A 44,077-nucleotide genomic window follows, 5' to 3' on the forward strand; every position below is an offset into this window, starting at 1 on the left:
GGTCCGCGCGATAGTCATCACCGAGTCTCGCGGCCATCCGTGGACGGTCAACGTCAACGGGGAGCCGTTCTTCCTCGCGTCGAAGGCCGACGCGGTCAATCTGATCCGTCGGATTCACTACGAACCGTGGATGGTCCGCGTGGTGGAGCCGGGGAAAAAGCCGGTTCGTTATTTCTTTCGCACCGAGGCCGATGCGACCGAAGCGACTCGCGAGCTCCCGAAGAAGTCCTACTCGATCCGAAAGATCGACGATCGCATGATCGACATCGGTCTTATGCAGATCAATCTGCACTATCACGGCGATCAGATGCGCTCGCTCGATGAGGCCTTCTCTCCAAGCTGGAACCTGAGCTACGGGTCGAAGTTCCTCGCGTCCCTGGTGGCCCGCCACGGCAGTGTCACGACCGCGATCGGCTACTACAACGCAAGCACCGCGGCACGCCGCGCTCAGTACAGCGCCAAGGTGCTCTCAACCTACCGGCGCCTCAAAAACCGCCGTTCCTGATTACCTAGCCGTGACAGCCATGCTCCGTCTGGCGTGGAGCGCCGTCTAAGGCTGCAAAGGAGTCATCTATGCACATTCGTTCCGTCGCGATCGCCTGCCTTCTGGCCAGCCCGGTGCTGTGGGCCGCGGAGCCCCCAGCGCCCGATGCTAAGGCAGCCAAGGAAAAGCCGATTCCATCCTTTCTGGACTGCCACAAGCTGTCGTGGGTCACCAATTGCAAGGAGATCGACAAGATCGCCCGGGAGAATCCGGGCGCGCCGCTCCGCCTGACGAACCCGGATGGACTCGAACTGTACTTCGTGCCTGGCACCCCAACGGCGATGATCTATCACCAGCTCAACCCAACGCCCGAAAGCGCGCGTGCGTTGATCGAATACAACCGCCGCTACATGGCGCAAATGGAAAAAGCGGCCGCGGTCAGTCTGAAGGTGCTGGGTGAAATGGGCGGCACAGACCCGGTGGGCTCCTCCGGCATGAGGACCAGCAGCGTCAAACCCTCGTCCAAGGGTGGGCCGGTCACCATCAACGCGAAGAACATCCGGGTCTGGATGTTCTACGACTCGAAATGCTCGCCCTGCCGACAGACCATCCCCGAGGTGTACCTGTTGGCGAAGCAGAACCCGTCTCTCGACCTGACGCTGCTTCAGATGGATGACGACCTCGACTATGTCGATCAACTCCGGACAGACATGTCGCTGAAGGCGGGGCCCATACCCGCCAAGGATCGCGCGAGCCTGCTGCCAAAGATTCGACAAACACCGACGTTCTGGGTGCAGGACACCCGCAATAAGAAAACCACCGTCATGGAGGGATACATGTCTGTCACTGAACTGTCTGCCCGCCTTGCGGACCTGTCGAAGTGAGGTGCGTCATGAAACGAATCGTTCTTGTGGGGCTGGTTGCTCTGTATTCGAGTAGTGCCGCATTGGCCGCTGAACCTGCCGATCCGAAAAAGGGCGGTACCACCGAGTTATCCCGGTACGTTGACGTCCTGGCGCCAGATCGGCGCGGTCGCGAGTTCGAAGTGCTGAATGGCGAACTGGGTCCGTCGCTGCAGATCGGATGCGACGGCAGCCCGGACTTCAACATCTTCGGGCGCATCTCGAGCGAGCTCGAAATGCTCTTGAAGTCAGTCACCGAGGAAGCGCTGTTCGGGATCCTGATCAACTACATGATCTACTCCAATCCCACGCTCTATCAGATCTACGAGAACATCAATCTCCACCGGGAATTCCTGCGCAAGCTGATGGTTTTCTCGTGTAACTCGGTGCGCGATATGGCCAATGCGTCGCGCACGGACAAGGTCCTTTCGGCGGCGAAGAGCAAGTGCTTGATGGACCCAGATCAACTGCCGGAGCAATGCGACAACGGAGACGTGCTCCAAGAGTACATTCCGGACGCCACCACCGCATTGGACAAGCAGCTTGCGCGCCTTCAGGGCGCAGCGGACGACTTCGATTTCGCAGAGTTTGTGAAGCAGCGCACGGGTATCGCGCTGCCGCCTCCACCGGGCGCGGTAGCGGCTGTGGGCCTCAAGAATGACGCTACTGCAAAGGAGTACAAGGCCCGTCTTGACAACCTTCGCGTGAACGTCGAGGTCAACCGTTCCAATCCGAAGACGGGCGCCATCATTTACACGCCTTCGAAGAAAAGCGTGGCGACCGTCCTCGACGAATCGTCCGACTACTACCGTAAAAAGATTGATGCAGTGACCAGCATTGCCAGCAGCGTTGGGTCGGGCGGCGAGCTCGACATGCGGACTGCGCCTGAGTGGGAGGAACTGCAGACCGACCCGGCATTCGGTGAGATTTCACCCGCCACCTTTTCACAACTCGTTGAGCTGCGACGCAAGAAACCATGGGCGTACGAAGAGGCTGTGAGCGCATTGACTCGCGAGCTGGCGGTTTCTGCGGTTCGCTACACCATTGCCCGGTTCGAGCTTGAAATCCGGCAGGGTTTGAACGCCCAGGCGGGGATTGAGTTGCGCGAAAGCACTCCGGGCGTCATCGACGCCCTCAATGCGGCGGTTGAGAACATGAAGGCCGAGTTGGCGATTGAAGATGTTCGCGCATCCAACACCGGGCGCGTCAACGCAGTCGTGAAGCGCGTCATCGAATTGCAGTAGGAGCTGTCATGTCTGATCCGGCAGTCGACAATCTAGTCCCTACCCTGGAAGCCTGGGCGCCTTTCCTGCAGGACGGGGCGCGGGCGCAGGACATCGCGATGACGTACGCGCTTCCATATCACTCGCTGATGATGGACGCACTGTGGAGTACGTGGGGCCTGTCCGCCTTGGCGATCGGCCTCATTTTCGTGCTGTTCAAGCTGATGATCGCCCCGGGCTGGGAAGCGTGGAAGATTATTTCGGCCGTGGTGGTGGTGTATATCTTTAGCTTCCCGGTACCGATGGATTACGCCGAAAAAGTCGTGTTTCACAGTTCGCGGCTTCCGGTGTCGGAATCGATAGCGCCGCCTTCGGAGTCCGTTCTCCCGCCGTTTGCAGTGAAAAAGGAAAAGGTCGCGTTGGGGGTTGCGGTCTTCCTCTACGCGGTCAACGGCATTGAGGACCTGCTGTATAGCGTTGTGAGCTTTTCCACGGAGGAGGGGGAGCCGTCGCCGATGGCTACTTTCCAGGCAATGTCCATGTCCTACATCGATATGTACGACGAGCCGTCCTTACGCCAGCCTATCGACGACTACTACAAAAATTGCGCCTATCTTCGCAACGAGCCCGCCTACAAATCCATCGATCAAAAAGAGTGGTTGATCTATGGACTCGGCGGCGTGCCCACCTTCGGGTACGACGCGACAATGGCTGAAGCCCAATTGGTTGACTCCACACTGGCTAATTCGATGCTTGGTAAGTGGATTCCGGGCATTGAAGCGATCGTGAATGCCAAAAATTCCGCAGCGGGGTACATGTCGGGGCGCGACGGGAGTCAGGTCAAGGCGATTCTCGCAGCAAGCAACCCGACGCGAATTCCCGATATGCCTCTCAATCAGGAGCCCTATCACATCCTGAGCGCCGACTACTGGCGTGAGCGCGCAAAGACCAACGGCGCCGAATCCGCGAACAAGTTGTATCTCTCCCGCGAAGACGCTGATGCGCTGAGCGAGTTCGATCATCCGAGGGGCGAGACGCCCGATACCGATTTGTATGCAACCAACTGTTTGGAGCTTTTCCAGATCGCAGACACCGCAGTGCGGGAGATGCGCAAAGGGTCGTCGAGCGCATACCTAAAGGACTTGACCGGCGCACTTACCCCTCGGGCTTTGGCAGTTTATGGGGCGTCCACCTTCGGGACCATGAGGGCGGGTGCCGCGTACGCTGCGAACCTGCAGAAGGGCAACAATGTGTATGCGAAAAGCGACCCCAATCGTACGCGCGCAGTGTCGCCCGAAGATACAGACGGCTTCGGCACTCAGTTTAAGAATTGGCTCGGACGGATTGTCGGAGGGGCGTCTGGCGCTGTTAGCGAAACTGGGATTTGGGCGCAATCCGTCATTAAGCTGCCGGACGTGATCATGATGACGGTCGGCGGAACCTCTCTTCTCTCCGCAATTCTGGTCATCTTCACCCCGATCCTGCTACTGGCCGGCTTTGCAACAGGTTCCCTGAGTGTCATTTCGGTTCCGCTGCGGGCCATCCTCATGCTGAAGCTGGCACTGGTCCTCATGTTTCTGATTCTCAAAATGGGGACTGGGCTACTGGAAACATTGTCCATCTACTGGACCTATTCCCAGATCGTCGACCAGGTGAACACCTATCCGATGCTCCCACTGATGCACGCTGCACACACGGGAACCCTCATCCTCGTGATGGCCGCCCCCCCTGTGCTCGGCTACATGCTGGCCTTCGGGTCAACAACAGGGTTTTCCCGGTTCAGTGGTGGGCGGGCGGGGGCGGCCAATCTCGCCGCTGGCGCTGGGGCTCTCTACACCGGAGCGAAGATTGCTGGAGCGGTTGTGCCGGGGCCCGGCCAAGTCGGAGCTATGTCCTCCGCTCTCTCTGGGGGCGTAAAAACCGCAGCTGTTACTTCTAAGCTTGGATTTACCCCCATGACCTCGGGAGGTCCGTCTGGCTCTTTGTCGGGATTCGCCGAGAGGAGCTTGCGCCCAGGAGGCGGCGATGGAGGCGGCAGGCCAGTGCTTGGAATGCAAAGCGCGCGTCAAGGGCAGGGCTCAAATTCGGTGCATCAGGGTTCCGTAGTTGGAACGCTGGCCGACGCAGGCGACCGGGTGACATCTAAGGGGGCTCCGAAAGCAAGCGCCCCCGGAGGCGGCCCTTCCGCGGGGGCAAGCGCCTCCCCCGCGACCGCGCGGAGTGGTGCGCCCAGAGATAGTTCGAGCCGCGTCTCGTCTCCTGTTTCGGGGGCGCAGTCTGCCCCCGCGTCAAGCGCGAGCGTATCGGTTCCATCCTCGCCCGGCACCGCGCCTGTCGGCACCGCGCCAACCTACACGCCAGCACAGGGCCCGAGCATTCCCCCTGGATCTGGCGTCTTGGCACCAGTGAGCCAGCGCCCGGCTTCCGCTCCACATCGGCAGTCCTCTAGCCCTGGAACTCGGTCGTCCACCAACCGCCGCCCGTCGCCCAATCCCTCGTCCGCGCGCCCTTCCCAGTCCACTCGGCCGTCGTCACCGCAAGCCTCTCAGAGCCCTTCTCGCCCCGTTGATCCTCCGCGGCAGAGCGCGCCCGCGCCGGCGGCTCCACCACGCGGGCTGGATCGACCGCCGGCCCCTGAAAGGCCAGCTCCGAAACCCGTTGGAGCGAGGGCGATTCCCGATGGTCCGGTCAAGAAGGACCCCAAGGGCCTCGATAAGCCTTGAACGCTAAGTGACTAACTTCAGGCGCGCGGCGTCGTATTCTTGGGCATGGATACGAAACCACTTGGTTGGAGGCTGACGGATCGCGGGGCGATCGCTGCCGCGCTATTGCTCGGTGCAGCGTCGGTTCTGGTTTGCGCGATAACCTTCTTTTCGGCCGCACGAATTGATCGATTCGCGTTTGTCGCTTCGGAGTTGGGCGTCATGGGCAATGTCGCGGAGAACCCTCCGCCGATTCATCTTGTCCGCATGACCGTGGATCAGCTGCTCCGTCAGCCCGGGGAGATGAACCTTAACTTCCCGATTTCCAAGATCGACTGGTCTCTCCAGCGCGGCAAATGGATCGTCCTGGTCTTCGTGGATCTCCCCGACGGCGGGCAGGTCCATCGCCTCAGCACCAATGATGCTTGGGCGATCGGTAATTGGTTGGCGGCCATTCGTCACGGAATGAATGAGCAGGTGCCAGGTGCCGAGCTTTGGGTGACCCGTATGGATTTGCCCAGTGGCTTCAATGGCCGCGTTATGGGGGTCTTGGAGTTCACCCAAGGGTGCTTCATGTACACCGCTGGCTGCTTTGATCGGTTCCTGGTCGGGTTTGCCGATCCTGGCGAGGATGGCTCGCACTTCCTGCCTCAGGTGGACTGGCTCCTTAAAGTTCACGGCAGCCCAATCAACGACGCTCAGCGCGGCGCACTGGGGTACCCGCTGATGATGCTCGTACGGCCTGATGGTGAGATGGTCGCGGTAACGCGGGATTCGCTGACTTCGCTGCATGTGCCCGGTTCGGAGGAGTTCTTGGAATTCCTGAACGGCACGATCGCAGCCTATGACAAGGAGCACACCCATGACTGAGTACACGCCGGGATGGTTCTTCCAGGTCTGTGCGGGGAGTGTGCTGCTGTTCTTGGCGTATCTCGCACGGCTCTACTCCGTCGACATGGACACGGAGCAGGTGGCGGTATCGACGGGGTTTGCGCTGCGCGGTGTGGCCAACTTGGTCCCGGTGCTCGCACTCTGGCAGATTGGACTGGCCGGGGCAGGGCTCGCACTGCTGGCGTTCCCACTCAAGCAATATCGCATCGTCTTGGTTGTTCTCGCGGCCTTCGTAGCAATCTCGGGCGATCTGTATAGGATCCGGCCGACGTACGGCACCGATTCGCGAGTGCTGCACTCGACAACCGATGTGCCGGGAGTGCCCATATCGGCGGCCCGCCCTAACTACATGCTGAAGAGCTCAGAGGATTTTGAACGGGGCCGCGCGGAGATTCTTGGGCATGTCATTGGGGCCGTCACCGAAACCTTCGGCAAGAAGGCAGGGGACACCGTGGCGGCCGTCCCCGATCTGGCCCGCAAGACTCCGATGTCGACGACGTTCTCAAAGAAGATTACGAAGTCTTTCGATCTCCAGCCGATCACGGCGGAAGAGCTGGAACTTACGCGCCAGTCTCGGACGAGTGGGACTCTGCGTGAGTCGCGGGCAATCGTTCGGTCGGCTGGCATTCTGGACCCACGGTGACACCCCCCAAACAATGGCTAAGTGACTAACTTCCGCTGGGGGTCGTCGTATCCTTGGGCATGGACACGAACACACCTCGTTGGAAGCTGACTGATCGCGGAGCAATGATTGCCGCGCTATTGCTCGGGGCGCTCGGCGTTTTCGTTTGCGGCGGGGCCTACCTTTCGGCAGCCACTGCGGATCGGTACACATTTACCGCATCGAAGCTGGGCGCCCTCGGACCGATCGCCGAGAATCCTCCGCCGATCCATCTTGTCCGCATGACGGTGGATCAGCTGCTCCAGCAGCATGGAAAAATGCTTTTTCACCTTCCGATCGCGGAAGTCGACTGGTCACAACAGCTCGGCAAGTGGACCGTGCTGGTCTTTGTTGATCTTCCGGACAGCGGTTCATCTCATCGCCTTTCTGGGCATGACGCCTGGGCTATCGGGAACTGGTTGGCGGCCATCCGCCACGCCATGAATGAGCAGACCCCAGGTGCTGAGCTTTGGCTGACCCGAATGGACTTGCCCGGCGGGTTCAATGGTCGCGTTATGGGGCTCGCGCAGTTCACCAAAGGGTGCTTCATGTACAGCGCCGGGTGCTTTGATCGGTTCCTGGTCGGGTTTACCGATCCTGGTGCGGACGGCACGTACTTCCTTCCTCAGGTGGACTGGCTCCTTGAAGTTCATGGCAGTCGGATCGACGAAGCTCATCGCAACTCGCTGGGATATCCGCTGATGATGCTCGTGCGCCCCGATGGTGAGATGGTCGCGGTGACGCGGGATTCGATGACGTCGCTGCAAGTGCCGGGTTCGGAGGAGTTCATCACGTTTTTGAAATCGACGATCGCTGGCTATGACAAGGAGCACGCCAATGACTGACCGCGCGCCAAGCCGCATCTTTCAGGTATGCGCCGGCGGCGCGCTGATCATCTGCGCCGCCGCCGCACGCCAGCACTCGGTGGGGTATGAGGAAGTCGCCGCCGCAACCGGATTTCCGTTGGCAGCGGTCGCCACAATGATCCCGACGCTGGAAGTCTGGTGGCCCGCACTGGCTGGCGCAGGGCTTGCGTTGCTGCTGTTCCCGCTGAAACGGTACCGGATCGCTTTCGTGGTGCTCTCGGTTCTCTACCTCTTCGCGGCGAGTCCGCATGTACTGCGACCGACCTACGGAACGGACCAGCGCGTGCTGTTGTCGACGAGTGACGTTCCGGGGGTGCCGATAACGTATGCGCGGCCAAATGAAGTGCTGCAGCTTGGCGTTGAGCTCGAACGTGGGCGGATGTTTATCCTCTCGGAGATCATCTCCAACCTGACAGCCGCTATCCGGAAGGTGGGAGGGTATGGGGACGCGCCGGTGCAGGCGGCCGCTGCCGCAGCTGCGGACGCAGCAGCTGATCTGCCGCGCAAGGCGCAACGGTTTAATCCCCACTCAAAGATTCGTTCCAAGTCTTTCGATCTCCAGCCCATGACCGCTGAGGAGTTCGAAGCCACTCGGCAGCATCAGACCAGCGGAACGCTGCGACCGTCGCCCGCATTTGGAAATCGCATTTCTCTATTGGACCCACGATGAACACGCACAGTCAGCATGCCGGACGGCCCGGCTCTCGCAGTTCGGCCGAACCAACGGATCAGGGCCATCCCGCGTTGCGTATACGCAATTCGGGAGCGACCGTTCGTGATCGCCAGGCTGCGCCGGAGACACAGTGCGACCATCCGGTGCTGCGCTCCTACGAGTCGATTACGCCTCAAACATTGCTTGCTGAACGTAAGCAGTTCATCGGCCGAGTCATCAATGGGCGGCGCAAGCATGTCGACTGCGCGATCGACTTTTCCGTGATCGCTGGCGATCGCCCCTGGAACTTGCTGCGCGTTCGATACATCGTCTCGGAGCTGGCGATTCCGTTGTTCGGCGCCGGCGACGAGGCGGAACTGCTGATGGGCCTCCAAGCCTGGGCTATCGCCTATCGCATGGGCTGGGTGCCGTCGACGTGCTATCTGCGCCTGTTCGCTGATGGCACGGCGACGATGCTTGCCCAGAGTGCGAACCTCCGCACCTTCAACCCGTGGAAGATCATGGATTGGGCAGAGGGAGTTTTGGACGATCCGGCGAACACCGCACTCGACTGGCTATCGCGTGCGGCCTAGCCCGCTACGGCAGCGACCTCAGGAGCTTCTGTCCTTGACCCATCGTGCGCTCCTGATACCGGTGCGCGTCGAGCTCGTCATCCATTGACGGTTCTGTCCCTTCGGCCCGAGGCGGGGAGGGCTGTGGTGGGGGCGAGGGTGGCTGCGCCGACACCGGGGGCTGCACTACCGGCCCGCGAGTGGCTTCTTTCGCGGGCGCGGCGGGTGACCGCGGCGGGACAGTGTCTCGAACCGGCGGTGAAACCGCGGCGGATACCGGCGCGGCCAGGCCCCCTCTCTGTAGCGCATACCCCGCAACGATGAACTGGCCAAGGCGCAGGCTCCGGAACCCCGGCGGCGCTGCTTTGTAGGCGTTGAGCAGGTCCGAATCGTCCAGGTGGATGGTGGTGCGCATCTCGACTGCTTGCGCAGGGGCGATGGCCGGGGGGATTCCTACCGACGTGCCCAGCTGCTGCATCCCCTGGCGGGCGAGTTCTGCAACCGCCTGGCTCTGATAAAGCGTGCTCGGGGCGTCGCTCAGGAATCGGATCAGCTCGGCATCCCGTTCCTTGTCGAGAATGAACGTCGGTCGTGTCACCGCAGCGCGCTTCTTCTCAGCCATTGAGCACCCCGATCTTCAGGTAGCCACGCACATTGGAAAGGTGAGGGGTCTTTGGGATCTTCACGTTCGCTTTTTTGAACGTCTCCATAAGCTCCGCCTGGAGAAACGCTGCGCCGCCACCGGAGAGAATGAGGCATTCGAGCGAATTGGGATTGGTCCACAGATCCGCGACGATGTCCGAGACTGCCTGGACGACCATGCGTTTGGCCTCCGCGATCGGTTTTTCCAAGCTGATTGTTGTCGTGCCGGACCGGATGCTCCCCTGCGCAAAGACCCGCGGCATGTCCGTGATCCGCGCCGGGAGATCCCTGTTTCGGATATGCGAGAGCAGATACTCGTAGGCACGGCTCACGCCACGCGGCTCGCTGGTATTGGTGGTCCAGCTCACCTCGCCATCGGTAACCTCAACCGCGTCGATGGTGCCGTTGCCAATGTCCACGATACCAATGCGCCCATCCATGCTGTCGACCGGCTCGCCGTGGGCATCAAAGCAGATATCGAAGAGTGAACCGACCGGTTGGGGCACGATGCGCGCCACTTCAATGTCTAATCCGTCCGACTTCCACGACTTGAGGGTACGCATCAATCGTTCGCGGTGGTCGCTACGGATGTTCTTCACCGGAAGGCCGGTTACGATCCGGGCGGCTCGCACACCAAAATGCTCCAGTGCGTAACGGAAGAGCACACGGTACTCGTCCGTTTCATACCATAGCGAGTCCACTGTCGGAACCGACGCCTTGGCCAGTCGATGTGCGTCTTCCCCCACAAGCCACATAGCGCCCCGATCATTGACTACCTTGGTCTCTTTCAAAGACATGGAGCGGTCGTGCACTTGGGCCGTCCATGACGGCATGCAGATCTCGCGACCGTCGACCGACGCGGCCTTGAGCTGGCCGAAGCCGACGTCGATGCCGAGGAGTAGGGGGTTCTTCATGTTTCCGGTTCCATTTTGATTCGATGTAGTGCAGCCACCGCGCGTGCAGTGGCCTTGAGCGTGCTCGTGTAACTGCGACGGCGGACGCGAAGCATCGTGATTTCGGCCGCCAGCCTTCCGATTTCGTCTGGGTTCTTGTTGTACTTGGCGCGCTCCAGCTCGCGACTTGAGATGGGGTTTTCGTCTGGGCCCTTGGGCGAAGTCATTCGCGCCATGCGGCGTCCCCCCAGTCCTGCAGTGGCCATAAAGAAGGTCGGTCCCGCCGGGCCGCTGAACGGCCCAACTGCTTTCTCAGAAACTTCCCACCGGCACACAATCGAAACCCTGGGACGTTTGGTGAGCTGATTGAACCGCTGCATCATTTCGTCGAGTTCGCGATCGATCAGCTCCAGGGCTTCACCCGCTTCGCGGACCATCGTGGCAACGTCAGAGATCAGCGCGGCGCGGTAACGGGCCGTGACTGCGGGGCTCGGTTGGGGGCCCGGAATCGAAGCCACCTCCGCGCGACGCACCAGGGGGACGAGGTTACGCATTGCTTCGCGCGCAGCGCTCCGAATCGCCAGGTAGTCCGTCAGGCGTTCGAGGGCGGCCGACTGGAAGGGGAGGAACGCCGGGGTGGTGTACCTCGGCAGATACCGGACCTGGGGCCGCCGCATCCGTTCACGTCTCCCGTCTGCGTGCACGACATACCAGTCAACACCAGCCGGTCCCAAGGCGCGGTCGGCCGGCATCTCCCCCCAATACACACGCAGGCTCCTGCCAAGGACGTGCCTTGCTGGGTGATTGAACTGGCGCATCAGCTCATCAATCTCCCAGTCCACCGCATCGAGGTGGCGGCCGACGTACCGGATCACGTCCTCCAGATTGGTGATCGTATCGGCACGCCGGCGCCGCAACTCCTCGCGGAGTTCAAGGTAGGCGTTGAGTTTGGGATTCTCCATGCTCGATAGACGCACGGATTGCCCACGGCTGAGCGTTCTGGGGCTTCACGGGGCGGGACGTAGTGCGGCCGTCCCGTGTCCCGCCCCGGGCCTGCGTGTACCACCGCTCGCCGCCACTACGCCTTCAGGTCGCCCGCGGCCCGCCTAGGCCCAGACGCCCTCCGCCGCACCCATCCAGACGCGCGCCGCTACACGGTCGCCGCACGCCGGTGGAGGGCTCCGCGCGCGCCGGTCAACGTGGCCTGCGGGCGGTTAGGAGTGGCGCATGGCGGCGCGTTCGCGGCCGATGCCGGCGTACGCCGGGCGCTTTCTGAGAGGGGCCTGGCGTTAGGGCGGCGTGCGGGGGGCGCGCGTGCAGGAATCCTGGGCGTGACAGAGCGCGCGGGGGGCTTGGCCGCTCTAAGTTGTTGTTTTTTGGTGGTATCGGAGAGCCGCGTGCGTACGGGTGTAAAGCCCCCAACGCGGCACCAATCTAATACTTCGGGTAACTCTGCCCAATAGGGCGTTACAGGTCCTGGTGAACTACCCGGGTCGCGCGGCCTACCAGAAAGAGATCTCGCCCCCCTGCCTCGATCGGGGTGGCCGTAGTCGCCACCACCCGGATGGTCTGCCTGGGGTCTGTCGTGGTGGCAAAGGCGAGCTGATGCGTACCGGGAATCTGGGCTAGAAAGGTCATCAGCGTGAGGTGCCCTACTTCTGTAGCGACAACATAGCGCTCCCCGACGCCGAACACGCCTCCGGAGGCCTGGGTCTCAACGATCGTGTCGCCATCGTTCGCACCGCCCTCGATCGCGACGTACAAACAATCCGGCCTCTTCACCCATACGCCGCGCGGGTGAATCTTCATCGCCCCACGGCTCTCGACGGCCGCGAGCAGGCGCGCGACCACTTCCGCCTGTGGACACGCGGCTACCTCGTCCAGCACAACACGATCGCAATAGGCGCTGCTCTGCTGGGTGCCGCTGCGGGCGCGTTCCAGAAACGCGGTCTTCGCCTCCGCGCCGATCCGCTCGAGTGCATTTTCCAAAACCAACTCGGCCGTGTTCTCCGGAGTACATCCCGCTAACCCCGCCAGGACAAGCACCGCATCCTCCGACGCCGCCGGCTGCGAGCCCGTTCGCAGCCGCCGCAGCTGGGCCACCGTGAGGCGACACTCCGCCGCAACCTCCTTCACCTCCCGTCCCTGCGCCACGAGCCGTTCTATTAGCCGCGCCGCTGTTGTTGGCGACGTCATCTGTATCCCTCCACCTGGTCCACTCACCCGCTCCATAACGCTACAGCACCCCCCACTGACCCCCGGCATTGTAGGCAAGGCTGTAACAAAGCGAACCTGGCGAACATTGTTTGCTTGCGGACGTGCAAGTTTTGTTCTACGCTCGCCCCCTAAATTCTTCGGGGGAAGAACATGGGGCACGCAGCGATTTCGCGCGCGCAACTACTCCAACAGTTGCAGATGGAGCGGTATATCAACGCATTGGCGCGGGAGGCCGAGTGCTCCCCCGAGTTGATGCCGAGAGTCGTCCGGGTCCTGGACGAGCACCTTGATGGATGGGTCGCTTACTGCCTCCGCAGGTATTGGCGCCCCCAGGGGATTTCCTGGACTGACCATGTCGCGGAAAGTCGCCAAAGCCTGCACGACCTGATCACGACCACCATGCTTCGATGGCTGAGTCGCGCGGTCAGCGAGGCCCCCACAATTGAACACGACATCCTTTGCATCCGCGCCTGCAGCGTCTTCAGGACCGCCGCGCGCTGCAACATCGCCCAGCAGTATTACGGTCGCATAAGCAGCTGCGGCCACTGGGCCCTGACCCTGAACCCGAGCGGCGAGGTGCGTTTCCGCGACTCCGATCTCCGGGTCAAAGTCGACGAGAGCGCCTCGACCTGGTGCACCGTCGAGAGCCTTGAGTCCATCTCCGATCCCGCTGAGCTGCTGGTTGCTGAGGAGGATCTCTCCCAGCAGAACGAGACACTGCGCATCGTGCTCGAGCGCCTTCGCGCTGAATATAGCCGGCGCCAGGTGTCCATCCTGATGATGTGTCTACGCGACCGAATGACGACCGACGAGATCGCCGCGGCCCTCAACGAGGACCGCCGCAACGTCGTCCGCTGCCTCGACCGGATGCGCCCTCGCGCTGCCGAGATCGCTGCAGAGCTGCACAGCCACCCCGAATAACGGCGGGCATGCACGACGTCTAAAGCTCGTCTACACAGAACGAGCCCCGATGTCTTTCCTGAACGATCAAGTCTTGCCGGCTCTCGACGCCGCTGACGCCGGATTGCTTTCGGCACTCAACCCGAAGAAACGCACGCGCTACTGGGTCCTCGACTGCCCCTCGTGCCAAACGGCCGGGGCCGCCTACTACTACCCCGGGCACAGCCGCTTCCAGTGCTCTCGCAAGAACAACTGCGGCCATTCCACCTCCCTGTGGGAATACGTCTTGGCGGGCCATGGCGGGAACAAGCAAGAGACCTTCAATACTTTGTGCGCCGCTGCCGGGGTTGTGCCTCCCGCCCGGGACGGTGAAGTCAGCGAGAGCCAGCGGCTATCGGCGGTTGTTCGCTCCGTCCTGAAGTCGGCGCTGATCAACAACACTTCCGCAGGCGACTATCTCGCCACCACGCGCAAGCATCCGCGCGACACCTGGGACCGCCTCGATATCGGCTATTACCCCGGCGCGAAATGGCTCGAGGCCACCCTCAAGCAGCGCGGCGTGGATCTCGCACTCGCGCGGGAGTGGGACATCCTCCCGGACCCGAAGTACAGGGAGAGCCTGCACGCCAACCGGCTCGTTGGCTGGTGGAAACAACCCAACGGCACCCTCCGGCTCTGGAGTCGCCTGATTGGCGACCCACCGGATGGCCCTGATGCGCCCCCCAAGTACCGGTATGGCGAGGGGATGGTTCGGACCATTCCGTACGGCTTCCGGCGCCCCGGACACAACACCCTCATCTGCGTCGAGGGCCCCCTCGACCGCCACGCTCTGGAAGCCCTCGGCATTCCCGCCAACGCGACGGGCGGCAACGCGGTCATTGACGCCCAGGCCGCGTACATGGCCGCAAACGGGGTGGAGGCCTTGGTCTACTTCATTGACGCCGACAAGGCTGGAACGGACGGGGCCCTAGCTACAATCCGCAACTGCGAGCCACGCGGCATCACCTGCTTCTTCGCAACGCCGCCCGCGGGCCTCGACGTCGACGACCTCTACCAGGCCGGGGAGGGCGCCACAATCGTGTCCCTGCTCGAAACCGCGGTCAGCTCTGGCGCTCTTCTGGCCCGAGAGATCCTTGCTGCCGGCGACGACCGAAAGTCCTTCGAGTCCGCCCGCACCTACTGGAAACTGCGCGGGACTCTGACGCCGTACAGCTGGGATGTGTTCACTCGGGTGATGCAGGCGGCCGGGCGCCCGGTCATGCCGCTGCCCTCCGAGGCGCTGCAAATGATGGCCCGCCTCCTCGAAGATGGGGTGCGCGTCGACGACGCCCAAACATTGATCCAGCGCCGCTACGGCCTTCAGATCGCAATCACAGAGGCTCGATAATGCCAGCCCCCACACAGTCGCCCATCAGCCCGGCGCTCCGCCTCGCGAAGTTCACCCTGATTGTCCTTGTGGTCGTGGTCGTGCTTCAGCTGGTGCTGAACCCCGCTCACCGCCGTCCCTACGTCGCGTGCTGGCCCGTGTACATGGGGTGCAAGTTCTTCTCGGTGACCGTTGTCCGCCAACTATTCCCGGGCGAACACGCCTTTGCGCTCGAAAACTTACGGCGCTGCGAACGCGCTCACGCCAGCTGTGTGTCCGTGACATCAAAGATCCCTGGCTTCCACTCAGGGGACAACGGGCTTCTGGAGCGTCTAAAGGAACAGGGAGCCGCCCTGAAGGGGCGCGCGGCCCCCACCACCGATAACAGCGGAGATGAAGATGAGTGAGTTTCAACAGAACCGGACCACCCCCGCCGCTACGGCTGCGATCTCGAGCAAGGATGAGACAACAATCATTATCGGGAGCCCAATTACCGGCGTTCTGGCCCACAAACTGAAAGCCCTGGATCGTTGGATGGTGGCACAGGACCGCGCGTTCCAGCGGGGCGAGCTTGGGCTTGAGGAGCATCAGCAGCTGCAGCGCTCCGCCATGGGGGTCTCGACCTCGATTGACGACATGATCCGGACCTTGAAGAAGGTCCCGTCCATCGCCAAGGTCGCCCACGCCAGCTTCCGGCCTCGCACGCGCCCCGCCCATGCGGGACAACGCCCGAAGGGTCCGGGCGCTCCTCCTCGTGGCGCATCCTCGCAATCTGCGCACCGGACCCCTCCCGAACGGCCCAATGGCGGAACCGCCCCGACGGTAGCGACCCCGACCGCCGCTCCGGAGGCGCCCTCGCCCGCGGTCGCAGTGGCTGCTCCTCGAAAGGCATCACCCAAGCCACGCCCTGCCGCTACTCCTGGTGATGCTGCACCGGAGACCATCGCGGTGGCGGAGAACCTGAAGCCCGACACAACGGCCTTGTGATCTCGCGTGGGGGATCTGACCCCCATCCCTCCCGTACGCTCTCGCTTCGCTCGCCCCATGTAATGGGGACGCTTCCGTACGGGATGGGGGTCAGATCCTGACAATGCTTCACTTGCGCGTGCCGATCCGACCGGTGACTTCACATCTGGCCCCACACGTCTTTCCTCACATTTCTCACTGTTCCCGGTTGCGTTCCTACAGCGGTTTTCCGAGGAGACAGGTCACGGTCGGCCGGGCGCCGCTGGACCGGCCAACATCCGGCGCCTTGCTCGGGCGGTGCCGGGTTTCCGCCCCCTGCGGGGGCTTCCGCGCCTTCGGCGCATGCAGTGCATATCGCGACGTCGCGGTGTGACTTTGATCGCCATCGCGCGTCACGCTCCGACTGGCGACGGTCCGGCGCGTCTCGCGTGGCATTGCGGGGGACGCTGCCGTCGGTAGGGTGGGCCTGTACCTCGCACCGAGCCTCAAATGTCCCGGAAATCCGTCCAGCCGCTTCGCCTCGTGATCGCACTGTCGGGCGGTGTCGTCCATGCGGTTGGTTATGACCAAGCCGGCGCCCCGGTGGCGCTTGAAGTCCAGGTGATCGACTACGACGCGCCCGCGGGTGGAGTCCCGATCGCGATCCCCCAGACCGATGGCGAGGACATTCCCGCGATTACCTACGCGGTGCAGGCGCAGTGGCTACCGGAGCAGGTCCCCGAGACGATGCGGCGCGCTCAGGAGGCTACCGCCGCTCAGCAAGCCGCAGATGACGCGGCGCGCGCGCAGTACGTCGCGACCCTCGCAGCACCCGTCGCACACATTGCTGCGGCGGCCGATGCGCTCCCGCCGGAGTGGATGGACTGGAGCGGCCCGCTGGAGTCGGACTTCGACGACGCATGGATTCGCGAGGCGGCGTAGCACCCCAAGTCGTGGGGCGCATATCCGCTGCATAGGGTGGTTACAGGCCCACCCAATCGGATGTTTGACACCCCATGGAATACGCGATGACGAAGGCGGAAGCGGCAGCCCGCACAGCGTTTGACCCTGCCTCCGAGCAAGTAGCACGCTGCATGGTTGAGGTTGATCTGGCACTCGACCGCACCCGGCGCAGTGTTCGGCGCGCGTTGGGCGCGCTGCTTTGGTCCCCGGTGGAGATTGAATTGTTCCGTCGCCTGTCGGCCCCCAATGGGCGGCTGGTGGTGTACGTCAACGGGCGCCCCGAATCGAGCTTTGAGCCGGAGTTTGTCCTTGATCCGCAGGGACGCTCGCGCGGCGAGACGGCGCCCATCATCGCCGCGTTTGGCGGTGGGGTAGGCGGCGAGTCCCGCCTGCGCGAGTTCTATCGCCTTGCGCGCACCTATGAGGCGATCGGTGGATTGGTCGTCGGCGGTAGTCCGTGCCGTCTATTCCCACAGGTCTTTGTCACTCGTGAGTGCGGGGCTCTCGAAGCGGCATAGGGTAGTCACATACCACGCAATTCCACGGAGCAGAACGATGAAGCAGCGCCCTTCGACCCGCCTGGCTGATCTGATCCCGATGCAGGAGGCATCGGACCTGATCGCCAAAACGAAGTATTACGTTGGCAAAGAGTCCAGCGTCGCTGACCTGCGCAAGCGCGTCGCCGCCGCGCTGGCCGCACCGGAGTCTGATCCTGACGCCCATTTAGCCTCCTTCGAGTGGGCGCTCCAGTACGCTTTCCCCGGTGGGCGTGTGATGGCCAACGCAGGTGCCGGGGCGTTTCGCCCTGCGACCTCTACGATCAACTGCACGGTGTCGCAAACCATCCGCGATTCGATGGGCGGCATCATGGAGGCACTGTCGCACGCCGCTATTACCCTCAAAGGGGGCTCGGGTATCGGGTATGACTTTACGACGATCCGACCGCGTGGCGCTCGTGTAGCCGGTGCCGGTGCGAGCACGAGCGGCATCCTGCCGTTCATGGACATGTTCGATGCCATGTGCAAAACGGTGTCGAGTGCCGGTGGCCGCCGTGGCGCTCAGATGGGCGTGCTGGAAGTGTCACATCCCGACATTGAGGACTTCATCAAGGCCAAGCGCGAGAATGGCCGGCTACGGGCGTTCAATCTCTCGGTCAATGTCACCCGCGCATTCATCGACGCTGCCAACGCGGGCGACGACTGGCCGCTGGTGTTCCCGTTGCTTCCGGGCGAGTCGGAATCCGACATCGTGTGGCGCGACTGGCCGGTCATTGAGCCTGAGTATCGTGTAAACGCGCTGGGCGAGGTGGCGTGCCGGGTTTACCGTCGCGTGTCGGCTCGTGATCTGCGCAACCTGATTGAAGGCTCGACCTACGAGTTCAGCGACCCCGGCTATCTGCTGTTGGACGAAGCGAACCGCATGAACCCGCTGTGGTTCGCGGAAAACCTTCGCGCGACCAATCCCTGCGCCGAACAGTTTCTCCCCCCTGAGGGCAGCTGCTTGCTGGGGTCCGTTAACCTTGCGGCTCTGGTCCAGAACCCGTTCACCCCCGAAGCGCGCTTCGATTACGAAACGTTCGCGAAAGTCGTTTTCATTTTCGCCCGCATGCTGGACAACGTCGTCGAAATCAACGGGCTGCCGCTTGAAGGCCAGCGCCGTGAGATTCAGAGCAAGCGTCGGCATGGCATGGGGTATCTGGGCTTGGGGTCGGCGCTGACGATGATGGGCATCCGCTACGGCTCCCCCGAGTCTGTGGCGTTCACGAATGACGTCACCCGCGAGCTGGCACTCAACAACTGGCGCGCTGGGCTGGCGCTGGCCAAGGAAAAGGGTGCGGCTCCGATCCTGACGGAGAACTTCGTCATTACCCCGAAGATGCTGCGCCAACGTCCCGAGCTGGCTGCGGACGGCTACAAGGCCGGCGACACCTTGCCGGGCCGCGTGTTGCATGCGAAGTATTCCGTATACATGCAGCAGATCGCGCAGGCTGACCCTGAGCTGGTCGCAGAGCTTGCAGAGCACGGCTCTCGCTTCACCCATGCGACGTCGATCGCTCCGACCGGCACCATGGCCGCATCGGTGGGCAACAACGCGAGCAACGGCATCGAGCCGAGCTTCGCGCACTCCTACATCCGCAACATGATCGTCGAGGGCGAAAAGACCAAGCGGGCGATTCGCATGGAGTCTTACGAGCTGTTGGCCTATCGCAAGCTGGTCGACGCAAACGTCGACCCCGACAACCTGCCGGAGCTGTTCGAAGCGTCTGCGAAGAACGTTACGCCGGCAGAGCACATCGCGGTGCAGGCGGCAGCGCAGCGGTGGATTGATAGCGCGATCAGCAAGACCACCAACTGCGACACCGACATGCCGTTCGCGGAGTTCCAGGGTCTCTATCAGCTGGCGATTGACAGCGGCCTCAAAGGTTGCACCACGTTCCGCTTCAATCCCGAGGTCCACATGGGCGTGCTGGTGGAAAAGAAAGATCTGGACGCGACGGTGATCGAATTCAAGCTGGATGACGGCAGCACCATTCGTGGGGCGGCCTCGCAGAAAGTACGGTACGACAACGCCGAAACAACCATCGGCAATCTGTATGAAGCCCTCAAGGAAGGGCAGTACGGCAAGCACTAAGGCACGTAAGCGAGGCTGACCATGGGCACTCAAGACATTATTTCCATTGACCGCAAGATCGTCGGCTTCGCAGTCGTTAAAGAAGAGCCGGCGGCCCCGACGCTGCCGGATGTCGATCCGCGTTCCCTGCGCATCGACAAGCGCGAGGGCGGTAGTTGGGAATCGACCACGCTCAAGCTGGAGCTGACGACGAGCGCCGGTCCGCGAGCGATCTACGTCGTGATCGGATACGGGCGCGTCTGTGGTCGCAGCAACGGCCGCGAGGTGTGCATCGAACGTCCGCTGGAGTTCTTTGTCCCTGCGAACCAGTCGTCAACCGAACACCAGTGGGTGTCGGCAACCATGCGCACGCTGTCGCTGGCCGCGCGTGGCGGGTTTGCAGCCAAGGCGCTGGCTGACCTGCGCAAGGTGACGTGGGATCGTGGGCCGATCTGGTACGGCAAGAACGCAGCCGGCAAGACGCTGACGCACGAGTCGGAGGTCGCGGCGATCGCGTGGGCGATCCAGAACGAACTGCGCAAGCGGCGCTATCTGGACGAGAACTTCGAAGAGCGCCCGCTGGATGAAATGGTGGCGCACTTTGAGCGGGTCCGCGCCTACCGCGACGCACTGGCGTATGACTCACCGTCGCCGCTGGTGATTGCGGCCCCCTCAGTGTCGCGTCTGGATGCCGCACCCGCAGCTGCGCACCAGATGGCCCAAGGGCGCCCCGTCGTCGGCACCTGCCCGGACCCGAATTGTCAGGGTGACATGATTTTGCTGGACGGTTGTCCCACGTGCACATCCTGCAGTTACTCGAAATGCACATGACGGTCCCCGCCCGATTCCCACTGTCCCGAACCCCCGGACGCGTCGCACCTGGCGTCGCGTTCTGACTCTCAAACTCAAGGTGTTACCCAGAGTGTTGTGGATAGGTGGCTATCCGCTGTCCCACTCTAAAATGTTGACAATTAGAAGGATATTGCAGACATGGCAAGCAGAGGCGTGAATAAAGTCATTTTGCTCGGGAATCTTGGCAAGGATCCCGAGGTCCGCTATTTCCCCAATGGCGACGCGGTGTGCAACGTCACGGTGGCGACCTCCGACAGCTGGACCGACAAGCAGTCCGGCGAGAAGAAAGAGCGCACGGAATGGCACAACGTCGTATTCACGCGCAAGCTCGCGGAGATTGCCGGGCAGTACCTGAAAAAGGGCGCCAAGGTCTACGTCGAGGGCTCGCTGCGTACGCGCAAGTGGGAGAAGGATGGGGTCGAGCGCTACACCACTGAAATCATGGTCAACGACATGCAGATGCTCGATGGCCGCGGTGGCGAGTCGCGTCCTGACGCCGCACGCTCCGGCAGTGCCACCACGCCTGCCGCGCCGGCGCCGGCGGACGACGGCTCTGCGGAGCCGGGGGGCGGGTTCCCCGCGGACGATATTCCATTTTCGAAGCGTCACCACAAGGAGTGGTGAGCGCCTACGGCACGGGGCGCGAGGTCGCTGCGTAGGGTGAAGGCTCTTCCACACGGAATGCCCCAATGCTGAACCATGACGCTCAACTGACGTTCCGCGCGATGCGCAACGAGGACGTTCTCGCTACGGCAACGCTCACCGGTGAGCGCGCCTACGCGCAAGTGACCTACGTCTATGTGCAGACGTATGGCGCCTGCCATGACTTCGTTCTCGGCCCGGAGAGCATCGCCGTCTCGCCAGAGGACGACTCGTTTCTGTCGGGGTTCGCTGAGGTTGGCGACGCAACCGCGCTGCGCCTCGGCAACCCGGGCGAGTCGATGGCTGCCACGTTCTACTCCATGAACGAGGAGAATCCCGATCTGACGCTGGATGCGACATCGGTCACCGTCGTCGGTCCCGTGGACGTCCTGCCGGACCGGATCGTCTGCGTGCCCACCGGTGAGGTTCTCGCGACGCGCACGCCGGAGGACTACTGGCTGCGCGATGGCCTGAACTACAGCGACTGCTGTATCGCAGAGTGGCGGCCGGACCGGATGGATGGCCAATGAGCGCTGCTCCCACGCCACCGGCGGCGCCGCGCTGGCAGTCGATCGCGGGGTGGGCCGCCCTTGGACTTGGGTGTGCTGGCCTGCTGCTCTTCGTCGTCGTTGGGTTTGTCCAACTCTCAGGGCGACTGTAGGGACACGACTCGCGGCGCTGAGCGGGGCCCCTGCCGGTGGGTAGAGTTGAAGCTCAGACACCACGCACAGGAGCACCCCATGTTGCAGGTCTCTCTCGCACACGCACCGAACCCGGATATCCCGGGGGGATACTGGGACGGGCCGCCGGAGGACGGATGCTCCGCCAAAAGCGTGGAAACGCTGGCCGACGCATCGCGGGCGGTTCGCAGCTACATCACCCGAAACAACTTGGGCAGCGGGAACTGGGCGGGTGGCGAGGTCTATCAGGGGCCTGAGCTGGTCGCGCGCATCTCCTACAACGGTCGAATCTGGGGTTTGGACGGGACTGCGCTCGCCGTCCCCGAGTAACAGTCTGCTGCGGGGCACGTGGTTGCGGTCCGCCACGCAGCCCCCGCCGAAGCGCGCGGCGCCCCGTCCTCGACTGTACCGCCCTGACTCTCTGCGGTGCCGACGCTTCGGGGCGGCGACTTAGTCACTTGGCGAGCGGGGCGGACTTTGCCGCATAGGGTGGAGACATCGCCCACGGAGAGTTCCATGCACGCCACCGACGCCACACCACCCACACATTGTGCGCACTACCTGTTGCTCGACGGCCGCGACGTCGCGTCGACCTGGCTGCCGATCACGGCCACCCTTGACGAAGTGCGCGCCGACTGCCTGACGATGACAAGCATCATCGTCCACACGGAGAGCGAGCATGGGGAACTGCCGTTCGAACGCGAAGGAAAGATTCGCAAGGCTGACGGCCACGCGCTGGTGTCCCGTGGCGAATACCGACAGGTCGCCTACTGACGCTGGCGGGGCGTGTGCCGCCGCATAGCTTGGTGATGTACCCCCTTCATTCGCAGTCAGCCCGGAGTTCCCATGAGCGCCCATCTCTCCAAGATCAACATCGATCAGCGCCTGTACGTCATGCGTTCGGTCGGCGGTGTTTCGTGCTACGGCTTCGAAGTGCTGCACGCGAAAGCATGCGCAGTCGCGCAGTGGATCGGCACGACCGCTCCCGACTCGGACGCGCTGGGGACCCCCGAACACTACGCGGCGTGCATGACGCTCCTTGACCGTGGGCAAGCGCACGCGTCGGCGACGCGCACCCGATGCCCGGCTGACCTCACGCCGCAGCTGGTGGGGCTGGAAGGCGCAACCGTTCGCGTAGTGGACGCACACGGCGAGACGCGCACCTTCCGCGTCGGCCGCTCGACGGGCTGGCTGCCGTGCCACCTTGAAATGCGGAACACGCGCGATCGCTTCGGCGACTCTGTTACCGGGGCGCCGTTCCGCTCCGTGGAGATCCTGCGGCACTGACCACGTGACTGGCGGCGCGTGCCGTCTAAAGGCCATTGCCGCCCTACGCTGAGGTCTCCATGGCCCCCATTCACTCCCTGCTGCTTGGCGCTGGTGCCGTTGGTGCTGCGCTTGCTCTTGCCAGTGGCGCTCCGACAACCTTCGGGGAGTGGGTCGCGATGGTGGGACTCGGAAGCGTCGGCGGGGGTGGCGTCGTCGCCGGGGCGTTTGCGCTCAAGCCTCGCCGGCGCCGTCGTCGGCGTGCGACGTCGGGCTCGCGTGAGTGCGTCGAGCGCGCCGCACGTCGGGTGGACACGCTGGCCGCGCGGCTGGAGGTGGCGGCGGTCGAACTCCGACGCCGATCGGAGAGCATGCGCAAGCGCCAGAGCATCGCCGAGGCGGTCGGCACCGTCGGAGTGGTGGTCGCGGCGCTCCGGATCGGAGGGGCTGCGCAATCGGTGGCCGATGAACTGGCAACGCTGGGCGTCACGCCCGCACGACCGGACGGCGGTGGGCGCACGCGGCTCGCGGGGCAGTCCCCCAGCGGTAGGGTGGAATCTCACCGACACGCCGCAGACGATCATGAAATTCCTCCTTTCCTTCGCGCCCGCTGAATCGCAGTCCGTGAGTCGCCTGGACTTTCAGCCGGGCCGCGCCGTCGTCGATGTGACGTGGCGGCTGACCGGGCAGGTGGCGCGCTACCAGTGCCCCTACGAGGCGTTGGTGGGTCTGGTCGGCACCGACAACATTGCTACGGCCCTGAAGTCGATGCGGCTGACACGCGATCCCGCCTTTGTCCCTGCTGGCGAGACGCTGCAGGCGCAGGGGCTGCAGACGGCGTGGGTCACGGCCGAGACGCTGCCGGCAACCGAGGCGCTCGCACGCACGCAGTTCGGGCGGGAGATCTTCCTTGCCAACAACGACGTCGCCGCGTGGGACTCCCGCGCGCTGTTCGGCTAAGACCCCCGGAGGCGGGAATGCAAACGGAACAGGACGTGGCGGCGGCGTTTCGGGCGGAGTTGCTGGCGCTGCTGGCGCGGTACAACGCGGAACTTGACGCGAAGGATCACTACGACGGCCATTCCGAGTGCGGGTCCGACGTGCGGATGACCGTCAGTGTTCCGGGCATCTGGGACGCGCACTGCGACATGCTGCGCGAACCCACGCAGATCGACCTTGGCGCATGGCTGGCGCCGGACACCACGGCTGGCCGGCAGGCGCTCGCGCCGATGCTACTGGCAACCCCTGTGACGTATGCGCTTCCGGGTGGGGTGTCGCTCGAACGCTGCGCGGGGCGGAGTTCCGCTGCGACCTGGGCGGTGCGTCAGGCGGGACACTGTCTGTCGACCGAGGGGGTGTTCGTTCACGAACCGATGCCGAGCCGCCGGGATGCAGTGTTTCTGGCGCACTGCCGCTTCGCTTCGGCTGAAGCTGCCTATGCGATGTGGGAGAAGCACGTCGCGTCCCGACAACCGTTACCGAACATGACCTCGATGGGAGAGCCCCAATGAACAACGATCTTGTGTCGCGCCTGCTGTCTGATGCGGTGGAGGACTCCGCCGCCCTGCGCCGTGAGGCGGCCGAGGCCCTGCAGCAGATGGCCGCGCGGTTCACGCGGCTCGACGCACCGCGCTACAGCAACGACCCGATGCTTGATGCCGTGCTCGCTGTCCCGTCCGAGCGGTTCCGTGCGCGTGTCCAGGCGCTGCCGGCGACGTACTGGGCCCGCTACGACTTGAGCGCAGTGCGGATCGGCTACGAGCTCGGATTGGCCGAGGTTGCGCTCGGAGAAGCGTTGCCGATGCAAAAATTGATCGGGGCGGGGCGCGCGTAGGTCGGTACGGTGGAGTGACACCGGAGACTTCCATGCACGTCCTTGAACACCACAGCGCCCTTGTCACCTCGATCCTTGAGCACGCCGGCTGGACGGTCCGGGCGGGTGCGACCTTCGCGACGAAGCACTTCGCGACCGTGGTTGGCGACAAGGCCGCGTCCCTGCTCATGCTCGGAACCCGCAGCGTGCGCGGCGACTTCAGCAGCGAAGGCCTGAACGTGCTGGGCGGACGGCCGCTGCTCCTTCCAGAAGACGCGAACGCTCAACAGGTCGCGGAACAGGTCGCCGGCTTCCTCACGGAGGCCGAGGCCCTGATTGTCGACTCGTGGACCGTGCGCGTCGGACCGCTCGGGGGCCGCTGAGGCGCTCAGGGTGCAACTTCGGTGTCTATTGCCGGGATAGCCCCCGGCGCCTACATGAGGAGAAGCGTGTGTCTCTCGAACAATACCGCGTCGCACGCGACCATTTCGAGGTGGATGAGGCGTCGGCCGCTCAGCTGGCGTTCCCCTGCAACGTCTGCCGCCACCGGCACGGCAGCGACCGCGCGGAGCCGTGTCGCAGCTGCGACCACAACGCGAACGCGGTGCCGGCACCGACGCATCTGGAACGACTGCTTGCGGCGGGCCGGGCACTGGACTGGTAGCCCCGAGGTCGCGACCTGCATTCCCCTACCCCCTCTTTCGACGGAATCCCTGTATGAACCTGACATCCTCCGAGCCCACGTGGACCCAGCGGGTCAAGCTCGGCGTGCAACTCGGCAAGTCGCTGGAGACGGTGTGCTCGCTGGACGAAATCGCGGCCGAACTGGGGGTCTCGCGGCAGACGGCCTACAACGAGTGTGCGGCGGCTCTCGGGGCGCTGGCGTGGCGGCTGCGCGCGCGCTATTCGGCGCCTCCCGGGTCGACGTCGGAATCCCCGGTGCTGCGGAGCTAGTCACTTGCCGCGGGGCACTTGCGGGCTCTCTCGTCCTTGACGGCAGGGCGGTGGGTCTGCGGGGTCGCGCGCGCCGCCTATAGGGTTAGACTGCAACCGATGGGAGATGTCCTCCCGCCCGGCACCTCCCGGCAATGAGAGGTAACTCTAGGAGTTTCGCATGCCCTCAGCTCTTGTCGTCACGGCGCGCCTGAATAACGGCGCACCGGCTGAAGCCCGTTCTTCGGATGGTCGCTATACGTGGTGGCACGGGGAGAGTGACTGGCTCAAGGACACCCAGGCCAACCGCCCGATCTTTCAAATGCGCTACCCGTGGGCTCACGGGTTTGGCGGTGACCCCGTGCCGGATGATGTGCGCCGCGACGTCACGGCGTTTTGGGAGGCTCTCGCCCAAGAGCAAGTGCGCTGCCAGCATCTGATTGCGGCCGCTGAGCGTGAACGCTTCGAAGCTGAGTGCGCAACCGCAGGGCAACGACGCTATCGTCCCGATGTCACCGGCGCCGAACGGGCACGCAAAGAGCGTGAATACGACTTGGCGATGAACGAGGGCGGCGAGGGGTACAACCCATGGAGGGATTGAACTGCCATGAATAACTCCGCACGCCGTATCACGGTCACGCTCGGAGGCTGGCAGCTGTACCTGCTGCCGGGCGACCTGCGCCGCTCGGATATCACATGGCTCGGCACGATCCGTCGAGGCGGCGGCGACGCCGGGGCGCTCGGGCGTGTCTCCGCCACTGGCCTGCTTGTGCAGGTTAACGCTGGCGTCACTCGCTCAGTCGACCAGCGCAAGGCGGAGGCGGCCCTCGCTGCCGCCGGCTGCAGCAAGGTGTGAGGGCGACGAGGCTGCGCGCGCTCCGCGTCCCGTCGGAACGCCCGGTTGTGCAAAGCTAGTCACTTAGGGCGCGGGGCGCGGTTCCGGTCCGTAGGGTGAGGTCTCCACTCACCCCGGACAGCACCCATGCCGCACTTTGCACCGACTGGAACCCTCTACGTTTGCGTCAATGACACCGAACGCAGCCCGCAGCCGCGATCGTGGTTCACCGGCTTGCTCGAACTACCCTCGCAGATCGTACCGGAACGCCTGTATCCGGCTCGCTTTACGCTTTCGCCCACCGGCGCCGCCCTCAGCCTTGACACCGACCCCCGCGCCGGTCGCGCGCTCCCGAGTGCCCAAGACCTGTTTGGTCCGCACAGCAATGGCAAGTTCTGTTCGCCCACCTCGCTCGGATGGCATTTCGACCCGCTGCTGTATACGCCGGCGTGGCAGCTGACAGGGGAGCCCGAACAGTGCGAGGTCTTCGTCCGTCGCGCTCCGCTTGAGTCCGACCGGCCCAATCACGCGTGGTTCATCGTACTCGCGGCGTTCCTCCCGGGCGGTGACGCGCCTGCGGCGGGCGCGTACATCGACCTGACCACGGGCACCGGCATCAAGCGTCCGGTGCCTGAGAGCAAGGCGCAGGACCTGATGCGGGCCATGTTCGGCACCGGCCGCCCGGTGGGGCGCGCGTTGGCCCTCCCCGTCCTGAAGGTGGGCGATCGCATGGTGGGGATCGGGTCGACGGTAACGATTGAGGCGCAGGACGTGGTCGCAGCCGCATTTCGCATCTGGCGCGACGATCCCGGCTGCTTTGAGCACAACCGGATGTTGCCGCAACTCGGCGACGACTGGGCGTGGGCGGCCGCCTTGGTGGAGGAGGCTTCGCGGCAACCCCACGCCCTTGCGATGGAGCGCGCGACGTTCGCGAGCCGCGAGGCCCGGCCTCGCGCGTACACCCCCGAGGAATTCAAGGCGGACCTTGAGGTGCAGGTGCGCGCCCAGGTGCGCGTGCTGATGCGTTCCGCTCCCCCGGCGTGATCGACGAGGACCTCCGGGGCGCTTTGTCGCCCCGGAGGTGCGACACCTACTCAGCCGCAGGCTCCCGGAGAACAAGCGGGGCGTGCCGCGCTGCGTAGGGTGAACTCATAGCCCGCACCACAGGACAGCACCCATGCCGCAGTTTTTCTACGATCCCGAGTCCAACGAAGTGGTTGACATCGCTCTGGACGGCGCGTCCGTCGGTGAGATGACCGGACTCGACCTTGACGGACTCCGTACGTCCTATCGCGAGGTGCAGCTGCTGCCGGCGTCGGAAGTCCACGCTGCCATCGCGGCGCGCGACGTGACCACGCCGGCTCCGACGACGCTACGCGAATTGGAAACGGCGCTGTGCGCGCTGCCGCCGAAGCACTGGTGCACGAAGGGCGGCATGTCGTTCCAGATGACCGAGCACTACCGAGGCCCGGTGACGTGCGTCTACGTGCGGTTGCCGGATGGATCCTGCTGGACGTGGCGCGACATCGCCGGCACCGCGCACGCGGCGCTGATCGCCAAGGCGACGGCAGCGGCTGGCGCGACCGCGACCGCGACCGCCTGAACATTCACGTCTGATTCCGACCAGGAGCCCCCATGAACACCTTGAGCCCAACCTTCGCGCGGTCCGACTCCTTCCTGACGCTGGCGCGTACGTTCATTCTGAACCTTTGGCGGTTCCTGAACTCGCACCGCGCCATGGCGACCGGATGCGCCTGCGGCTGGTGCGGGGAGGCCTTGCGACGCGGGGAGCGGGTGGGCCGCTATCGCTGGGCGATGCCTGCGACGGACCGGGAACCCCCGGCGCACGGGGAGCAGCTGATCCACCTTGAGTGCTACCCGATGATGCGGGACCAGACTGCCGGGTCCCCGGCCACGTGGACGCCTCGCGGAGCGGTGCGGCTGTGGCGGCGCGACTTTGAACCGTCTGCCTGACTTTCTGGACGAGCGCGCGGGGCACATTCTTGCGTCTACGCACGCACCACACCGACTTCTGTTCTGGAGCTTCCGATGCCAACACGCTGGGTATCCGCAGCCATCTCTCCTAGCTTCTTGATACTGGCGCTGCGAGCGCTGGAGGAGTTCGGCCGCAATCAGCCTGCAGACATGTCCAAGACTGAATGGGATCTGTTGAGATCGCCGTTTTCCGGCCACGATTTAGAGATTCGGAGAAAGATCGTCTATTTGATCGCGGCTGACTTTGATCGCCGCAACAACTTAACGCCGACTGATGAGGTTCTCTACGAAAACGCGTTCTCCAGGTTTGAGTTGACCCACATAGACTCAGCACTCAGCGTGTACGGCAAAACTGCGCCACCTGAAATTGTCAATCATCCGAGGCAAGGCAAGCTGGATGAGTGGAAGGAGAACATCGCGCTATTCCGCGAAGATGTAGTGGCTTTGCGCCAGTGGCTAACGGGGCGCTTAAATTCCAATGCCATGCGGTGCTTAGAATGATCGCCCTGGGCGCGGAGCGGCAGTCGAGAAAACGACATGACATTTCGCATCTTGAAAGTAGCAGCAGTGGCTCTACCCAAATCGGGGAAATGACGTGACGACTGACATGCACAAATCCATCGGCGCTGCCATGCGCGAGTGCCGCAAATACGGGACCCGGACCGTCGAGCTTGTGGTGTTCCCAGAAGACCGCGAGCACCCCCGATTCCCACAGCAGCGTTTGCGGAACCGCTTGCGCCACTACGGATATCGCGGGGCCGCGCTGGATGCTGAGGTGGCAAGGATCATGGCCGGGCCGCAGGCGCCGGACGGGCTGAGATTCGGCCTGCACGACGTCTACCCGTATGGTTGGTACAAAGACCAGATGACGCGTGTCATGAAGCGCATCTTCTGTGGCTTCGGTGGCCCCCAAATGGTCGTGTTGGATGAAGCGTGGCGGCTTTGGGCGTCGGCTGATGGCAGTCAGTAGCCGCAAGGGCGGTATGCCGCGCGCGCCGTCGCCACCGGGACTCCCAGCCGCACGGCTTTTCGTCGTGATTGGTGCGCCTGGCTGCACAGGGTGAAGACTGCCGTACGAAGGTGACTGCGCGGAGCATCGAGCGGGTCGGGTCCGGAAGCGCTGCGCGTGGCGTTCAGATTGTCGATCCATCGGGCTGCATGCGGTGGTTGGGTGCGGGGCGCTGCGCGGGGCGTAGGGTGAAGCCATTCACCCATGGAGCGCAGGCATGACCTACACACCGCCGCTGTGTCCCGTCTCTGACGACTGGGCGGACTACAGGAGCGAAACCTTCACGCCGTCGCCGCGTCAGGCGGTCATTCTCGGCGCGGTGCGTTCGGCGTTGGCGTCAGGTCTGCACTACGTGGCCCACCTGCGCGAGGCAGTGATCGCGTCGCTGCGGCTCGACGCTGACGGCGCCTATGACCGTGTCACGTTGTCGCACGAGGTCTACTACGCCCGCGAAGCAATCCGCGCGCAGAAGGCGTGGCGGCGTCACCGTGCAATGTCGCTTGCCATCACCGACCTGCGCCCGGATGCGGCCGCTGGTGGGGCGCGCCAGGCTGCGTAGGGTGAAGGCTCAACCACGGAGATCTGTCATGGCCTATGCACTGCCGACGAAGGACACCTACGCCGAATGGCACGGCTGCTCGCATCCCGACTACCGCCCGAACGCCCGCCAGTGGCTGGTCATCGACGCGGTGGCGCTGGCCCAGCAAACCGGCCTGCACTACACCGACGACGTGGTCGCCTGCGCTGCCAAGGCGCTTAACTTCGACCTTGCGCTGCAGACACGCGACTCGCACGTCGAGCACGGCGCGTTCGGGATGGAGGTCTACTACGCCTGCAACTATCTGAATGCGCAACGCAATCACCGGCGTCTGGTCGAGAACCACGAGGAACTGAAACCTCAGGTGGGCGACCAGCTCGGGTCGCTGGTGTTCAACAACGATTTCAAACGCAACACCGGCTGCGTCATCACGGCGATTGATGCACTGAAGATCACGCTGCGGCTGCATCGCGGCAAACTGGCGTTCGAGACCACGACCGATGCGACCGGGATTCGCTATGCCATCGACCGCGCCTATGAAAAGCGGCTGCGCCAGGAGGGGTGGCAGGACTTCATCGGCGCGCGTCGAGCACTGACGGCCAAAGCGACAAAGCTGGGGTGCAAAGTGATCCCGTCGACACCGGTTCCGCCTCCGGGCGCGACCGAAAAGCAGCGCGACCTGTTCTGCGGCTGACGGCTGGCGGGGCGCGGCCGTCTATAGTGATGCACCCCTGTAGGAGAGAAACATGACACCGCAGAACCTCGTGACGTTCTACCTGCTTGCGCTGACCGCAGTCGCGATCAAGCGACTCGCGTACGAAGACAGGGAAACAAGCGTTGTCCCAGAGATCCTCGCAGTCCTCCTCAAGTACGGGATTCTCGCCGGCCTGCTGCTCTGGGGCGGCTTCTACGACGCCAAACACTAGGGTTGCCTGCAAACTGTTTCGGAGAGTTCTCATGCCTGCATCCCCCGCGCTTCGAACTTAACGGTGGGCGGCGTGACCATCGCGAGCGTCTATAGAGATGACCCAGACCGCGAGCCCTGTTTGCACAACGGGGCGCGCCACTGCGGGTACGGTGGGGTCTTCGGCAAACCGCCTCGGAGATATCACATGACCAGAGCACTTGCGCGCATTGGATTGACCTTTCCCCATATCCGGAAGCCCTCCTACTGGGCGGCGGTCGCTGCCGGTTCAGCAATAACCGTTGGTATCTCCCTCCTGATTTTCGGGCGGCTGAACCCCAGCGCGATTCTCATCGGCATTGCCGCCGGCGGCATCCTGGGCGCCGCGCAATTTCGCCCGCGACACAGCGCAGCGCGCTTGCGTCGCGCCGCCGCTGCAGCGCGCTCCGCGGCCGTGCGCGTTGAAACCGTCGCCGACCAACTTGAACGCGCTTCCGCACAGCTCCGCGCCCGTGCGCGGCAGGTGCGCCGCGAGAGCGACGCGTCGGCGGCGCTGGGGTGCATCGACGACATCACCAGTGCGCTGCAGTCCGCCGACGTCGCTCAGGCCGTCTGCGACGCCTTGGCCTTCCAGGGCCTGCGTCCCGATCCGACTGCCGTAACGCCCACGCATACGCCCTCACCCGGCGAAGCCTCCAATGTCTGACACCGCCAGCACCCCGAAGAGCGATCCTGCGGTCCTTGCCGCTCTGAGCGCCAGCTTGGCGCCGTGTCCGTGGTGCGGTGCCGGCGAGACGCAGCTCGAAGAAAAAACCCATTGGACCGGGATGCGCTCGGTGGTGCTCAGCGCCCGGGTGATGCACTGGTGCCCTCGTAAGGACGGACAGCCACAAAGTGTCATCCAGATTGCCGGGCGTGATGCAGCTACGGCTGCGGCAGCGTGGAACTCGCACACGGGGGCAATGGGGGCGCGGGCAGACGCCTCTGAAATCGACCGCCTCCGCGAAATGGTGACCGAGTTGTGGCACGCCTATGGTGGGGGCGCGCTGTCGCTGCGCGAGTGCCTTGGAATGTCCGAGGAGGACTATGCGCAGTGGGCCGTGCACGCACGGGCGAGAACTCCGCGCCGGTAACCGCAGTCGCTTTCTGCCGGTGCGTGCGCCGCAGAGATCGTCGCGGTCGCACTGCAGCGCGAGGGCGCGCGCACGGCAAGACTCCGAGCTGCAGCGGGCCGGTCCTGAAAGTGTAGGGTCGAGTCAGAGCTTTCAGGGAGAAAGGCATGGATCGGAAGGATGTAATCGCGCTTGCAAGCGCGGCAGGATTTGGGAAATTGCTTACCGGCGATGGGCTCCCAACCATGTGGCACGGTGCAGATTTGGAAACGCTCGTTCGCTTTGCCGAACTCGTTGCTGATAAGGAGCGTGAAGCGTGCGCGCAATCGGCAGAGGGCTTCACCGAGCACCGCGACGACCGGCAATGGGTGCCAGGAAGTCTGTACGACACCTTGCGGCGAGAAACAGCGGCAGCCATTCGTAAGCGCTCTAACGCTTCGGCTCAAGCGCGCACCGCAGGTGCGTCGCGTGGAGCGCCTAGTGGTGCCCCGGACGACAGCCAAGGCTGACCGGCGGTGCCGAACAACAGATGGAGCCGTAATTCATGCTTACTGACGAACAGAAGGCCCAAAACTACCGACTGAGCAGGATCGCCGAGCAGACCGCGAAGGCTGTTCTGAAGTCTGGCGATCGCGTGGGCGTGACAAAGTGCCCCGGCACGAAACGAGTGATCACGTTCTCGCATTTCGCGGGCCACTGGATCGTCTCAAAATCCGGGATCGCCGACTACAGCCCTCGCAGCGTGTATTCGGTCAACGGTATGCCAGTGGATTTCACCAGGCAGAGCGGCGCTCCGGCCACTGGGGGCCACGACGACCCGCTTGACGTCTGCACGTGGACCGAAGGGGACGATCCTTGCGATTTCTGCCCGCGCTGCACCAGTGCCCTGCACATGTGCGGCCTACTGCGAGCCAGGCTGGCACAGGGAAGCCCTCGCGCGCAGGTTGGCGGATCGCGGACAGAGGAACCGTCGGACATGGGGCCGCCTTTTTGACGAGTCGGAGGCTGATCGGTGGACAACGAACCGACCGAAGTATGGGCTATTGCAGTGCTCGCCCCGAAACAGAAGAACGCAGCCGATATGCACTGCTTCGGGGACTGCGGAAAGATAAGCATGGCCGGCGCAATCAGCGACCCCGTCACGGGGGCCTGTTCGTGTGCTGTGAGGCGACGTGCCCATTTGAGGACCAAACAGTGCGGAACTATGGCAGCACAACGAGTTTCGGCAAGGCACACACCGTGCATTTGCGTTTGCTACGTGAAGAACCCAACGACGAGGGTCACGCCAACACAACCCGATAGGCGGAAGCGGAAACCGTCAACTGTAGGCGACTGCCCGCCAAAGAGGAGTTTGCACATGCAACTGGACATCAAAGACCGCGCAGGCTGCATAACGATAGCCTAGATGCGAGAGCACTGGCGGGCGATCTGGAAGGCGCTCCAGACGCCGGGGCGGGGGGCGTTCTCACGCCTCCCGGGCCGAGCGCCAAAAGCTAGAGCAGCCCCGTTGCGGTCCGGGCGCCTCGCGGGGCGCGCCTGGCTCTGTAGTGTCTCATCTGATATAGTCTATCTCGGATAGGACAGATGGAGCATTTCATGGCTTCGCCCGCACAACGTGGCACCCCGACTGGCGGAAACACAGCGCTGCGTGAAACCGATGTCGGGTTCAGGGCGGCGCTGAACATTGCGTCCCAGTGGGGACTTACGGACGATCAGCTGTCCGTTTTGCTCGGTGGCGTTGGGCGCTCGACAGTCGCGCGCTGGAAGAGCCAGCTTGCGCACAACGGCGCGATTCAAGCTGCTTTCGGGCCGGACACGCTGGACCGCGTGAGCTACCTGCTGGGCATCTTCAAGGCGCTGCGCATTCTGTTCCCGGACAAAGCTCAGGCGGATGCGTGGGTGAAGAAGCCCAACACCGGCCCCGGCTTCGATGGGCGCAGTGCGCTGCAGCGCATGCTTGACGGGCGGATGGATGATCTGCGCTACGTGCGGGTCTATCTCGACGGCTGGCGCGGCTGGTGAGCGCCATGCGTGTCATCGCCCCGCCGTTTGCCACGGCCTACCGGATCATCCCGTCACGGTTCCCCCCGGTCGGCGTATTCGATGACCTCGCGTCGGCGGCTGAACTTGAACTGCTGTTCATGATCGAGGCGCGGACCAACGAGCGACTGCGCGAGGATATCGGCGCGTTGTCGCTTGTTGACCCCGAGGATTGGCTTACGGGTCCGGGCGCGACCGCGATCATGGCGGCCTTTACGCACCCGGCGCCGGGCGGCTCCCGCTTCTCGGACGGCAGCTACGGGGTGTACTACTGCGCCGACAGCTCTGAGGTCGCGATTCGTGAAACTGCGTACCACCGGGCGCGCTTCCTGCGCACCACCGGCGAGGGAGTGACACGCATCGAGATGCGCCAGTACGCGGGCACGCTGGCCAAGCCGTTGCACGATGGGCGCGGCCGGCGGCTCGAACCCGGCGCACTCGCGCCCGATGACTACAGCGCGAGCCAGCGCATTGGTGCGTCGCTCCGGGCGCAGCGGTCATGGGGGCTGGTCTACCCGTCCGTGCGCATGCCGGGCGGACTCTGCGCGGCGCTGCTGCGGCCTCCGGCGATTACCGGGGTGATTCAGTCGGCTAGCTTTCAGTACGTGTTCGACGGCGAGTCCGTGACCGAGGTCTATCCGGTCGGTGATGCGATCCGGCTCGGCTGAGCGGAGTCGGGCGGGGCGGGAATCGCCGCATAGGGTGAAGCCATCCCGCACACACCGGATGCCGTAATGCCCGCCCCAGAGAAGCTGTCCGCCTTCGTGACCTCTTGCGTTGGCTGCACCACCGCAGCGTCGCTTGAGGCGCTGGAGGAGTGCATCGCCATAGGCCGTGACATCGGCTATCGCACCTTCGCGCGCAAAGTCGGCGCGGCCGCGATCGCGGAGCTTCACGAACGGCTTGGGTATGCCCGCTGCGGGCTCACGCTGCGCAACGACCCCTACGTGAGTTTCACCCTGTCGACGTTCGGTGGGGTGCGCTGCGCGGTGCTGATCTGGTCTGCGACGGAGTTTGTCTATGTCGCCCCGCGTGACATGGACCGCGTGTGGCCTCTGCTCGGTGCCGACGAGCTTGCCGCGTGAAGGCCATCCACTACCACGTCACCCCCAGTGCCCAACTCCCCAGCATCCGGACGCACGGGCTGCTGCCTTCAATCGGCGCGCGCTCGCGGGCCGCGCGCGAAAGCCAGGCGTCCGTGTTCCTGTTCTCCGACCCGGACGCCGTCGAGGATGCCCTTATGGGTTGGCTTGGCGATGAGTTCCCGGACGAGCCGTTGACCTTGCTCGTGCTCGATGTCAGTGGCCTGCCGCTCGACACCTCGTTGCACTCCTTCGAGTCGCGATGCGATAGCGTGATCCCCGCGTGCCGGATTCTGAGCGCGCGAGACATCTGAGTGCGGGCCGCGCTGGGCCTACATAAGGTCAGGTCTTCACCTCAAGTTGCAGGGCTGCCGTCATGACACAGTGTTTTTTTGACCCTTCGTCCAATGACGTTATCGACATCGTTAAAGCCAGAACGAAGGTCGGCTCCATCACCCGTCTGAACTTCGCAGCGCTCCAAAAGGTCTTTCCGCAGGTGCGCGTAATGTCGCTGGCCGATGCAGAAACCACGATGGCAGACGGCGGCTTGCCCGATCCGGGCGGTACCACGCGCAGATCATGGCGTCCGATAACTGCTGGCGGCATGTGTGAGTGGTGCGGCAAGCCCTTCCTTCGGGGGGAATTGTTCGGGGGCTTTGAGTGGACCATTTGGGACACGGAGCAGAAACAGAAACCCCGCTCTCGCGGCGAGTTCGAAATGCACCTGGCCTGTTTTCCGATGATGGAGAAGACAGCAGATTCACGCACCACGTGGACCCAAGTTAAGACGATTCGCCGGTGGCGCAGTTTCACGGGCCGCAGGCTCCCGTAACGCCGTGTCGGTTTCTGAGCGCGCGAGTCATCTGCGTGCGGGGCGCCTCCCGCTGCGTAGGGTGTGGACTCACGGCGTCACACCATGAGGAACGAACAATGATCTACACCGTCATTCTGCTGTACCCGGACTACGTGACCGACAACTACGGCCAGGACACATGGATGGGCGACGGTAGAGGCGACACTCCCGAGGAAGCGCTTGCCGACGCTCGGGCGCAGCTGTGCGATCCGGATGGCGATTCGCTCATCAAGGCCCCCGAGGATCTGTTCTGCATCGCGATGATCGAAGGCGAGCACCAGGACGTGCGGCCATGAGCAAACAACGACTTCGGAGCGGAATATGAATGCTTCTAAAAAGATGGCCGATGATCAACGCGCTGCGGACCGCGCACACCACCAAGAGCGCGTGGCGTGGTTGGAGTCTTCTGACGAGCCGACCTGGTCCGATGGCGTGCCGGTGAGCAAGTACCTTCGCCACGAAATGCTTCGGCTGAGTCGCAACTACCTCGCGACGGGCGAGGGCCTTGGCCACTGTCAATGCGAGCCGCGTTGTGGAGCGGCGGCCTGACGGTTGACGACTGGCACGCTCCGCGCCATCAGTGCGGCAGCTTGGGGGCATCCATGCCGTCTAGTGGAGTGTCGATTGATTGAATGCGTCCTGATGGGACGCGGAGGACCTACATGCCATCGTGCCATCCTGTCACCCTCAAGCATGCAGCGGCGACTGTGTTCGGTTTTGTGCTGTCACTGGGCGCGCTGTCCGCGACGGCGGCGCCTCCCGACCAGACTCCGAGCCCGACGCCCGTTCCCTTCGATGTCCCGGTGTCCCGGGCTCGCGTTATTGATCCCATTGCACAGCTGCGCGCCGAGTGCGTGGCCGAAGCCCGTCAGGCAGCGCCGGTGAAATCCACTCGCGACACTGCGTGTCGCCGCTACGAGCAAGCCGTCGCCGGCGGACAGGATGCGTCGATCAATGTGGTACCGCCGGCAGAGCGTCGTGCAACGCCGCGCGCTGCGGCACCCGCCTCACGGCCGGCAGCCCCGGCGCCCTTGGTGCCTCCCGTCGCCGTGGTGGATTGCCGGCATCTGACGTATGGCTCCATCCGGTACCGGCACTGTCGTGCGGATGAGAAGGAACGCCTCCTTCGCTCGTGTCGAGACGCCACCGACAGGGCCGAGCAGCTGCACGGAGATGAGCGGATCCACGCCAAGGCGATCGCCCAGGCGAAATGCGTTGTCGCCGAGCGATACCAGATCGTGGACTGACCGGGAAGCGGGGCGTGCGTGGCCGGGTACGGTTGAGACATCACTTCGAACAGCTTCTTTGGAGAGGGCACATGGGCCACTGTCGGGACTGTGAACGCTGGAAGCATCACCAGGACGAGTACGGTGTCGCGTGGATGTCGTGCGACGGCGTCGACTATGCGGATCGCGGTGAGGCGATTGGGCATGACGCCGCTGCGGTGTATGTTGAGGCCAGCGATGACACCGGACTGTCCGGTGGGCTGATCACTGGGCCGGATTTCGGCTGCACCCACTTCGTGCCGAAGGCGGGCGTCGCGGTGGCCCAGAACCTCAGCGGAAACGTCGTGATCGCCGGCGACGTCATCGTCGCGGGTATCAGCATGGAAGACGCCCAGGAAACCGGAGAGCTCGCCAACGCCTTCGTGATCCAGTTCGCCGATATGGAGTCCCTGCGAGCAGCGCTTCGCGCCCGCACCGTCACCTTCACCGTTTTTGGCGTGCCCCCGCCGGCCGCGATCGCGTAGACTCGCAGGACCGGACGCGCACTGATTCCTCCCGCCGAGTATGACCATGCCCAACACAAATAGCCCAGTCCCACCGCTGGTGAGTTTTCGCGTTGACTTCAGCCCGCGCCGCACTCTGAACGTGGGCTATCTGGCGGTAGTCGCCGCCATTGTGAGCTGTGGCATCTTCGGCATCGCGCTGATTGATATGTCATACGCTCAGGCCCTTGGATCGCAGCCCCAACTCCTTGTCCACAGCCTGGGTTTCGCTGCGGGGCTCAGTATCCTGCCGGGCATGTTTCGCATTACCTTGATCCCCCCGTCGCACCCCACACCTCGCAATGTCGCGGGTCATCCCTGAACTTCAGCGCGCCCGTGCGGCGCTGTGGGCCGGGCGCACCTACCTTGCAGCGTTGTGGTGGTCCGACGCGCGCCACGCCTTGTCATTGCAACTTGGCCATAGTCCGCTGGGGGACCCTGAGCTCAATGACAACTTGATGCTGCTGCGCCTGTTTCGGCCGCCGGTAACGGAGGTTGATGCGCAGTACGCGTTTGACCTGGGGGAGGCGGACGGCTGATCGCGCTCGCCGTCCCCCTGCACGGCCTCAAGGGCACAGCTTCGAAAGCACCGACTGCACGACAGCGATCGTGATCTTCTCCCTCGTCCGCTGACGAGCTTACCTGCCGTTGTCCAGGCTGCAACCCGGTCGCGTTGTGGTCGCATCCCGACGTCGGGGCCCTCGCTATGGGGGTCTCCGCGTCCGCTACTGGGATCGCGGGGCGCGTCTACATCCCTACGGTGGACTCAGTACCTGTCTGTGCTCGCAGCCGAAGGATGGTCCATGCGCTACTCACTTCCGGATATCAAGATGTTCGACGACTGGCGCGGCCACGCCAGGCCGGATTATCGTCCGACGGCGCGGCAACAGACGCTCGTCGACGCCGTCGCTGTCGCACTTGCGCACGGTCATGAGCGCGTTGCCGATGTGTGCGCCGCCGTCGCGAAGGAACTCGCAATCCCCGAGGCGCTGCTGCGGCGCGACGATGCGCAGGGGGGGGTGTACCAGGATGTGTACTGCGCGATTCAGTACCTGCGCCACCGCGCTGACCACCGGCGCCACGCGCTCGCTCATGAGGCGCTCGCACCTGTGGCCGGCGACATCTTGGGTACGCTGGTGTTCAACACCAATTACAAGCAGACCACGGGGTGTGTCATCGAGTCCGTTGATGGGACGTCGATCACGCTGCTGGGGAAGCGCGGCGCCCTGTGTGTGCGCCTTCAGTCCACCGCGCTTGGAATCCGGTACGCGATGGACGCTGCAGCCGAACGCGGTCGCCGTCGGGACGGTTGGGAGGAGTTCCTCGCCACGCGTCACCCGGTAGCGACAGGTCCGCAGTCCCAGACCGAGGCTCACGCCGGGGCCGTGGACGCGCAGCTCCCTCTGTTTGCTGTCTGAGCTCAACAAGGAGCTTCCAATGCCGCCCCTTCAAGATCAGGTCGAGTTCGTTGCCAGGGTGCGCGAGCTGAGTGTTTGGCGTGTGAGCGCCGGACGCTTCAAGGTTTTTTCTGCCGAAACGCGGGGGACCTGCGCGACCGTCTGGCTCGCCGCCCAACACACCCTGCACGTGCTTCCCGCACTGCGGCCGGAGTACATGGCCGGCATCACCCCGGAACAGATTCGTAGCGCGGTGGCTGAGGCGCTGGGGATGGTCACCGCAGTCGTCTAAGAGTGAGATCCACCAGAGGCCTTGTCCAATGCCCAAAGCCGTTCTTCTTGACGCCTCACCCGATGGCGCCCGAACCCACTATTTGCATATCAATGTCGTTTCGTTTCTGAAGCGAAGCCGGTTCCCTGCCGACTACGCGAACGTGTTTGCCCAGGGCGAGCGCAGCCTGTCCGCGGATGAGGCGCATGCGTTCCTCCTGTCTGAACACGCAAACGGGCACGAGGTGATCCCTGTGGATGCGGGATGCGGGAACCCCTGCACGCGCGCCGCTGACGGCTGCACCGGCTTTCAATACGACGGCAAAGGGTGTCCCGGACACTCCGCGCCATGCTCCCCTGAATGAGGACGAACCTATGTTCTTTCGCAACCTGACGATCTATCAATTGCCTGCCGGCTGGACGCGCGAGCCCGACGCGATCGAGGCGACGCTGGCGGAATTTCCGTTGCACCCGTGTTCGGGTCAGATCGTGAAAACGCGCGGCTGGGTGCCTGTAACCGATGACGGTCGCATGACCTTCTCTGATCCCCGCCGGGTCCTCCTGTCGCTGGGCACGGAAGAAAAGCTTCTGCCCGCGCGGGTGGTCAACCAGGCCACCGAGGAGAAAGTCAGCGCGCTCGAAAAGGAAAAGGGATTCAAGATCGGGCGACGCCACCGGCGCGAGATCAAGGAGCAAGTGCAGATCGACTTGCTGCCGCGCGCCTTCTCTCAACGCACCGCGACACACGGCTGGCTCGACTTTGAGAAAGGCTGGCTGGTGGTGGACACCGCGTCGCCGAATCGTGCGGATGAATTTACGCAGGCGCTGCGCGACGCGCTGGGCGAGCTGCCGGCGACACCCATGGCGTCGAACCCTTCGATGGGTGCGCTGATGACGCAATGGCTGTCCGCCAAGCAGGCGCCGGGTGCGTTCACCCTCGACGACCATTGCGAACTCACCACCTGCGATGAGAACAAGTCGACAGTGCGCTACACGCGTCACGCACTCGATGGCGCTGACATCAACGCGCATCTCACGCAGGGAAAAGTGACAACGCGACTTTCGCTCGCATGGAATGACCGGATCAGCTTCCAGGTCAACGACAAACTCCAGATTCGACAACTGAAGTTTCTCGACATCGAAAGCATTCGGGATAAGCGCGGTGAGCTGGAAGCTGACGAGGTTATGGCCGCCGATTTCGCGCTGTTCAGCGGAGAGCTTCAGGCGCTGCTAGGCGATCTGGCGGTGGCTGTGGGGGCGAACTTGGTTGAGTAGGGTGGGCTCATCGCTGCGCAGGGCAGCTCACACACCAGGAGAGCCAGATGGCCAAAGCCAAAGTGACGCACAGCCAGGATGCGGTGCAAATCACATTCAATGGAGATCGGCGGAATCCGGAGCCGTCGACCGCGGTTGTCCAATTCCCTGGCGGGCACATCGAGGTCTCGCGGTGCAGTGATGGCACGTACTGGGCACATGTTGCGTTTGTCTCTGGCGCAAACATTGTTGCGGGTCGGATCGATCGCGTGGGGCGCGTTGATGCGGTGGAGGACCTGGAGGACGCTGGCAGCATCACCCACATTGCCGTTCGCGTTGCGAACAACGTTCCTCACTTTGATCCCAATGTGTGACGTTGGCGGACGGCCGCTGCAGCCTCTGGAGAGGGGCGGGGCCGGGAAGCCGTGGGGGCGAACTTGGTTGAGTAGGGTGGGCTCATCGCTGCGCGGGGCGGTATGCGCCCCCGCTCGCTGAATTGGAGATCCCATGAACGCTAGAGAGTTCCGCCGGTTGAGACTCGGGGACGAGGTCTACGTCCATTTCTCGAATGCGTACCGAGCAGCAACCGTGATCGCGCTCGAACAGCGGCACATCCGCGTTGAGGGAAAGGCGACGAAAGGCGGGGTGCTCACCCGACGCGCGACCTACCAAAGCGTCGACACGCGCGCCGTGGGTCGTAAACGCCTGGGCATACAGGACTTTGCTTGCGACTACTGCGGTGGGAATAACGACAACCCGCAGGACCACCGCATTGATTGCCCGCGTCCATCGCCGGTTAACGCACCGCCTCAAGCGCGCACCGAGTGCCCGTCGTGCTTTGAACCGCCTGTTGCGGCGGTCGGAGATTGACCATGAGCGCTGTCTACAGTTGCGACGTGTTCTGCGATGACTGTGGCAACTGGTCGCCAAGCTTCACAAAAACGCGCCGACGGATATCTGCTGGTCTGGCGCGGAGCGCCAGGGCCGCAGCAAAACAGGGCGGATGGGTGCGCGTACTGCAACCAGATGGCCGCTATGTCGATCTGTGCCCCCGTTGCCAGCAGATGCGCGGCGTGCAGACGAGTAACAGCGAGATCAGCTCTTGAACGCCTTGTTAGCGGGCAGCTTCGCAGATTGGCCGAAGTTGCTGAGCAACCGCAACGGCTGGCGCTGTCCACTGTGCAGTAGATCGTGGTCCAACGAAGGCGGCGGCGCGGGCTTCGTGAAGGCGGGCGCGCGGCGTCATGTCGCTGCGTGCTGGCAAGAAACGCTGCGCCAGCAGGGGCTGCAAATGGGTGATTGGGACGAAGGCCGTCAGGCGCACATCCTGGTTCCCCTGCGTGCTACGCCGAAAGGTTGACTGCCGATGAGGTTGACGGTGTGCAGTGGGGGCGAACGTGGCTGGGTAGGGTGGGCCCATCGCTGCGCGGGGCGGCTTTCCCTTCCGGCGCAACTGGAGATGACATGAACGCAGAAACATCACAGGACGCCCTTTCCGCGAGTCGCATAGAGAAACTGCCACATGCGCAGGCGAGGGAGCGCCTTGTTGGCCTGGCGCTGCGCGACTCGGTTGAGAAGCGATATAGGACAGAGTTTTGGGGCGCCCGATATCTAGTTCGGCCGAAGCTGCTAGACACGATATTCGGTGATGGTTCTCAGTTAATTGGCTTTCAGCCGCTTAACTCCAGACCCCAATACTACGTGGTGCGTGTTGATTCGGGCTGGTCCTTGACCAACACCGATGACGACAATTGCGTAGGGGCGCATATCGACGAGATATACGAGGCCGCAGAAGAACAATTTGGACTTGCGTGGTATCCAGATGATCCACCGCAGCGTAAGTACGGCCGCAAGTGGCCTGCGCTCCACGAAGATGGCTGTCTGTGGTTCGAGATGAGATGGCCCATGCAGCCCAACAACCCAGCCCAAGGGAGGCCCGAATGAGCGAAGCGAGTGAGGATGGCGTGGAGGGCGCCGGCGGGCCGCTGCTGCTGGTGACGCTCGCCAAGTCGCTGTGTGAGGAATATTTCCGGGGTCAGATTGAGCTGACTCACCCTGGTGATGACGCGCGCTATCGGAAGAAGATCGAGGCGCACTGGCACGAATGGGTGCCTCAGGCGCAGGCGGTGCTGGATAAGGGGTAGCCGGCTAACGGTCCGTGTTGCCCGACGAGTTAGAAGGAGAACGACGATGAAGGACTACATTGTTTATGAGGTGTCCGGCTGGGGAGAAGCCGACTTCCCGGAAGTTCGATTTGCCTTTGACTTGGCAGGAGTCAAGGAGGCGGTCGCGCACCTGATGTATTGCCCGCTCGACGACAACGGCAGGAAGGAAGCTGCCGAGCTTTGCGAAGGACTGGGCGAAGACACCGAACTGCCATGGACGGTTGCGTTTGAGCAAGGCGGGCTTCATGTACGGAAGATCATTGCATGGCTCCCTGCCGACGAAGAGATCAATGCAGAAGAGCGGCGGGCGATGTACGCCAGGACAATCGGGACAGACCTGATAGCCGCCCCTTCAACACCGGAGCTAAGACGTGAACGAGCCGAAAGCGAGTGAATCGGACTTGAGCGCAGAGTTCTCTGCGGTTGAAGCATTGGATTGGCTTGAGGACGAGTCTTGCGATTTGCGCTGCTGTTCGGGGCCGATCGCTGACACCGGGGACCATGACATTTGGTGGGAGGTCCATAAGCACTACAGCGGCGGGAAGACTCGTGTAGTCGGGAGGGGTTCAACGACGCTCGCGGCTGTGTTTGACGCCACGCTGGAGCCCGGTGATGTGCGGCGTAGCGACTACGTGCCGCCGCATGCAGAGAACGGCCCGCGACAGGCGCGCCGCGTTAGCGGCGTCGCACTGGACGCAGATGTTGGGCAGGACGGAGGTGAGTGATGGGCCAGCAGCCGGAAGAGATTTGGGGTGTTGCGGTAATGGCGCCAAAGCAGAAGAACGCGGCCGATAAGCACTGCTTTGGAGACTGCGGAAAGATCAGCATGGGCGGCGTGATTGCTGACGACATGACGGGCGGCCTGTTCGTGTGCTGCGAGCGCGTGTGCCCATATGAGGTCGAGACGATTCAGAACTACGGCAGCACGATGAGCTTTGACAGGCCGCACACTGTGCATCTCCGCCTGCTGCGCGAAGAGCCCAACACCGAAGTTCAGCGGCCAAGCGAAGCGAAGGTCGCGCTGGAACGCCCTGTTGGGCGTGATAGAGGCTGAACCGGGCGAACGTGGCTGGGTAGGGTGGGCCCATCGCTGCGCGGGGCGGCTTTCCCTTCCGGCGCAACTGGAGATGACATGAACGCAGAAACATCACAGGACGCCCTTTCCGCGAGTCGCATAGAG

66 protein-coding genes (1 of these 66 cut by a window edge) are annotated in these 44,077 nt (G+C 63.6%); 62 read left to right on the forward strand and 4 right to left on the reverse strand.

The genetic code is table 11. From position 1 onward, the window contains the following. The 9 genes from E4T66_RS18355 to E4T66_RS18395 all read left to right on the forward strand — a co-directional run. A protein-coding gene (locus E4T66_RS18355; RefSeq protein ID WP_169577714.1) for a transglycosylase SLT domain-containing protein crosses the window boundary here: on the forward strand, positions 1 to 505 show its 3' portion. 65 nt of this gene lie to the left of the window's left edge; only the last 505 of its 570 coding nucleotides appear in the window; its start codon lies off the left edge, out of view; its stop codon occupies positions 503 to 505. Between the two features lie 68 nt (positions 506 to 573). Next, entirely contained in the window at positions 574 to 1,368 is a 795-nt protein-coding gene (locus E4T66_RS18360) for a thioredoxin domain-containing protein (RefSeq protein WP_136850998.1), read from the forward strand. Between the two features lie 8 nt (positions 1,369 to 1,376). Beyond that, a complete protein-coding gene (locus tag E4T66_RS18365) occupies positions 1,377 to 2,630 on the forward strand; it encodes a hypothetical protein (RefSeq protein WP_136851000.1) in 1,254 nt (417 codons plus the stop codon). An 8-nt stretch (positions 2,631 to 2,638) separates the two neighbouring features. After that, positions 2,639 to 5,332 carry a hypothetical protein gene (locus E4T66_RS18370; RefSeq protein ID WP_136851002.1) on the forward strand — a complete coding sequence of 898 codons (2,694 nt, stop codon included), beginning with the start codon at positions 2,639 to 2,641 and terminating at the stop codon, positions 5,330 to 5,332. A 45-nt stretch (positions 5,333 to 5,377) separates the two neighbouring features. Continuing rightward, positions 5,378 to 6,181 carry a hypothetical protein gene (locus E4T66_RS18375; RefSeq protein ID WP_136851003.1) on the forward strand — a complete coding sequence of 268 codons (804 nt, stop codon included), beginning with the start codon at positions 5,378 to 5,380 and terminating at the stop codon, positions 6,179 to 6,181. Beyond that, positions 6,174 to 6,845 carry a hypothetical protein gene (locus E4T66_RS18380; RefSeq protein WP_136851005.1) on the forward strand — a complete coding sequence of 224 codons (672 nt, stop codon included), beginning with the start codon at positions 6,174 to 6,176 and terminating at the stop codon, positions 6,843 to 6,845. Before E4T66_RS18375 ends, E4T66_RS18380 begins: the two co-directional genes overlap by 8 nt. Positions 6,846 to 6,949: 104 nt before the next feature. Continuing rightward, positions 6,950 to 7,708: a hypothetical protein gene (locus E4T66_RS18385; RefSeq protein WP_211243025.1), complete on the forward strand. Its 759-nt coding sequence runs from the start codon at positions 6,950 to 6,952 to the stop codon at positions 7,706 to 7,708. Beyond that, entirely contained in the window at positions 7,701 to 8,399 is a 699-nt protein-coding gene (locus E4T66_RS18390) for a hypothetical protein (RefSeq protein ID WP_136851009.1), read from the forward strand. The genes E4T66_RS18385 and E4T66_RS18390 overlap by 8 nt, the downstream gene beginning before the upstream one ends. Next, complete coding sequence (locus tag E4T66_RS18395) at positions 8,396 to 8,974, forward strand: hypothetical protein (RefSeq protein WP_136851011.1); 579 nt, start codon at positions 8,396 to 8,398, stop codon at positions 8,972 to 8,974. Before E4T66_RS18390 ends, E4T66_RS18395 begins: the two co-directional genes overlap by 4 nt. A 4-nt stretch (positions 8,975 to 8,978) precedes the next feature. On the opposite strand, the gene E4T66_RS18400 is transcribed toward E4T66_RS18395, so the two are convergent. From E4T66_RS18400 to E4T66_RS18415, 4 genes are all read right to left on the reverse strand, one after another. Then, positions 8,979 to 9,575: a hypothetical protein gene (locus tag E4T66_RS18400; RefSeq protein ID WP_136851013.1), complete on the reverse strand. Its 597-nt coding sequence runs from the start codon at positions 9,573 to 9,575 to the stop codon at positions 8,979 to 8,981. Beyond that, entirely contained in the window at positions 9,568 to 10,509 is a 942-nt protein-coding gene (locus tag E4T66_RS18405; RefSeq protein WP_136851015.1) for a ParM/StbA family protein, read from the reverse strand. Before E4T66_RS18405 ends, E4T66_RS18400 begins: the two co-directional genes overlap by 8 nt. Beyond that, entirely contained in the window at positions 10,506 to 11,450 is a 945-nt protein-coding gene (locus E4T66_RS18410; protein ID WP_136851018.1) for a hypothetical protein, read from the reverse strand. The genes E4T66_RS18405 and E4T66_RS18410 overlap by 4 nt, the downstream gene beginning before the upstream one ends. Positions 11,451 to 11,955: 505 nt before the next feature. Next, entirely contained in the window at positions 11,956 to 12,684 is a 729-nt protein-coding gene (locus tag E4T66_RS18415) for a hypothetical protein (RefSeq protein WP_136851020.1), read from the reverse strand. Positions 12,685 to 12,855: 171 nt separating this feature from the next. On the opposite strand from E4T66_RS18415, the gene E4T66_RS18420 reads away from it, so the two are divergent. From E4T66_RS18420 to E4T66_RS18675, 53 genes are all read left to right on the forward strand, one after another. Further along, the gene (locus tag E4T66_RS18420; protein ID WP_136851022.1) at positions 12,856 to 13,626 is read left to right on the forward strand and encodes a hypothetical protein; all 771 of its coding nucleotides are present in this window, start codon (positions 12,856 to 12,858) and stop codon (positions 13,624 to 13,626) included. Positions 13,627 to 13,675: 49 nt separating this feature from the next. Continuing rightward, positions 13,676 to 14,992, forward strand: a complete 1,317-nt coding sequence (locus tag E4T66_RS18425) for a toprim domain-containing protein (RefSeq protein ID WP_136851024.1) — start codon at positions 13,676 to 13,678, stop codon at positions 14,990 to 14,992. A 378-nt stretch (positions 14,993 to 15,370) separates the two neighbouring features. Then, on the forward strand, positions 15,371 to 15,958 hold the full coding sequence (locus E4T66_RS18430; RefSeq protein WP_136851026.1) for a hypothetical protein: 588 nt from the start codon (positions 15,371 to 15,373) through the stop codon (positions 15,956 to 15,958). Between the two features lie 468 nt (positions 15,959 to 16,426). Further along, a complete protein-coding gene (locus tag E4T66_RS18435) occupies positions 16,427 to 16,858 on the forward strand; it encodes a hypothetical protein (protein WP_136851028.1) in 432 nt (143 codons plus the stop codon). 86 nt (positions 16,859 to 16,944) lie between these two features. After that, on the forward strand, positions 16,945 to 17,397 hold the full coding sequence (locus E4T66_RS18440) for a hypothetical protein (protein ID WP_136851030.1): 453 nt from the start codon (positions 16,945 to 16,947) through the stop codon (positions 17,395 to 17,397). Between the two features lie 37 nt (positions 17,398 to 17,434). Next, positions 17,435 to 19,510 carry an adenosylcobalamin-dependent ribonucleoside-diphosphate reductase gene (locus E4T66_RS18445; RefSeq protein WP_136851032.1) on the forward strand — a complete coding sequence of 692 codons (2,076 nt, stop codon included), beginning with the start codon at positions 17,435 to 17,437 and terminating at the stop codon, positions 19,508 to 19,510. A 21-nt stretch (positions 19,511 to 19,531) separates the two neighbouring features. Further along, positions 19,532 to 20,320 (forward strand): ribonucleoside-diphosphate reductase, encoded by a 789-nt coding sequence (locus E4T66_RS18450; RefSeq protein WP_136851034.1) that lies wholly within the window; start codon positions 19,532 to 19,534, stop codon positions 20,318 to 20,320. Positions 20,321 to 20,479: 159 nt separating this feature from the next. Further along, on the forward strand, positions 20,480 to 20,965 hold the full coding sequence (ssb, locus tag E4T66_RS18455) for a single-stranded DNA-binding protein (RefSeq protein WP_136851036.1): 486 nt from the start codon (positions 20,480 to 20,482) through the stop codon (positions 20,963 to 20,965). 65 nt (positions 20,966 to 21,030) lie between these two features. Next, positions 21,031 to 21,513, forward strand: coding sequence for a hypothetical protein (locus E4T66_RS18460; protein WP_136851038.1), 483 nt, complete (start codon positions 21,031 to 21,033; stop codon positions 21,511 to 21,513). Positions 21,514 to 21,723: 210 nt separating this feature from the next. Next, positions 21,724 to 21,993 (forward strand): hypothetical protein, encoded by a 270-nt coding sequence (locus tag E4T66_RS18465; protein ID WP_136851040.1) that lies wholly within the window; start codon positions 21,724 to 21,726, stop codon positions 21,991 to 21,993. 186 nt (positions 21,994 to 22,179) lie between these two features. Next, entirely contained in the window at positions 22,180 to 22,437 is a 258-nt protein-coding gene (locus E4T66_RS18470) for a hypothetical protein (protein WP_136851042.1), read from the forward strand. A 72-nt stretch (positions 22,438 to 22,509) separates the two neighbouring features. Next, positions 22,510 to 22,950, forward strand: coding sequence for a hypothetical protein (locus tag E4T66_RS18475; RefSeq protein WP_136851044.1), 441 nt, complete (start codon positions 22,510 to 22,512; stop codon positions 22,948 to 22,950). A gap of 59 nt (positions 22,951 to 23,009) precedes the next feature. After that, on the forward strand, positions 23,010 to 23,543 hold the full coding sequence (locus E4T66_RS18480) for a hypothetical protein (protein WP_136851046.1): 534 nt from the start codon (positions 23,010 to 23,012) through the stop codon (positions 23,541 to 23,543). Then, entirely contained in the window at positions 23,512 to 23,889 is a 378-nt protein-coding gene (locus tag E4T66_RS18485; protein ID WP_136851048.1) for a hypothetical protein, read from the forward strand. Before E4T66_RS18480 ends, E4T66_RS18485 begins: the two co-directional genes overlap by 32 nt. Positions 23,890 to 23,906: 17 nt before the next feature. Further along, entirely contained in the window at positions 23,907 to 24,440 is a 534-nt protein-coding gene (locus tag E4T66_RS18490; protein ID WP_136851050.1) for a hypothetical protein, read from the forward strand. Beyond that, complete coding sequence (locus E4T66_RS18495) at positions 24,437 to 24,763, forward strand: hypothetical protein (protein ID WP_136851052.1); 327 nt, start codon at positions 24,437 to 24,439, stop codon at positions 24,761 to 24,763. The genes E4T66_RS18490 and E4T66_RS18495 overlap by 4 nt, the downstream gene beginning before the upstream one ends. Before the next feature lie 32 nt (positions 24,764 to 24,795). After that, entirely contained in the window at positions 24,796 to 25,125 is a 330-nt protein-coding gene (locus E4T66_RS18500) for a hypothetical protein (protein WP_136851054.1), read from the forward strand. Positions 25,126 to 25,193: 68 nt separating this feature from the next. Next, positions 25,194 to 25,406, forward strand: coding sequence for a hypothetical protein (locus E4T66_RS18505; protein ID WP_136851055.1), 213 nt, complete (start codon positions 25,194 to 25,196; stop codon positions 25,404 to 25,406). Positions 25,407 to 25,459: 53 nt separating this feature from the next. Further along, on the forward strand, positions 25,460 to 25,696 hold the full coding sequence (locus E4T66_RS18510) for a hypothetical protein (RefSeq protein ID WP_136851057.1): 237 nt from the start codon (positions 25,460 to 25,462) through the stop codon (positions 25,694 to 25,696). 160 nt (positions 25,697 to 25,856) lie between these two features. Continuing rightward, on the forward strand, positions 25,857 to 26,276 hold the full coding sequence (locus tag E4T66_RS18515) for a hypothetical protein (protein ID WP_136851059.1): 420 nt from the start codon (positions 25,857 to 25,859) through the stop codon (positions 26,274 to 26,276). Positions 26,277 to 26,282: 6 nt separating this feature from the next. Continuing rightward, the gene (locus E4T66_RS18520; protein ID WP_136851061.1) at positions 26,283 to 26,531 is read left to right on the forward strand and encodes a hypothetical protein; all 249 of its coding nucleotides are present in this window, start codon (positions 26,283 to 26,285) and stop codon (positions 26,529 to 26,531) included. A gap of 126 nt (positions 26,532 to 26,657) precedes the next feature. Further along, the gene (locus E4T66_RS18525) at positions 26,658 to 27,554 is read left to right on the forward strand and encodes a hypothetical protein (RefSeq protein ID WP_136851063.1); all 897 of its coding nucleotides are present in this window, start codon (positions 26,658 to 26,660) and stop codon (positions 27,552 to 27,554) included. Between the two features lie 133 nt (positions 27,555 to 27,687). Then, positions 27,688 to 28,113 carry a hypothetical protein gene (locus E4T66_RS18530; protein ID WP_136851065.1) on the forward strand — a complete coding sequence of 142 codons (426 nt, stop codon included), beginning with the start codon at positions 27,688 to 27,690 and terminating at the stop codon, positions 28,111 to 28,113. 32 nt (positions 28,114 to 28,145) lie between these two features. Continuing rightward, entirely contained in the window at positions 28,146 to 28,484 is a 339-nt protein-coding gene (locus E4T66_RS18535; protein WP_136851067.1) for a hypothetical protein, read from the forward strand. 75 nt (positions 28,485 to 28,559) lie between these two features. Next, positions 28,560 to 29,006, forward strand: a complete 447-nt coding sequence (locus tag E4T66_RS18540; protein ID WP_136851069.1) for a hypothetical protein — start codon at positions 28,560 to 28,562, stop codon at positions 29,004 to 29,006. Between the two features lie 94 nt (positions 29,007 to 29,100). After that, positions 29,101 to 29,475 carry a hypothetical protein gene (locus tag E4T66_RS18545; RefSeq protein WP_136851071.1) on the forward strand — a complete coding sequence of 125 codons (375 nt, stop codon included), beginning with the start codon at positions 29,101 to 29,103 and terminating at the stop codon, positions 29,473 to 29,475. Positions 29,476 to 29,731: 256 nt separating this feature from the next. Continuing rightward, complete coding sequence (locus E4T66_RS18550; RefSeq protein ID WP_136851073.1) at positions 29,732 to 30,073, forward strand: hypothetical protein; 342 nt, start codon at positions 29,732 to 29,734, stop codon at positions 30,071 to 30,073. A gap of 28 nt (positions 30,074 to 30,101) precedes the next feature. After that, the gene (locus E4T66_RS18555) at positions 30,102 to 30,746 is read left to right on the forward strand and encodes a hypothetical protein (protein WP_136851075.1); all 645 of its coding nucleotides are present in this window, start codon (positions 30,102 to 30,104) and stop codon (positions 30,744 to 30,746) included. A 52-nt stretch (positions 30,747 to 30,798) separates the two neighbouring features. Then, complete coding sequence (locus tag E4T66_RS18560) at positions 30,799 to 30,978, forward strand: hypothetical protein (RefSeq protein ID WP_136851077.1); 180 nt, start codon at positions 30,799 to 30,801, stop codon at positions 30,976 to 30,978. 186 nt (positions 30,979 to 31,164) lie between these two features. After that, positions 31,165 to 31,662 carry a hypothetical protein gene (locus E4T66_RS18565; protein ID WP_136851079.1) on the forward strand — a complete coding sequence of 166 codons (498 nt, stop codon included), beginning with the start codon at positions 31,165 to 31,167 and terminating at the stop codon, positions 31,660 to 31,662. Beyond that, positions 31,655 to 32,089, forward strand: coding sequence for a hypothetical protein (locus E4T66_RS18570; protein ID WP_136851081.1), 435 nt, complete (start codon positions 31,655 to 31,657; stop codon positions 32,087 to 32,089). The genes E4T66_RS18565 and E4T66_RS18570 overlap by 8 nt, the downstream gene beginning before the upstream one ends. A 146-nt stretch (positions 32,090 to 32,235) precedes the next feature. Next, on the forward strand, positions 32,236 to 32,577 hold the full coding sequence (locus tag E4T66_RS18575; RefSeq protein WP_136851083.1) for a hypothetical protein: 342 nt from the start codon (positions 32,236 to 32,238) through the stop codon (positions 32,575 to 32,577). Between the two features lie 35 nt (positions 32,578 to 32,612). Continuing rightward, the gene (locus E4T66_RS18580; protein ID WP_136851085.1) at positions 32,613 to 33,062 is read left to right on the forward strand and encodes a hypothetical protein; all 450 of its coding nucleotides are present in this window, start codon (positions 32,613 to 32,615) and stop codon (positions 33,060 to 33,062) included. A gap of 602 nt (positions 33,063 to 33,664) precedes the next feature. After that, a complete protein-coding gene (locus E4T66_RS18585; RefSeq protein ID WP_136851087.1) occupies positions 33,665 to 34,090 on the forward strand; it encodes an MbcA/ParS/Xre antitoxin family protein in 426 nt (141 codons plus the stop codon). Positions 34,091 to 34,095: 5 nt separating this feature from the next. Further along, positions 34,096 to 34,776 carry an RES family NAD+ phosphorylase gene (locus E4T66_RS18590; RefSeq protein WP_136851089.1) on the forward strand — a complete coding sequence of 227 codons (681 nt, stop codon included), beginning with the start codon at positions 34,096 to 34,098 and terminating at the stop codon, positions 34,774 to 34,776. Positions 34,777 to 34,842: 66 nt separating this feature from the next. After that, a complete protein-coding gene (locus E4T66_RS18595) occupies positions 34,843 to 35,193 on the forward strand; it encodes a hypothetical protein (RefSeq protein ID WP_136851091.1) in 351 nt (116 codons plus the stop codon). Further along, the gene (locus E4T66_RS18600; protein ID WP_136851093.1) at positions 35,190 to 35,504 is read left to right on the forward strand and encodes a hypothetical protein; all 315 of its coding nucleotides are present in this window, start codon (positions 35,190 to 35,192) and stop codon (positions 35,502 to 35,504) included. The genes E4T66_RS18595 and E4T66_RS18600 overlap by 4 nt, the downstream gene beginning before the upstream one ends. A gap of 62 nt (positions 35,505 to 35,566) precedes the next feature. Next, positions 35,567 to 36,022, forward strand: coding sequence for a hypothetical protein (locus E4T66_RS18605; protein WP_136851095.1), 456 nt, complete (start codon positions 35,567 to 35,569; stop codon positions 36,020 to 36,022). Positions 36,023 to 36,120: 98 nt separating this feature from the next. Then, positions 36,121 to 36,339, forward strand: a complete 219-nt coding sequence (locus E4T66_RS18610; RefSeq protein WP_136851097.1) for a hypothetical protein — start codon at positions 36,121 to 36,123, stop codon at positions 36,337 to 36,339. A gap of 366 nt (positions 36,340 to 36,705) precedes the next feature. Next, the gene (locus E4T66_RS18615) at positions 36,706 to 37,290 is read left to right on the forward strand and encodes a hypothetical protein (protein WP_136851099.1); all 585 of its coding nucleotides are present in this window, start codon (positions 36,706 to 36,708) and stop codon (positions 37,288 to 37,290) included. Between the two features lie 71 nt (positions 37,291 to 37,361). Beyond that, entirely contained in the window at positions 37,362 to 37,793 is a 432-nt protein-coding gene (locus E4T66_RS18620; protein ID WP_136851101.1) for a hypothetical protein, read from the forward strand. A 320-nt stretch (positions 37,794 to 38,113) separates the two neighbouring features. Next, positions 38,114 to 38,350: a hypothetical protein gene (locus tag E4T66_RS18625; protein WP_136851103.1), complete on the forward strand. Its 237-nt coding sequence runs from the start codon at positions 38,114 to 38,116 to the stop codon at positions 38,348 to 38,350. A 291-nt stretch (positions 38,351 to 38,641) separates the two neighbouring features. Beyond that, the gene (locus tag E4T66_RS18630; RefSeq protein WP_136851105.1) at positions 38,642 to 39,229 is read left to right on the forward strand and encodes a hypothetical protein; all 588 of its coding nucleotides are present in this window, start codon (positions 38,642 to 38,644) and stop codon (positions 39,227 to 39,229) included. A 19-nt stretch (positions 39,230 to 39,248) separates the two neighbouring features. Then, the gene (locus E4T66_RS18635) at positions 39,249 to 39,500 is read left to right on the forward strand and encodes a hypothetical protein (protein WP_136851107.1); all 252 of its coding nucleotides are present in this window, start codon (positions 39,249 to 39,251) and stop codon (positions 39,498 to 39,500) included. Positions 39,501 to 39,528: 28 nt separating this feature from the next. Further along, positions 39,529 to 39,843 (forward strand): hypothetical protein, encoded by a 315-nt coding sequence (locus tag E4T66_RS21635; protein WP_211243026.1) that lies wholly within the window; start codon positions 39,529 to 39,531, stop codon positions 39,841 to 39,843. Between the two features lie 10 nt (positions 39,844 to 39,853). After that, entirely contained in the window at positions 39,854 to 40,753 is a 900-nt protein-coding gene (locus E4T66_RS18640) for a recombination-associated protein RdgC (RefSeq protein WP_169577715.1), read from the forward strand. 47 nt (positions 40,754 to 40,800) lie between these two features. After that, the gene (locus E4T66_RS18645) at positions 40,801 to 41,106 is read left to right on the forward strand and encodes a hypothetical protein (protein ID WP_136851111.1); all 306 of its coding nucleotides are present in this window, start codon (positions 40,801 to 40,803) and stop codon (positions 41,104 to 41,106) included. A 133-nt stretch (positions 41,107 to 41,239) separates the two neighbouring features. After that, positions 41,240 to 41,602: a hypothetical protein gene (locus E4T66_RS18650; RefSeq protein ID WP_136851113.1), complete on the forward strand. Its 363-nt coding sequence runs from the start codon at positions 41,240 to 41,242 to the stop codon at positions 41,600 to 41,602. Between the two features lie 2 nt (positions 41,603 to 41,604). Continuing rightward, positions 41,605 to 41,838: a hypothetical protein gene (locus E4T66_RS18655; RefSeq protein WP_136851115.1), complete on the forward strand. Its 234-nt coding sequence runs from the start codon at positions 41,605 to 41,607 to the stop codon at positions 41,836 to 41,838. Between the two features lie 358 nt (positions 41,839 to 42,196). Continuing rightward, positions 42,197 to 42,676, forward strand: a complete 480-nt coding sequence (locus E4T66_RS18660; protein WP_136851117.1) for a hypothetical protein — start codon at positions 42,197 to 42,199, stop codon at positions 42,674 to 42,676. Then, positions 42,673 to 42,876 (forward strand): hypothetical protein, encoded by a 204-nt coding sequence (locus E4T66_RS18665; protein WP_136851119.1) that lies wholly within the window; start codon positions 42,673 to 42,675, stop codon positions 42,874 to 42,876. The genes E4T66_RS18660 and E4T66_RS18665 overlap by 4 nt, the downstream gene beginning before the upstream one ends. A 46-nt stretch (positions 42,877 to 42,922) precedes the next feature. Continuing rightward, entirely contained in the window at positions 42,923 to 43,291 is a 369-nt protein-coding gene (locus E4T66_RS18670; protein ID WP_136851121.1) for a hypothetical protein, read from the forward strand. Between the two features lie 330 nt (positions 43,292 to 43,621). Beyond that, a complete protein-coding gene (locus tag E4T66_RS18675; RefSeq protein WP_136851123.1) occupies positions 43,622 to 43,951 on the forward strand; it encodes a hypothetical protein in 330 nt (109 codons plus the stop codon). Positions 43,952 to 44,077 lie beyond the last annotated feature (126 nt).

Source organism: Sinimarinibacterium arenosum, from assembly GCF_005047655.1.
Taxonomy (GTDB): Bacteria; Pseudomonadota; Gammaproteobacteria; order Nevskiales; family Nevskiaceae; genus Solimonas.

Coding starts and splice junctions, on each gene's coding strand:
- E4T66_RS18360 (WP_136850998.1), top strand. CDS start 574: ATGCACATTCGTTCCGTCGCGATCGCCTGCCTTCTGGCCAGCCCGGTG.
- E4T66_RS18365 (WP_136851000.1), top strand. CDS start 1,377: ATGAAACGAATCGTTCTTGTGGGGCTGGTTGCTCTGTATTCGAGTAGT.
- E4T66_RS18370 (WP_136851002.1), top strand. CDS start 2,639: ATGTCTGATCCGGCAGTCGACAATCTAGTCCCTACCCTGGAAGCCTGG.
- E4T66_RS18375 (WP_136851003.1), top strand. CDS start 5,378: ATGGATACGAAACCACTTGGTTGGAGGCTGACGGATCGCGGGGCGATC.
- E4T66_RS18380 (WP_136851005.1), top strand. CDS start 6,174: ATGACTGAGTACACGCCGGGATGGTTCTTCCAGGTCTGTGCGGGGAGT.
- E4T66_RS18385 (WP_211243025.1), top strand. CDS start 6,950: ATGATTGCCGCGCTATTGCTCGGGGCGCTCGGCGTTTTCGTTTGCGGC.
- E4T66_RS18390 (WP_136851009.1), top strand. CDS start 7,701: ATGACTGACCGCGCGCCAAGCCGCATCTTTCAGGTATGCGCCGGCGGC.
- E4T66_RS18395 (WP_136851011.1), top strand. CDS start 8,396: ATGAACACGCACAGTCAGCATGCCGGACGGCCCGGCTCTCGCAGTTCG.
- E4T66_RS18400 (WP_136851013.1), bottom strand. CDS start 9,575: ATGGCTGAGAAGAAGCGCGCTGCGGTGACACGACCGACGTTCATTCTC.
- E4T66_RS18405 (WP_136851015.1), bottom strand. CDS start 10,509: ATGAAGAACCCCCTACTCCTCGGCATCGACGTCGGCTTCGGCCAGCTC.
- E4T66_RS18410 (WP_136851018.1), bottom strand. CDS start 11,450: ATGGAGAATCCCAAACTCAACGCCTACCTTGAACTCCGCGAGGAGTTG.
- E4T66_RS18415 (WP_136851020.1), bottom strand. CDS start 12,684: ATGACGTCGCCAACAACAGCGGCGCGGCTAATAGAACGGCTCGTGGCG.
- E4T66_RS18420 (WP_136851022.1), top strand. CDS start 12,856: ATGGGGCACGCAGCGATTTCGCGCGCGCAACTACTCCAACAGTTGCAG.
- E4T66_RS18425 (WP_136851024.1), top strand. CDS start 13,676: ATGTCTTTCCTGAACGATCAAGTCTTGCCGGCTCTCGACGCCGCTGAC.
- E4T66_RS18430 (WP_136851026.1), top strand. CDS start 15,371: ATGAGTGAGTTTCAACAGAACCGGACCACCCCCGCCGCTACGGCTGCG.
- E4T66_RS18435 (WP_136851028.1), top strand. CDS start 16,427: ATGTCCCGGAAATCCGTCCAGCCGCTTCGCCTCGTGATCGCACTGTCG.
- E4T66_RS18440 (WP_136851030.1), top strand. CDS start 16,945: ATGACGAAGGCGGAAGCGGCAGCCCGCACAGCGTTTGACCCTGCCTCC.
- E4T66_RS18445 (WP_136851032.1), top strand. CDS start 17,435: ATGAAGCAGCGCCCTTCGACCCGCCTGGCTGATCTGATCCCGATGCAG.
- E4T66_RS18450 (WP_136851034.1), top strand. CDS start 19,532: ATGGGCACTCAAGACATTATTTCCATTGACCGCAAGATCGTCGGCTTC.
- ssb (WP_136851036.1), top strand. CDS start 20,480: ATGGCAAGCAGAGGCGTGAATAAAGTCATTTTGCTCGGGAATCTTGGC.
- E4T66_RS18460 (WP_136851038.1), top strand. CDS start 21,031: ATGCTGAACCATGACGCTCAACTGACGTTCCGCGCGATGCGCAACGAG.
- E4T66_RS18465 (WP_136851040.1), top strand. CDS start 21,724: ATGTTGCAGGTCTCTCTCGCACACGCACCGAACCCGGATATCCCGGGG.
- E4T66_RS18470 (WP_136851042.1), top strand. CDS start 22,180: ATGCACGCCACCGACGCCACACCACCCACACATTGTGCGCACTACCTG.
- E4T66_RS18475 (WP_136851044.1), top strand. CDS start 22,510: ATGAGCGCCCATCTCTCCAAGATCAACATCGATCAGCGCCTGTACGTC.
- E4T66_RS18480 (WP_136851046.1), top strand. CDS start 23,010: ATGGCCCCCATTCACTCCCTGCTGCTTGGCGCTGGTGCCGTTGGTGCT.
- E4T66_RS18485 (WP_136851048.1), top strand. CDS start 23,512: ATGAAATTCCTCCTTTCCTTCGCGCCCGCTGAATCGCAGTCCGTGAGT.
- E4T66_RS18490 (WP_136851050.1), top strand. CDS start 23,907: ATGCAAACGGAACAGGACGTGGCGGCGGCGTTTCGGGCGGAGTTGCTG.
- E4T66_RS18495 (WP_136851052.1), top strand. CDS start 24,437: ATGAACAACGATCTTGTGTCGCGCCTGCTGTCTGATGCGGTGGAGGAC.
- E4T66_RS18500 (WP_136851054.1), top strand. CDS start 24,796: ATGCACGTCCTTGAACACCACAGCGCCCTTGTCACCTCGATCCTTGAG.
- E4T66_RS18510 (WP_136851057.1), top strand. CDS start 25,460: ATGAACCTGACATCCTCCGAGCCCACGTGGACCCAGCGGGTCAAGCTC.
- E4T66_RS18515 (WP_136851059.1), top strand. CDS start 25,857: ATGCCCTCAGCTCTTGTCGTCACGGCGCGCCTGAATAACGGCGCACCG.
- E4T66_RS18520 (WP_136851061.1), top strand. CDS start 26,283: ATGAATAACTCCGCACGCCGTATCACGGTCACGCTCGGAGGCTGGCAG.
- E4T66_RS18525 (WP_136851063.1), top strand. CDS start 26,658: ATGCCGCACTTTGCACCGACTGGAACCCTCTACGTTTGCGTCAATGAC.
- E4T66_RS18530 (WP_136851065.1), top strand. CDS start 27,688: ATGCCGCAGTTTTTCTACGATCCCGAGTCCAACGAAGTGGTTGACATC.
- E4T66_RS18535 (WP_136851067.1), top strand. CDS start 28,146: ATGAACACCTTGAGCCCAACCTTCGCGCGGTCCGACTCCTTCCTGACG.
- E4T66_RS18540 (WP_136851069.1), top strand. CDS start 28,560: ATGCCAACACGCTGGGTATCCGCAGCCATCTCTCCTAGCTTCTTGATA.
- E4T66_RS18550 (WP_136851073.1), top strand. CDS start 29,732: ATGACCTACACACCGCCGCTGTGTCCCGTCTCTGACGACTGGGCGGAC.
- E4T66_RS18555 (WP_136851075.1), top strand. CDS start 30,102: ATGGCCTATGCACTGCCGACGAAGGACACCTACGCCGAATGGCACGGC.
- E4T66_RS18560 (WP_136851077.1), top strand. CDS start 30,799: ATGACACCGCAGAACCTCGTGACGTTCTACCTGCTTGCGCTGACCGCA.
- E4T66_RS18565 (WP_136851079.1), top strand. CDS start 31,165: ATGACCAGAGCACTTGCGCGCATTGGATTGACCTTTCCCCATATCCGG.
- E4T66_RS18570 (WP_136851081.1), top strand. CDS start 31,655: ATGTCTGACACCGCCAGCACCCCGAAGAGCGATCCTGCGGTCCTTGCC.
- E4T66_RS18575 (WP_136851083.1), top strand. CDS start 32,236: ATGGATCGGAAGGATGTAATCGCGCTTGCAAGCGCGGCAGGATTTGGG.
- E4T66_RS18580 (WP_136851085.1), top strand. CDS start 32,613: ATGCTTACTGACGAACAGAAGGCCCAAAACTACCGACTGAGCAGGATC.
- E4T66_RS18585 (WP_136851087.1), top strand. CDS start 33,665: ATGGCTTCGCCCGCACAACGTGGCACCCCGACTGGCGGAAACACAGCG.
- E4T66_RS18590 (WP_136851089.1), top strand. CDS start 34,096: ATGCGTGTCATCGCCCCGCCGTTTGCCACGGCCTACCGGATCATCCCG.
- E4T66_RS18595 (WP_136851091.1), top strand. CDS start 34,843: ATGCCCGCCCCAGAGAAGCTGTCCGCCTTCGTGACCTCTTGCGTTGGC.
- E4T66_RS18605 (WP_136851095.1), top strand. CDS start 35,567: ATGACACAGTGTTTTTTTGACCCTTCGTCCAATGACGTTATCGACATC.
- E4T66_RS18610 (WP_136851097.1), top strand. CDS start 36,121: ATGATCTACACCGTCATTCTGCTGTACCCGGACTACGTGACCGACAAC.
- E4T66_RS18615 (WP_136851099.1), top strand. CDS start 36,706: ATGCCATCGTGCCATCCTGTCACCCTCAAGCATGCAGCGGCGACTGTG.
- E4T66_RS18620 (WP_136851101.1), top strand. CDS start 37,362: ATGGGCCACTGTCGGGACTGTGAACGCTGGAAGCATCACCAGGACGAG.
- E4T66_RS18625 (WP_136851103.1), top strand. CDS start 38,114: ATGTCGCGGGTCATCCCTGAACTTCAGCGCGCCCGTGCGGCGCTGTGG.
- E4T66_RS18630 (WP_136851105.1), top strand. CDS start 38,642: ATGTTCGACGACTGGCGCGGCCACGCCAGGCCGGATTATCGTCCGACG.
- E4T66_RS18635 (WP_136851107.1), top strand. CDS start 39,249: ATGCCGCCCCTTCAAGATCAGGTCGAGTTCGTTGCCAGGGTGCGCGAG.
- E4T66_RS21635 (WP_211243026.1), top strand. CDS start 39,529: ATGCCCAAAGCCGTTCTTCTTGACGCCTCACCCGATGGCGCCCGAACC.
- E4T66_RS18640 (WP_169577715.1), top strand. CDS start 39,854: ATGTTCTTTCGCAACCTGACGATCTATCAATTGCCTGCCGGCTGGACG.
- E4T66_RS18645 (WP_136851111.1), top strand. CDS start 40,801: ATGGCCAAAGCCAAAGTGACGCACAGCCAGGATGCGGTGCAAATCACA.
- E4T66_RS18650 (WP_136851113.1), top strand. CDS start 41,240: ATGAACGCTAGAGAGTTCCGCCGGTTGAGACTCGGGGACGAGGTCTAC.
- E4T66_RS18655 (WP_136851115.1), top strand. CDS start 41,605: ATGAGCGCTGTCTACAGTTGCGACGTGTTCTGCGATGACTGTGGCAAC.
- E4T66_RS18660 (WP_136851117.1), top strand. CDS start 42,197: ATGAACGCAGAAACATCACAGGACGCCCTTTCCGCGAGTCGCATAGAG.
- E4T66_RS18665 (WP_136851119.1), top strand. CDS start 42,673: ATGAGCGAAGCGAGTGAGGATGGCGTGGAGGGCGCCGGCGGGCCGCTG.
- E4T66_RS18670 (WP_136851121.1), top strand. CDS start 42,923: ATGAAGGACTACATTGTTTATGAGGTGTCCGGCTGGGGAGAAGCCGAC.
- E4T66_RS18675 (WP_136851123.1), top strand. CDS start 43,622: ATGGGCCAGCAGCCGGAAGAGATTTGGGGTGTTGCGGTAATGGCGCCA.